This window comes from Hymenobacter edaphi, from assembly GCF_003258365.1.
Classification (GTDB): domain Bacteria; phylum Bacteroidota; class Bacteroidia; order Cytophagales; family Hymenobacteraceae; genus Solirubrum; species Solirubrum edaphi.
In genome coordinates this window covers 57,672-115,342 of the sequence record NZ_QHKM01000003.1, presented here as the reverse complement: position 1 = coordinate 115,342, position 57,671 = coordinate 57,672, and the positions used below count along the sequence as shown (strand labels likewise).

Genomic DNA, 57,671 nt, shown 5'->3' with positions numbered 1-57,671 from the left:
ACCGGCCGCCTGAGCGGCGTGGTGGTGGATGCGGCCACCAACAAGCCGGTGGAGTTTGCCACGGTGGCCCTGCTGCCCACTGCCGGCGACAAGCCGCTGACCGGCACCGCCGCCGACGCGCAGGGCCGCTTCCGCCTCACCGATCTGCCGCCGGGCACCTACCGGCTCACCCTGAGCTTTGTGGGTTACGCTCCGCGCACCCTGCCCGTGACGGTGACCGGTGAAGCCCAGGACCTGGGCACCCTGGAGCTGACGGCCGCCACCAAGCAGCTGGGCGAGGTGACGGTGACCGGCGAGCGGGAAATCGTGGAAAACAAGCCCGACCGGCTGGTGTACAACGCCGAGCGCGACGTGACCAACACCGGCGGTACCGCGGCCGACGTGCTGCGCAAAACCCCGCTGCTGAACGTGGACGCCGATGGCAACGTGCAGCTGCGCGGCTCCTCCAACCCGCGCATTTTGATCAACAACAAGCCCTCGGCCCTGCTCTCGGGCAACCTGGCCGACGCGCTCAAGCAGATTCCGGCCGACCAGATCAAAGCCGTAGAGGTGCTGACGGCGCCCTCGGCCAAGTACGACGGCGAAGGGTCGGGCGGGGTTATCAACATCGTGCTGAAGAAAAACAGCCTGCAGGGCGTCAACGGCAACCTGGGCGGCGGCGTGGGCAACCGCAACCAGGGCCTGAACGGGGCCCTCAACGCCCGGCGCGGCAAGCTGGGGGCTAACGCCAGCCTGAGCGTGAACCGCAACCGCTACCCCTACCGCAGCACCGTGACCCGCACCGACTTCCTGCCCGACGGGCAGGTGGGGCGGCTCAATCAGCGCATGGAAAGCAACGCCCAGGGCCGCAGCGGCTGGGGCGAGGCCGGTCTGACGTTTGATCCTTCGCCCGAACACGGCTTTCAGCTGACCTTCAACGGCAACGCCTACCACAGCGAGCAGCCGCAGAAGTTCTACAACCAATACAGCGGCGGCGGCCCCCAGCGCGACACGCTCTACGCCCGCGACAACCGCCAGCGCTACCTGGGCCAGAACGTCGACGTGAGCGGGGGCTACACCCGCACCTTCAAGGAGCACGAAGGCCGCGAGTGGAGCCTGCTGGCCCAACACTCGCGCAGCCAGGGCAACCAGCGCTACGCCCTCGACCAATACGACGCGGCCGACCTGTACCAGGGTCCGATTGAGTACCGCGAGCAGAGCCGCAACCTCTCGCTGAACCGCGAAACAACCCTGCAAACCGACTACGCGCACCCGTTCAAGGAGGGCGTGTCGCTGGAAACGGGGGCCAAGGCCATCCGCCGCCTGGTGACGAGCGACTACCGCATCGACACGCTGCTGGTGAGCCGGCAGGCCGAGTTTGCCCGCAGCCCCGCTCGCTCCAACGCCTTTGACTACCAGCAGGACGTGGCGGCGGCCTACGGCACCTACAATTTCGGGCTGGGCAAGAAGTACACCTTCAGCCTGGGCACGCGCCTGGAGTACACCCGCATCGACGGGGAGTTTCAGGGCGAAAATGGCCGCTTCGCCAACGACTACACCAACCTGCTGCCCAGCCTGAGCGCCACGCGCAACCTCAAGCAGCCCGGCCAGACGCTGCGCCTGAGCTACTCGCGGCGCATTCAGCGGCCCAATATCTACTACCTCAACCCCTTCATCCAGCAGACCGACCCGCGCAACATCAGCTACGGCAACCCCACGCTGGCCCCGGAAGTCACCGACAACTACGAGCTGACGTACAGCACCTTCGGCAAGGCCGGCTCGCTGAATGCCTCGGCCTACACCCGCCGCACGGGCAACGCCATCGAGGAAATCAACTTCTACAACGAGGCGCTGGCCCGGGCCGAAACCACCTTCCGCAACATTGCCCGCAACAGCAACTACGGCCTGAGCCTCTACACCTCGGTGAAGCCCGTGCCCAAATGGCAAATCGGGCTGAATCTCGACGGCTCGTACTCGCAGCTGCGCAGCGTGGCCCTGGGCCGCACCACCACCCGCCTGCAGTTCAACGGCAACCTGAACTCGTCGTGGCGCTTCGGCAAGGGCTACACGGTGCAGGGCTACGGCGGGTTCTGGACGGGCGGCGTGGGCCTGCAGACGCGCTACGGCGGCGGTGGCTACTACTCGCTGGGCCTGAAGCGCACTATCCTCAAGGAAAAGCTGGACCTGACCGTCAACGCCTCCAACTTCCTGCAGACCTACCGCGTGTTCCGCGCCAGTACCCTCACGCCGCAGTTCGAGAGCCGCAGCGCCTACTACAACGCCCAAAGCTCGGTGCGCCTTTCGCTGAGCTACCGCTTCGGTAAAGTCGACGGGAATGCCCCGCAGCGCCAGCGCCGCAGCATCAGCAACGACGACCAGAAAGGCGGCGGCAGCAAGGGCGGGGGAAACTGAGGAGTTAGGAGTTAGGAGTTAGGAGTTAGGAGTTAGGGCATACTTGGCTGAGTCCCTGGGGTATCAGGGCGGCCGGCATTTCTGCGGAAGTGCCGGCCGTTTTTTTGATGGGCCAGGGCGGTGGGTTCGTGGGCAGCGACAAACAGCCCGCAGCCGCGCCGATACCCTCGGCGCGGCCGGGGCGCCGTTCGCATAGCGGTGGGCGGTGCTGGGCGAAACTCCCGGCGGGCAGGGGGCGGGCTGCTGCACCTTTGTCATGTCGAACGGGCACAACGGCCCGCCCGCTCCTCCCGAAACCTTTCTTTCTCAAGATTATGAAAGCCACCGTCCTCGCCCGCCTCGCTTCGTTCTTCCTGGTTGTTGCCCTGCTGCTGCCTTCGTTGGAGGCTGCCGCGGCCCGCCCGGCCAATTTCGGCCGCCGCGGCAAGACGGGGATGCACCGCCCGGTATACAAGAAGTACCAGCCCGGCTGCCGCTGGATCTTTCAGAAATAATTTCCGCGCCGCCGCAGCTATCCGCTGCGCTTACTACCACACCTGATTGAAAAGCTCACCGGTCTGACACACCGCCGGTGGGCTTTTTTCATTGGTGAGATGGTGAGTGGTGAGTTTGATGATCCAATGGCGCAAACTCACCATCTCACCACCTCACTGATTCCAGATAACCCAGGCAGCCTCGGCCTGCAGGCACAGCATTTCGAAGCCGTTCTGGGTGTGGGCGCCCAGCTCCCGGCCACGGCGCAGAAACTCAGTTTCGCGCGGGTTATACACCAGGTCGAAGAGGTAGTGCTGCGGGGTGAGCAGGTGGTACGGAATATCGGGGCAGGCTTCCACCTGCGGGTAGGTGCCCAGCGGCGTGGTGTTGATGATGAGCGTGTGCTCGGCCAGCAGCGGCGGGGTGAGGTCGGCGTAGGTGAGGCCGCGGCTGAGCGGGTCGCGAGACACGAGCCAGTAGCGGATGTCCAGCTCGCGCAGGGCCACTTCCACGGCCTTGGCCGCGCCACCGGTGCCGAGCACCAGGGCCCCGGCCGCCGCCCCGCGCAGCGGGTAAAAGCGCCGCAGCGAGTCGCGGAAGCCGGCGTAGTCGGTGTTGTGGCCAATCAGCCGCCCCTCGGGCCCGAACTGCACGGTGTTGACGGCGCCCACGCGGCCGGCCGAGGGCGCCAGCTCGTCGAGGTAGGGAATGATCTGCTCCTTGTAGGGAATGGTCACGTTCAGGCCGCGCAGCTGCGGGTGGGCGGCCAGCAGCTGGGGCAGCTGCTGAATGTCGGCCAGCTCGAAGGCATCGTAAGTACAATCGTCCAGCCCGAGGTGCTCGAACTTGCGCTGGAAGTAGGTGGGCGAAAAGGAGTGCGTCAGTGTCCGCCCGATCAGGCCAAATTCCCGGTTCATGCGCCCTTGCTGGTTGGTTTCGGAGTCGAACAAACAAAAAAATCCGCCCCGGCCAAAGCGGCTCGGGGCGGACTGCAACTTTCTATTGTCCAAATCCAGTTAGCGCGTGGCCGGCGTGCGGCGCTGCTTGATGAACTCGAACACGGCCGGCAGCAACGACAGCACGATGATGGCCAGCACCACCAGCGAGAAGTTCTTCTGCACGATGGGAATCTGCCCGAAGAAGTAGCCGGCCCCGGTCAGCAGCACCACCCACAGCACGGCGCCCGCCAGGTTGTAGGAGAGAAACTTGGTGTAGCTCATGGTGCCCACGCCCGCGATGAACGGCGCGAAGGTGCGGATAATGGGAATGAAGCGGGCCAGGATGATGGTTTTGGCGCCGTGCTTCTCGTAGAACTGCTGGGTGCGCAGCAGGTGCTCCCGCTTCAGGAAGCGGTAGTCGCGCCGAAACACCCGCGGCCCGATAAAGTCGCCGATGTGGTAGTTGAGCGCGTCGCCGAGCACGGCCGCCACGATGAGCAGCAGCATGAGCAGGCCCACGTTCAGGGGGCTGCCGTTGAGGGCTGCCAGCGAGCCGGCGGCGAAGAGCAGTGAGTCGCCGGGCAGGAAGGGCAGCACCACCACGCCGGTTTCCACGAAGATGATCAGGAACAGAATGGCGTACGTCCAGATGCCGTACTGCTGCACCAGCTCGTTGAGGTGCTTATCGAGGTGAAGAACGATGTCGACGAAGTCCTTGAGGATTTCCATACCGGCGTGAGGGATTAGCCCGCAAAGCTACGGCCTAGGCGCCAAAGCACACGTAGCCAGCCGGCCCGGCCCGCGAAAAGTAGCACGGCAGGCCGCCTCGCCCTGGCCGGTCTACAGCACGCTGACGGGCACCTTGTGCTCGTCGACGGCCACGAAGGTGAACGTGCCCGACACGGCGTGCAGGCGCACGTCGGAGTACATTTCCTCGATGTGAATGTCCACCGCCACGTCGAGGCTTTTGGTGCCGATGCGCGCAATGCGGCCGATCAGCTCGACGATGGTGCCGGCCGGAATGGGCATGCGAAAGTTGATGCGGTCGGAGGAGACGGTGACCATGCGCTTGCGGCTGAAGCGGGTGGCGGCAATGAAGGCCACTTCGTCCATGAGCTGCATGGCCGTACCGCCGAAGAGCGTGTCGTAGTGGTTGGTGGTGTTGGGAAAAACGGCCTTGAACAGGCGGGTTTCGGCGGCGGCAATGCGCGGGGCGAGGTCCGGAGTCATGCAGGTAAAAATGGGGGGAAGCCGCAACGGCCGCGCCCCTCCCCTGCTGCTCTGCCCCGGGCCCGCACGGACGCGCGCCCGCCCCGGCCCGGGCACACCAGCCCCGGCCGCAGCAGGGCGGCATCAATTGGCCCGACGGCAGCTTCAGGTCGCGGAAGCGCGCGTCACGTCGTAGGTAGGCAAGTCTCCTGGCTTGTAACGGGGCGGCCGGCCTTCTCACTCCGGCAAGCGGAGCAATGGCCGGCGGGGGCCGCCCGCGGGGTGTTACTTACAGTTGCGCGTCAGCCCGTGAATCACACACGGTTCCTTTTTCAGCCGGACTCGGGAGCCCGGCACCTTTCTACGGCAATTGCGGAATGGCAAAGAACTGGCCGCAAGGTAGGCCGAAGTTGACGCTCTGCAATCATTGTTTGTCATCCTGAACGCAGCGCCGGACCGTGCTTGTAACCTGCACTGCCGCTGCCTACGAAGCGCCGGCGCTTTTCCGGAAACACGGAAGCGCAGCCACTTTGCCCGGACGATTGGGCATGGTGGCTGCGCTTCTCAGTTGGTGCAGGGTGCGAGGAAGGTCCTTCGGCCACGCCTCAGGAGGCCGGCCTGGTTTCCCTACCGGCTGCCGGCCGCCGTGCCGCCGCTGGCGGCCACGCGCCAGATGGTGTTGGCCGCGTCGTCGGTCACGAGCAGGCTCCCGTCGGGCGCCACGAAGGTGCCGACGGGGCGGCCGTAGGCTTTTTCGCCGCCGGCCAGGAAGCCGGTCAGGAAGTCTTCGGGCGGGCCGCTGGGCTTGCCGCCCCGGAAGGGCACGAATACCACCTTGTAGCCCGAGTAGGCCGAGCGGTTCCAGGAGCCGTGCTGGCCGATGAAGGCGCCGCCCTGGTACTTGGCGGGGAAGGCCTTGGCGTCGTAGAACGCGAGGCCGAGCGAGGCCGTGTGCGGGCCCAGCGGCACCTCGGGCACGATGGTTTTCTGCACCAGATCGGGCCGCTCGCCCTGGCGGCGCGGGTCTTCGTGCGGGCCGAAATAGGCGTAGGGCCAGCCGTAGAAGCCGCCTTCGCGCACGCTGGTCAGGTAGTCGGGCACCAGGTCGTCGCCCAGCTCGTCGCGCTCGTTCACGGCCGTCCACAGCTGCTTGGTGACGGGGTTCCAGGCCATGCCCACGGGGTTGCGCAGGCCGCTGGCGTACACCTTTTCCCCCGAGCCGTCGGGGTTGATCTGCAGGATGCTGGCCCGCCGGATTTCGTTGGCCTCGCCGTGCTCCTGCACGTTGGAGCCCGAGCCCACCGACACGTAAATCTTCTTGCCATCGGCTCCGGCCAGCAGGTTGCGGGTCCAGTGGTTGTTGTAGCCGCCCTTGGGCAGGGTCATGATTTTCTGACCCGCGCCGCTGAGCGTGGTCTGGCCGGCTTGGTAGGGAAAGCGGAGCACGCCGTCGGTGTTGGCCACGTAGAAATAGTCGCCGAGCAGGAGCATGCCGAAGGGCTGGCTGAGGCCGTTGGCCGCGGTCAGGAAAGTTTGGCGCACCTCGGGTCGGCCGTCCTTGTTCGCGTCGCGCAGCAGGGTAATGCGGTTGGCGCTGCTCTCGCGCAGGCTCCGCGACTTGTCCAGGTTCAGCTCGGCGGCAATTTTCTTCTTGGTAGTCGTCGGGATGGTGCTGGCTTCGGCCACCAGCACGTCGCCGTTGGGCAGCACGTACAGCCAGCGCGGGCCTTCGAAGCCGTCGGCGTACTTGGTGACGGTGAAGCCGGCCGGGGCCACGGGCGTCTTGCCGGCGGGCCAGTCAATGATGTCGACGCGCTTGGTGACGGACTTGGTGGCGTTGGGCGGGGGCAGTTCCAGCGTTTGGGCCGTGGCTGCGGTATCGGCGGTGGCGGGCGGCGGGGCGGGCGTGGAAGTTTCGGCGGTTTTGGCGTTCTGATTGCACGCAGCCAGCAGCAACAGGGCGGCGGGCAGCAGCAGCGGCAGTTTTTTCATGGACGGTAGCTAACGAATGTACCTACCTTCTTACTGCCCGGCGGCCGCAGGGTTGCTTCGGCCCCTGCCAACGCCCCTCACTTGCCCGCTGCCGGGCTCAGCAGGAAGCGCGTCGGCACCTCAAAGCGCTTTTTCCAGCTGGCCTCGCTGTGCGCCGCGCCCTCGTATTTGCGCGTCAGCCAGTCCCGCCCGGTGTAGCCCTTGGCGCGCAGCAGGCTGTCGATGCGCAGCTGGTGCGGCTCGTAGCGCGCATCGAGCGTGGCGGTGCCGAAGTCGAAGTACAGGCGCGGGCGGCGGCCCTTAGCGGGCAGGCGCTGGCCGAGGTAGCGCAGGCAGGCAGAGGTGAAATCCGAGGGGTTGTCCTGCAAGCTCAGCGGCCAGTGCGTGGAAAGGCAGGCGGCCCCGCCGAACACCTGCGGGTATTCCACGGCGGCGTAGAGCGAAATCAGCCCGCCCATGCTGCTGCCGCCGATAAACGTGCTCTGCCGGCGCTTATCGGTCTGGTAGTGCCCGTCGACGTAGGGCTTCAGCTCTTGCACCAGGAAGCGCAGGTACTCGTCGGACTGCGGCGGGCCGGGCAGCAGGCCTTCCTGGGCCAGTTGCGCCCGGCGGGCGGCGCTCAGCAGCTGATAGGGCCTGGCCGGGCAATACTCGCGGAAGCGCCGGTCGGTATTCCACACGCCCACCACGATAACGTCGGGGCGCACCGCCCCGCGCAGCTGCAGCCGGGCCAGCGTGCTGTCGACTTCCCAGGCCACGCCGCCGTAGCTGCTAGCCGGGTGAAACAGGTTCTGCCCGTCGTGCATGTAAAGCACGGCGTAGCGGCGGCCGGGCCGGGGATAATCGGCGGGCAGCCACACGTCCACGTGCCGGGGCTTGACGAACTTCGACGGAAAATCGGCCAGGTGCTCCACCCGGCCCGGGTCGCGCGGGTCGTCGGCGCGGAAGGCGGCCAGGCTCAGGACCACGGCCAGCCCCAGGGGGGCACGGCGCAGGCGGAAAGGCAGGCGAAAAAGCATGGACTAACGGCAAAGAAACGCTACTACGACAGGGCCCGGGGCGCTGATACAACGTGGCTGCGCCCCGGGCCGACTTACGGCTTCGGCGCCAGCAGCGAGTATATAGCCGAGTCCAGAAACTGCCCGCGGTAGTAGTAGTTCTCGCGGAAGTAGGCCTCGCGCACGAAGCCCTGCCGCTCCAGCAGCCGGATGGAAGCCTCGTTCTGCGGATTCACGTTGGCTTCCAGGCTGTGCAGGTGCAGCCCGTCGAAGCAGTAGCGGCACACCTCGGCCAGGGCCTCGCTCATCAGCCCCTGCCCCCAGGCTTCGGGCAGCAGGCTGTAGCCGATTTCGCCGCGGTGATGGGCCAGATCCAGACGCCAGGCGCCGCAGGTGCCCAGCAGGGCCTCGGGCGCCTCGGCCCGCGCCACGCCCCAGTTGAGGCCCGAGTTGTCAGCCAGCGCCGCGTCGATGCGCCCGAGCAGCTCCAGCGCGTCGGGCAGGCCGCTGGCGGGGTCGCGGTCGAGGTAGCGCATCACGCGGGCATCGGAGCGCAGACGCAGGATGGCGGGTGCATCGGCGGCGGTGAGGCGGCGCAGCAGCAGGCGCGGCGTGCGCAGCTCCGGAAAGGGCAGTAGCTGAACGGTGAGCATAGGCGGACGAAATTGGTGCGCAAGGTAAAACTTGCCCCGCAGCCCGGGTGCTGCCGGCGGGCGGTAGCGGCCAGCCGCCAGTATCCCGTCGGCAGCCGCGCGTTGCCGCGGGCGGAGCACTGCCAGCGGGGCCTGGCGCGCCGGCAGCCGCAGCTGGCGGCTTACTTGTGCGCGGCCAACGCGCGTTGTATCACTAAAAATCCACCGCCGGGCGCTGAATAAGGCCGGACCGGGTTCCGGTTACTGCTGTTTGACCAGCGTCAGCCGGGCATTCAGCGCGTTGCTCAGCTCCAGCCGGTAAAGGCCGGCCGGCAGCTCAGCGGCGGGCAGCTGGGCTTCGCCCGGGCCAAGCTGCCCGCGGCGCACTACGCGGCCCACCTGGTCGAGCAGGCGGTACGGCCCCTGGTAGCTGGTCTGCACCTGCCAGGCCGTTGTGGCCGGGTTCGGGTACGCTTGCAGCGCCACGCGGCCGACCGGACTGGCCACCCGCAGCGGCCGTTCCGGCGACACGCCGTAGTAATTGACGCGCCGGTTGCCGCCGCTGCGCGACTCCACCTGAATCCACCAATACTGCCACCTGCCGGCCACCGCCATGCGCGCCACCACGAAGCCCGGGGCACCGTCGCGGAAGAAGCCTCGCCCCCCGACGCCACCGTTGCCGACCAGTTCGTAGTCGATGTAGCCCGTGTTGCCCCAGCGGATGCCGTGGCGGATGAGCTGCCCGGCCTGCAGGCGTTTCGCGCTGTCAAATTCCACCGAATCCGTGGCCAGCTCCACCGCGGCATGGCGGGCGCCCACCACAAACGTGCGCATGGTGGGGGAGCCCGGCCCGGCCGGCGCGGTATAAACGTTGGTGAATCCCAGGTCCGCCGTGCCGTCGCCGTTCAAATCCAGGCCGTACGCGTCCGAAAAGGAGGCCCCACCCGACGCGGGGGACTGCCAATTCACGGGCGTAGTCGGGGCGCCGGTGGGCTGTACCGTCTGCCCGACGGCCAGGGTCGGCAGCAGCAGCCAGGCGGAAGCGAAGTAATGACAGCGCATGGCAATGGTCGTTGAACGGGCTGAAGATAAAGTATTTCCGGAACGCCTGGGCTGGAAAACCAACAAGCTCTGACCGGCACGGCCAGAGCTTGTGAGCTGTAAAGCGAGCGGGTGCCTTACCCGCGCGGCATCGAAGTACCCGGCTTGTTGCCCGGCTTTTCCACGGGCTTGAACATCGGGTCCACCGCGTCCATGTCGAGGAAGTGCGAGAACGTGTCGCCGCGCAAACCGAGGCGAATGGTTTCCAGCGAAATGACCTCGTTCGGGGCGATGTTGCCCAGGTTCACGTTGGCCCCCAGCATCTTGATAAACCACACCTGCTGGGCTTTCTGCGGGGCTTCCCAGAGGATTTTTTCGAAGGGAATCTGGGTCAGAATTTCTTCCACCAAGCCCGAGCGCACCTCGCCCGTCGAGCGGAACAAGCCCACGTTGCCGGCCTCGCGAGCCTCACCGATAACCTTGATGGCGCCGGCTTCCAGCTCGGTGCGCATCTGGGCAATCCACTTGTAGGGCGGAATGATTTTCTCCGCGTCCTTCGAGCCCACCTCCGACAGCACTTTCACCTGCCCCGCCAGCTGGCGGATAAAATCCAGCTTCCGGTCGTGGTCCAGCTCGATGGAGCCGTCCGACACCTCGGCGTACTCCATGCCGAACTGGTCGAGCAGGCGGCGGTAGTCGTCGAACTGGTTGCGGATGATGAAGGCTTCGAACAAGGTGCCGCCGAAGTACACCGGAATGCCGGCCTCCTTGTAGGCGTCGAGCTTGCGCTGCAGGTTGCTGGTCACGTAGGAGGTGGCCCAGCCCAGCTTCACGATGTCGGTGTAGTCGGCCCCGACTTCCAGGAAGTCTTCGACTTCGCGCACGCTCAGGCCCTTGTCCATGACCATGGTAAAGCCTTGTTCGCGCGGTTTCTGGGTGCGTTCGGGGATTTGCGAGAGGGTGTAGTTCATCTGGTTTGGAGGGGTCAAATGGCTAAATGGCTAAATGGCTGCTTGTGCAGGCAATGACACAAAAAAGAATGGCCGTTTGGCGCCGTAGCCCAAACAGCCATTCCTGGTATCAGCCCTTTAACAAGTCAGCCATTCAGCCATTTACTTCCGGTATTGCTCGATCAGGCGGGTGAGGGCGCGCTGCTGCTCCAGCTCCGGGAAGAACTCGAAGAGCAGGCGGTGCTTGTCGAAGTCCAAAAGTAAGGCATTTTCGAGTACGTCGTAAGCCTGGCGGTAGCGGCCGGCGGCCAGCTGGTAGGCGCAGAGGCGGTACAGCAGCTCCGCATCTTCGGGCAGCAGCTCGGTGGCCGTCTTCATCAGGTCGATGGCCGCGTCGTAGTTGCCCTGCTCGTAAAGGATGGCGCTCCAGTTGATCCAGCCCTCGGGCATGTCGGGCTGCACCTCGGTGGCCTTTTCGTAGGCTTCCAGCGCCGACACGATGTTGCCCACCTGGTACTCGGCCCCGGCCAGGGCCACCCAGTACTCGCCGCTGTCGGCGTACAGGCCCACGGCCTTGCGGTAGTAATGCAGGGCCTGAAACCAGTGCTCCTGCGCATCCAGAATCACCCCGATGCCAAACCAGGCCTCGTCCATTTCCGGGTCGAGGTCCAGGGCTTTCTGGTAGTGCCGCCGCGAAAGGTCCCACTGGCGCAGCTTCTCGTAGCACTCCCCGATGTTGCACAGCGCCTCTGCGGTAGGCTCCCCCTCCTCGTAGCTGAGCTGAAACTCCTCGATGGCGCGCTGGTACTCCTCCATGCTCACGAAGCAGCTGGCCAGGTAGGCGTGCGCCTCGTAGAACTTCGGGTCGATGACGATGGCGTAGTCGAAGGCCTGGGCCGCGTTGCCGTACTGCACGGCCTTGTAGTAGGCCTGCCCGAGGTTGTACCAGGCAATGGTCGAGTACGGGTCCTCGTCGGTGAAGCGGCGGAAAAACTCCAGGTTGCTGTCCAGGCGCCCCGATACTTCCAGGCAGTAGAGCAGCTCCTGCACCGCCGCGTCGTTGTCGGGGTTGAGCTTCAGGCTTTGCTTGTAGTTGCGGGCCGCGCTCTTAAACTTCTGCCACTGCTGGTAGGCCAGGCCGAGGTTGAAGTAGATGTCGTCGCGGTCGGGGGCCCGCTCGGCGCCCTGCAGAAAGTACGCCACGGCCGCCGGGTAGTCGCCCTGCTGCGTCGAGACGATGCCCCGGGTCACGGCCACGTCGGCGTTGTCCGGGTCGCGCTCGGCTACCTCGTCGATCTGCTTGAGCGCCTCGGGGTACTGCCCGCGCATGGCCAGCACCTGCGCCCGGTCGATCAGCAGCTCGGTGCTGAACGGGTACTGGGCCACGGCCGCCTCGCAGGCCTGCAGGGCTTTATCAAATTGCGCGGATTGGGTATAGTGGTCGATAATGCTTTCAAAATCGGCCAGATCAAAAAACGCCGGTTCGCCATCGGCCAGCATGCGCTCAAAGCGGCGCACCGTGGCCAACACCTCATCCCGTTCCTCAGACTGTTCGTTCATTCTCATTAATCAGCAACGGCCGCGGCGGCCGGGGTCGGCTTCCGCGTCCTTTCTCTGTACGGCGCTGCCCGTTTCGGCGCGCGGCTCCTAGGGAACTATAACCCCCGGAACCGGCTGCGAGTTCGGCCCGGCCGCCAGGGCCGCGCAGGCCCAGCGGATGGTTTCCGCCACCGGCCGGAAGCGCAGGCCCACAGCCTGCTCCGCCTTCCCGGCCTGGTACACCACCGGCCGCCGCCCGGCGCGGGCGGTGTCCTTGGTAATCAGCGGCCGGGAGCCGGTGGCCAGGCTGCGCAGGTGTTCCAGCCGCCAGATGGCCTCGGCCGCCCAGTCGGGCACTTCCACCGTGGGCGGCTTCTTGCCGAAGCAGGCAGCCGCCTGCCGGAAAAACTCCCCCAGCGGCAGCGCGCCGGCACTCAGGATGTACCGTTCGCCCGTCACCGCAAGGTCTAAGGTCAGCCGCAGCATGGCCGTCACCACGTCGCGTACATCTACAAAATTAACGCTTCCCGGCGTGTAAAACGAATGCTGCTGGTGAGCGTAGCGAAATAGTCGGGTACTGCTCCGCTTCCAGTCGGTGGCGCCCAGGATAACCGAGGGATTCACGATGACGGCCGACAGCCCTTCGGCCACGCCGCGCCACACCTCCGTCTCGCCCAGATACTTGCTGGTAGCGTAGTGGCCGTGAGCCGCGCCCAGGTCCCATTTGGCCGATTCGTCCAGCTCGGGCCCGGTGGCCGTTTCGGGCAGCCCGCCCAGCGCCGCCACCGACGACACGTAGCACAGCCGCACGCCCGGCCGCGCCAGGCAGGCATCGACCACGGCCGCGGTGCCTTCCACGTTTACCTGCCGCAGCAGCTCGGCATCCTGCGGGGCGTACGACACGAGGCCCGCGCAATGAAACACGTGCGTAACGCCGGCCAGCGCGTCGCGCAGCACGCCGGAGTCGCGCAGCTCGCCTTCCACCCACTCCACCCGCTCGTGGCCGGGCACGTGCCGGGGCACGGCCCGGCGGTACAGCGCCCGCACGCTCAGGCCTCGCGCCAGCAAAGCCGGAATCAGGTAGGAACCCACAAGGCCGCTGCCGCCGGTAACGAAAATCATAGGTTCAATGCGTGAATGAGTAAATGGGCGAATGAGTGAGTTAAAGGGACGTTCATACGAGAATCACTCATTCGCTCACTTGCTTATTCACTCATTGATTTACAGTTCCGCGTTGCGCAGCGGCAAGCGCAGCAGCTTGGGCAGGTACTCGCTTTCCAGCACCCGGTTCAGGGCCGACATGTGTTTGAGGTTGTGCGCGTCGGTACCCACGAAGTCGACCAGGCCCGCGTCGATGAGCTTTTCGGCCACGCGCTTGGCGCCGCTGGAGTAGTAGCCCACCAGGGAGTTGAGGTTGAGCTGCAGCAGGGCGCCGTTTTCGCGGATTTTTTCCAGCTCCCCGAAGCGGCCGTACAGGTACGTGTAGCGCTCCGGGTGGGCCAGCACCGGCTGGTAGCCGGCCGACTTCAGCCCGAACACCGCTTCCTGCAGGTTGAACGGCTCGTTGATGTACGACGTCTCGAAGAGCAAGTACCGCTTGTCGCCGCCGAAGCTGAGCAGCTCATCCCGGGTTTCCAGGCGCCGCATGAAGAACTCGTCGAGGTAGTATTCCGCCGCGCAGTCCAGCTCCACCGCTATGCCCGCGGCGGCGGCGGCCTGCCGCAGGCTGGCCAGCGCGCCGCGCACCCCCTCGGGGGTGTTGCGGTAAAAGTCGCCCATGATGTGGGGCGTCATCACCAGCTTGCGGTAGCCCAGGCCCTGCATCAGGCGCAGCAACTCCACCGACTGCTCCAGCGTTTCGGCCCCATCGTCGAGGCCGGGCAGCAGGTGGGAGTGCATGTCGGTGCCCAGCGAGGCCAGCGTAGCCGGCACTACAGCCGCACTCCGACCGAAAAGCTTTTGGAAAAAAGAAGCCATAGAGGCGGCAACTTACGAAAAGCGGCGGCGCAGGCGGGCCAGCAGCCCCGTGGGGGCCTGGGTTTCTTCGTAGTAGCCGTAGCCCGTGCCGTAGCCGTAGCCGTAGCCATACCCGTAGCCGTACCCGTAGCCGTACATGCCGCCGGCCTGGGCGTCGTTGAGGATGGTGGTCAGCTTGCTGAAGCCGCTGCCGCGCACCAGCTTGTTGATGTTCTTGAGGAAGGCCTTCTTCGAGTAGCCAGCGCGCACGATGTAAATCGGCACGTCGACCTTGCGCATGATCAGCACACCATCGGTCACCAGGCCCACCGGCGGGGTGTCGATGATGATAACGTCGTAGGTACGCTTGAGCTCTTCCAGCATCTGGTCGAACTGCGGGTGCAGAATCAGCTCCGAGGGGTTGGGCGGCGTGGGACCGGCCGAAATAAAGTCCAGCGACGGAATGCTGGTGCGCTGAATGCACTCCTGCACCGTGTGGCGGTCGATGAGAATGGTGCTGACGCCCTTGGTGTTTTCCGCGTCGAAGGCCAGGTTCACCTTCGGCTTGCGCATATCCAGGTCGATGATGATGACGCGCTGCTCCGAGAGGGCAATGATACCGCCCAGGTTTACCGCCACGAAGGTTTTGCCTTCGCCCGAAATCGTCGACGTCACCGAAATCAGCCGCTTCTGCCGGGAGTTAGCCACAAATTCCAGGTTGGTCCGGATGGAACGGATGGCCTCCGATATGGCGGATTTGGGATTCTTGTCCACAATCAGCTTCGACACGGCCAGCTTTTCCTTGTCGTAGGAAGGCACCACGCCCAGCACCGGAGCCACGGTGTTGCGCTCCAGCTCCCGGATGCTCGTCACGGTGTTGTGCAGCAGGTAGCGCCCGGCCACCAGGCCCAGGCCCAGCAGCGCGCCCACGGCCAGCCCGATGGCGTACACCATCATCTTCTGCGGCGAAATAGGCTCGCTCGGCAGGCTGGCCGGCGACAGAATCTGGAAGTCGGCCGTGGTGCCGGCTTTCTGAATGCCAAAGTCCACTTTCTTCTGCATCAGCAGCATGTAGGAACTCACGTACAGCTCCACCGGCCGGCGCAGGCGGGCCAGCTCGGTTTCCTTGCCCGGTAAGGACTGCAGCTCACCGCCGAGCTGCTGCTGCTGCCGCGTCAGCGCGTTCAGCTCGTCGTTGGTGAGCTTGAGCGTCTGCTGCAGCAGGCGGCGGATGCTGCGCTTGGTGAAGGCCAGCTGGCTCTGCCGAATCTGCACCGCGGTGGTGGTTGGCTGATACGACTGCAGCACCTGGCGCAATTCCCGCTGCTGCTCGTTGAGCACGGTCAGCTGCTGGCTGATCTGCGGGTCCTGCAGCACGGCCAGCCCCGGAATGCTTTCTTCCACGGTCAGTTCGTCGCTGCCTATCAAGCGCTCCGTTTCCACCACCCGCGACAGTTCCTGGAGCACGCCCTGCCGCCGCAGAATCTGCTCGCGCTGCTTGGCCAGCTCCTGCATCTGCGTGGTGATGGTGGCCAGGTCGCCCTTGGCGTCGTAGGTGCGGTTGCGCTTCACGGCGGCCTGCAGGGCGTTTTCCGCCTTTTGCAGCGAATCCCGGTTGCCGTTGAGCTGGCTGTCGAGGAAGGCCATCGACTGCTGGGTGCTCTGGTAGTTGCGCGCCAGCTTCACCTGCTGATACACCGAGTCAATTTTGTTGACGATGTCGCGCGCCTTGGCCGGGTTATAGTCGGTAAAGGAAATTCCGATGGTGTTGGCGTCGGGATTGATAACGCTTACGGTCAGGTTTTGCGCCAGGTAGCCGTTGATGGCCTCGGGGGTATTAATGACGAAGAAAAACTTCGTTTCCGGGGTTTGCTCGTTGAAGAAACGGGTGCGCACCAGCGTCAGCGTGAAGCCGGGCGTTGTGAGGGTTTCCCCGAAGCTGTACTCGCCGCCCTGTTCGGCCTGGCCCTGGGCATAGCTTAGCCGGAAGCGGTTCTGGTCGAGCACCTCCACGCTGAACTTCTGCCCAAACTGCAGCGGCTCGCGCACTGCGTACTCCACCCGGAACGGCGCGGTACGGTACAGCTCCGTTTCCAGCACCGTGCCTTCGGTATAGTAATTCACGTCCAGCTCCAGCGAATCGCGCAACCGAGTGTAAATCAGATCCGATTGGATCAACTCGACTTCGCCCGACAGCTTGCTCATGCCCTGCTGCCCGGCCTGGGCACCCGCGGCCAGCAAACCCAGGTCGCCGGCCTGCTGCTTTTCGTCAATCTTGATGGTGGAAGAGGAGCGGTACAGCGGCTTGGTGTAGCGCAGGTAGCTCCAGCTGGCCGCCAGCCCAATCAGCACCAGCAGAATCATCCACGGCAGGCTGCGCCGCGCCACGGAGAGCAGCAAGGGCAGGTCCAGCCCGCCGCCCACGGAGTCGTCTTCGGATTCGGCCGCCGGCGCCGTCGGCGCCGCGCCGCCACTGGTGGCGTTCCGAATGAGTTCTTCGAGTTCGGCGTTTTCGTTAACGGCCATTTAGGTCAGGTATGCGATGCAAGAGAGGAATGCTTCCGCGCGGCTCAGCTAGTTGAAGCGGAAGATGGTAATGAGAATGGCAGCTGTATTCAGTACCAAGCCTGCTAAACCCAATACGGGGGCAGCGTCGGTAAGGGCGTCGTAGAACGGACGGCGCACGGGTTCGATGTAGACGATGTCGTTGGGCTCCATCTGCAGGTTGGCGCGGCGCATCCCGGCAATGGTGGTTAGGTCCACCTGCTCCACCTGCGGATTTTTCAGGTCGCCCCGGATAATACGAATGTTGGACACCTTGCCACCCGAGCGGTACAGTGTTCCACCAGCGGCTCCGTCGACCCCACCGGCGGCGGCCAGCACTTCCAGCAGGTTCATGTTGTCGTTGACGAGCGGCACGATTTTGCCGCCGGGCGAGCCCAGCACGATGACGCGGTTATTCGTCACCCGCGTGGCCACGAATACACCCTTGTAAAATTCGCTGTAGCGCACCTGCAAGAGGCTGTCGGCCTGGAGCAGCGTCAGGCCCTGCAGCCGCACGCGGCTGACGAGCGGCAGCTTCACGTACCCGTCGGTCTGCACCAGAAACTCCGATTCGCCGGCCGACGAGGAGGTCGTGCCGCCACCACCGCCCTGCCCGCCCACATTGCTCAGCGTCCGGCTGCCGTTGGCACCGGTGGAGAGCAGCCCGGCCGGACTGCCGAAGCGCAGCTCCCCGTTTGGATCGATAATTCGCTCACCGTTATTGGTATACACCCGCACGGCCAGTAAATCGTTGTTCTGGATGGTATAGTTCCGGTTCGCCCGGTTTACGGCCCGGCGCACCTTGGTCGTATCCATTTGCCCATCCTCGCCCGTTCGAAACATAACCCGCTGGTTGTAAACCCGATTGGTGCAGGAGGAAAAGCCCAAAACGAGGAATAGGCACGGGAGCCAGAGCTGACGCAGGCAATGGGAAGCGGATGGGTGCATGCAGGCTAGAATAAGCCGAAAGAAAGGAGAAACGGACCGCAACGGAGTACGGTTCGGCAAGGTCAGAACGCTTAAAAAACCTTCAAAGTAACTCAATCCGTGGGCGCTTTCAAAATTGGGTCTGGTCGGGCAGTGCCGGGCAGCCGCCAAAATCCGTACCTTAGCCGAACCCAAACGAGCGTTTGTTTTTCTCGTTCTGCTCTTCCCCTCATTCCCACCAACCCCTTTTACTGCCATGGAACTGGTAGCTACTGAAAATCAGACGATGATTGCCCAGATGGTGCGCGACTTCGGTGCCGCCCACATCAAGCCCCGCATGCGGGAATGGGACGACACCCAGGAATTTCCGGCCGAGGTGTTTCACAAGCTGGGTGAGCTGGGCCTGATGGGCGTGCTGGTGCCGGCCGAATACGGCGGCGCCGGGTTTGGCTACGTGGAATACGTCACGGCCATTGCCGAGCTGTCGAAAATTGATCCGAGCATCGGCCTCTCGATGGCGGCCCACAACTCGCTGTGCACCGGGCACATTCTGCAACACGCCTCCGAGGAGCAGAAAGCCAAGTACCTGCCCAAGCTGGCTTCGGGCGAGTGGATCGGCGCCTGGGGCCTGACCGAGCCCAACACCGGCTCCGACGCGGGCAACATGCGCACCACCGCCGTGCTCGACGGCGACCATTACGTGCTCAACGGCGCCAAGAACTTTATCACCCACGGCAAGTCGGGCAACGTGGCCGTGGTCATTGCCCGCACCGGCGAAGTCGGCGACTCCCGCGCCATGACGGCCTTTATTATCGAGCGCGGCACGCCGGGCTTCGCGGCCGGCCGCAAGGAAGACAAGCTAGGCATGCGCGCCTCGGAAACCACCGAGCTGATTTTCACCGACTGCCGCGTGCCCAAGGAAAACGTTATCGGCCAGGTCGGCGACGGGTTCGTGCAGGCGCTGAAGGTGCTCGACGGCGGCCGCATCAGCATCGCGGCGCTGTCGCTGGGCATTGCGCAGGGGGCTTTCGAGGCGGCGCTGCAGTATTCCAAGGAGCGGCACCAATTCAATCAGCCCATCAGCAACTTCCAGGGCATCAGCTTCAAGCTGGCCGACATGGCTACCGAAATCGAAGCCGCCTCGCTGCTGACCTACCGCGCCGCCGATATGAAGGACCAGGGCCTGAACGTGAACCGCGAGTCGGCCATGGCCAAGCTCTACGCCTCGGAAGTGTGCGTGCGCGTGGCCAACGAGGGCGTGCAGATCTTCGGCGGCTACGGCTACACCAAGGACTACCCGGCCGAGAAGTTCTACCGCGACTCCAAGCTGTGCACCATCGGCGAGGGCACCTCGGAGATTCAGAAGCTGGTTATTGCCCGCACCATTCTGAAATAATGCTCCCGGCGGGCGGCTGAGGCGGCCATTGCCGCTGCCTCAGCCGCCCGCCAATGGCGCGGGCCAAAGCCCGGCTACCCGGCCGCGTACGCCATTTTGGGCAGGTTGCCAAGTGGTTGCAGCGAAAAAAACGACGCAAGCCGTGCATTCGTCAAAATCTCTGGCTATCTTTGCGGCCCTCAAAACTCAGAAACTCACGCTTTCTTTTTTATGCTCATCGTCCAAATCAAGGAGAACGAGTCGGTTGACCGCGCGCTGAAACGTTTCAAAAAGAAATTCGAGCGCACGGGCGTGCTGAAAGAGCTGCGCCGCCGCACGTTCTTCCAGAAGCCTTCGATTACGAAGCGCAAGCAGAAGATCAAGGCTGCCTACAAGCAGGCGATGTACGGCCAGCAGGACTAGTTCTGCCCCGCCGATAGGCGAGCGAGCTTAGGCTCAGCCCGCTACCAGCTTCACGACCAGCCAGCCCATTTCGTATGGGCTGGCTGGTCGTTTTTTTTATGTTTTGATTGTCGGCGGGGTTTCCTACATTGGCTATCCACCCGCCGCCACCGCGGCTTCCCTTGCATGGAAGCTTTCATCGACTACCTGCGCTTCGAGCGCCGCTACTCCCCGCACACCATTCTCTCGTATGAAACCGATCTGCGGCAGTTCGGCGACTACCTATTGGCCACCTACGAGCTAAGCAACCCGGCCGAGGCCGACCACACGCTCATCCGCTCGTGGATTGTGACGTTGATGGAGCAAAAGCGCGACCCACGCACCGTGAACCGCAAGATTGCCTGCCTGCGCTCCTACTACAAGTTTTTGCTGCACACCGGCCAGGTGACGCGCAACCCCATGCTGCGCATCACCGCGCCCAAGACCAGCAAGAAGCTGCCCGACTTCGTGCCCGAGGAGCCGCTGAACCACCTGCTCGACTCGTTTGAATTCACGCCGGACTTCGCGGGCGGGCGCGACCAGCTGATGCTGGAAATGCTCTACGGCACCGGCATCCGCCTCTCGGAGCTTATCGGCATCGGGCACCAGGACGTGAGCCTGCCCGGGCGCACCGTGCGCGTGACGGGCAAGGGCAACAAGCAGCGCATCGTGCCGCTGAATCCCTCGCTGATCGGGGTACTCGACAACTATATGCAGCGGAAAGCCAAGGAGTTCGGCGCGCCCGACAACGCCGCGGCGCCGCTGCTCGTTACGGATAAGGGTAAGCCGCTTTATCCGCAGCTGGTGTACCGCACCGTCAAGCATTACCTCGGGCAGATTACTTCGGCGCCCGGGCAGCAGCACCCCCACGTGCTGCGCCATTCCTTCGCCACGCATTTGCTGGGCAAGGGCGCCGATCTGAACGCCATCAAGGAACTGCTGGGCCACGCGAATCTGGCGGCTACGCAGGTGTACACGCACCTGAGCATCGACAAATTGAAAGCAGTGTTTGAAAAGGCCCACCCAAAGGCCTAGGTTCCATTTTTGTCTTACTCCAAAACCCCTACGACCGATGAAAGTACAGATGCAATCGGTGCACTTCACCGCCGATCAAAAGTTGCTCGACTTCATCCAGAAGCGCCTCGATAAATTGGAAACGTTTTACGACCGCGTGACGGAAGGCGAAGTAATCATGCGCCTGAACAACAACGACGGCGTTGACAATAAAACCGTAGAAATCAAACTCTTCGTCCCGGGCACCACCCTGTTCAGCCAGGAAGACGCCGCCAGCTTCGAAGCCGCCGCCGACGCGGCCGCCGACCAGCTCAAAAAGCAAATCATCCGTCATAAGGAAAAGCAGGTAGCGCACTGAGGCCCGCTGACTTCCCGATAACGCAAACGGCGCCCGTTCCAGCTGGAACGGGCGCCGTTTGGCATTTGATGGTGCCACGACTTTGAGTCGTGGCACCACTCGGCTAGTTCAGGCCGAACGCCTTTTTGATCTGGTCGACGTAGTCGAGCTTTTCCCAGGTGAAGGTTTCGACGGTGCGGGTCGAGCCGTCGGCACCTTTCACTTCCTTCTGGCCGGGCTGGCGGCCCATGTGGCCGTAGGCGGCCGATTCGGCGAAGATGGGATTCTGCAGGCCCAGGCGCTTCACGATGGCGTAAGGGCGCAGGTCGAACAGGCCCTGTACTTTCTCGGCAATCTGGCCGTCGGTGAGCTTCTGGCCGTTGCCGTTGCTCACGTGGGTGGTGCCATAGGTCGTCACGAACAAGCCCACGGGCTCGGCCACGCCGATGGCGTAGGCCACTTGCACCAGGGCCTGATCGGCCACGCCGGCGGCTACCAGGTTTTTGGCAATGTGGCGGGCGGCGTAGGCGGCCGAGCGGTCCACTTTCGAAGAGTCTTTGCCCGAGAAAGCGCCGCCGCCGTGGGCACCCTTGCCGCCGTAGGTATCCACGATGATTTTGCGGCCGGTGAGGCCGGAGTCGCCGTGGGGGCCGCCGATGACGAACTTGCCGGTGGGGTTGATGTGGTACTTGATGTCGTCGGTGAAGAGCTGCTGCACCTCGGGGCTGAGCTGGGCCTTCACGCGCGGAATCAGGATGTTCTTCACGTCCTGCTCGATCTGCTTGAGCATCACCTGCTCGTTCTCATCGAAGTCGTCGTGCTGGGTGCTGACGACGATGGTTTCGATGGCCTCGGGCGTGTTGTCGTCGGCGTAGCGGATGGTGACCTGGCTTTTGGCGTCGGGGCGCAGGTAGGTCATTTCCTTGCCTTCGCGGCGGATGACGGCCAGCTCGCGCAGCAGGCGGTGCGAGAGGTCGAGGGCCAGGGGCATGTAGTTTTCGGTTTCGCGGGTGGCGTAACCGAACATCATGCCCTGGTCGCCGGCGCCCTGCTCCTCGGGCTTGGCGCGCTCCACGCCCTGGTTGATGTCGGCCGACTGCTCGTGCAGGCGGTTCATCACCTCGCAGGTGTCGGCGTTGAAGAGGTATTCGGGCTTGTTGTAGCCGATGCGGCGGATAACCTCGCGGATGATGGGCTCGGCCTCGACGTGGGCCGTCGATTTGATTTCCCCGGCGACCATAGCGAAGTCGGTGGTTACCAGGGTTTCGCAGGCGACCTTCGCCGCGGGGTCCTGACGCAGGTACTCGTCGAGGATGGCGTCGGAAATCTGGTCGGCGACTTTGTCGGGGTGGCCTTCCGAAACCGATTCGGAAGTAAACAGATAGGGCATTGCGCTGAATTAGGGCCGGTTTACGGAAACCCAGTACCCGCCGAACGCCCCGGCAGAGCGGTGGCGGATAGGGCACAAAGCTACGATTTTACTTATCAGTTGTCTGTTTTGCCCAAGGCTTGCAGCGGGTTTTCCGCGTCCTGCCGGCCCGGAATTTGGCTGCTTACCAACCGCAGCCGCGCGCGTCGGCCGGCCGACGTCAACCCGCACGCAAGCTCTGCCGTTGTAGGAGCCTTAGGATTTTGCCATGAACCACACCTCCGCCCTCCTTTTCGCCGGTACGCTGCTGACCACGCTGGCTCCCGCGGCCCAGGCCCAGCAGGCCCCTTCGCCCTACCGCACCCGTTTTGCCGTCGACTTCCCCATTACCCTGGCCCTCGGCGCCGGGGCGGGCACCGGGCTGTACCTGATTCAGCAGAAGAGCGGGCTGAGCGAAACCGAGCTGGCCGCCCTCGACAAAAACGACATTCCCAAATTTGACCGGTGGGCGGCGGGCAAGTACAGCGACAACGCCCAGCTGGCCAGCGACCTGCTGTGCTACCCCACCCTGCTCATCGCGCCGGGCCTGCTGGCGCTGAACGACAACGTGCGCGGGCGCTACGGGCAGGTGCTCGGCCTGTACGTGCAGACGCTGGCCCTGTCGGACGCGGGGTTTACCCTGACGGCGGGCAGCGTCTACCGCTACCGCCCGTTCGTGTACGGCGACAAAGGGCCGGCCAATAAGCGCGGCAGCAAGATTGCCACCAACTCGTTTTTCGCCGGGCACACCGGGCACACGGCCGCGGCCACGTTCTTCGCGGCCAAGGTGTTCCACGACTTCAACCCCGACTCGCCGGCCCAGCCCTACGTGTGGACGGCCGCCGCGCTGGTGCCGGCAGCCGTGGCCTACAACCGCATACAGGCCGGCAAGCACTTCCTCTCCGACAACATCGTGGGCTACTCCGTCGGGGCGCTGTCGGGCATTCTGGTGCCGCAGCTGCACAAGACCAAGGGCGGCAGCATGTCGGTGGTGCCGCTGCAGGGCCTGAACGCGAACGGCTACGCGTACAGCGGCTTTCTGCTGAGCAAGCAGCTGTAGCCGGCCCGAAACGGCGGCCTTGGCGGAGCGAGATGCTACATTTGGAGCTCTTTAATTCCGCTACCGTTGTCGTTTATGCCAGGTTTGTACGCCCGCGTATTGTTATTGATGGTGCTGCTGGCCCCGCTGGGCCGCAGGTGCGGCGCCCAGGTGTTTGAACCGGGCTACCTGGTGCTCGGCCGCGGCGATACGCTGCGCGGCGAAGTGGAAAACGCCTTCTGGACGGACCCGCCCAAGGCGGTGCGCTTCCGCCCGGCGGCCACGGCCCCGGTGGTTTCGTACCGGGCGGTGCAGCTGCGGGCCGTGCAGCTGGCCTCGGGCCGCCTGCTGCGGCGCGAGCTGCTGCCCATCGACTATTCGGCCAGCAAGAACCCGAATCAGATGTTCTACGGCCTGGTCATCCGGCAGCGGCCCGACTCGCTGCTGGCGGATGTGCTGGTGGAGGGCCCGGCCACGCTGCTGAGCGTGGTGTGGGGGCAGGTGCAGCACTTCTTCGTGCGGCGGGAGCAGCAGCCTTACCTGGAAATGACCGAGCGCCGCTACCTCGACAACAACGGCGGGGTCGTGAGCCTGCGCGACGGCAACAACTACCAGGGCCAACTGGGGCTGTATTTCGGCGACTGTGCCGCCGCCGTAGCGGCCACCAACCAGGCAAAATTTACCGCCACCGACCTCATCGGGGTGGTGCAGACCTACAACCAGCAGTGCTCGGCCGTTCGGCAGCCGGGCCGGCGCATCGAGGTGGAAGCCCCCAAAGCCAGCCGCGTGAAGCTGCAGGTGGGGCCGCTGCTGGGCGTGCGCTACACGTCCATGCGTCTGCGGGCAGCGGGTGCGCCGGGGCTGGAGGCCCAGACCCTCGCCGGCCAGCAGCTCGACGGGCGCCTGCACCTGCAGCCGGGCCTGTATTTCGACTTGCTGGACGGCGGCCGCCGCCTGGCCGCGCACACGGCGCTGTACGCCTACCGGGTCGGGCGCCAGGTGGAAGTGGCCGCGCCCGACGGCTCGGCGCAGTGGCGCGGAACGCTGGATTGGCGGGCCACCGCCGCCGTGTGGCAGGTGGGCCTGCGCGGCCTGTTGCCGGTGGGCCCGCACTACACGCTGCTGGCGGGGGCGGGGGCGGAAATTGCGCAGTACTGGGCGCAAGCCGCCCGGCTGCGCTACGGCACCGGCACCGCCACCACGCGTTTGGCCACCGGGGGCGTGGCGGTGCTTACCGAGCAGCCCTTCCAGCTGGGCTTTGCCCGCACCAAAATGCCGTACCTGGAAGTCGGCATCCGGCGCCAGCGGCTGACGGCCCTGCTCACCGGTCGCATCTACGGCAAGCAGCATTACTACGACCCGCTGGTGGTGGCCGCGCTGCAGAACCCAGCCGGCCAGGTTTACAGCCTCGGGCACAGCTATACGGCCCGCACCCTCAGCGCCGCGCTGGTCCTCAGCTACCAGCTCAACCGCGACACCGACCAGCGGAAGTAGCCCGGCGGCCGCGCCTAGTCAGCGGCCGCCGGCGCCCGTGGCCGCCCCGCCGACCGGCCCGGCGGCCTGCCCGCGCAGGTTGGTTTCGAACAGTTTCAGGATGCGCCGGTACTCGTCGGTCCAGGAGGCGGGCTCCACGAAGCCGTGGTCTTCGACGGGGTACACGGCCAGCTCCCAGTTTTCCTTTTTCAGCTCGATCAGCCGCTGCGAGAGGCGCACGATGTCCTGGAAGTGCACGTTGGTATCGACCATGCCGTGGCACATGAGCAGGGCCCCCTTCAGGCCCTCGGCGTAGTTGATGGGCGACGAGCGGGCGTAGGCCACGGAGTCGTTGTAGGGCTCGTTGAGGATGTTGTCGGTGTAGCCGTGGTTGTAGTGCGCCCAGTCGGTGACGCTGCGCAGGGCGGCGCCGGCCCGGAAGGCGTCGGGCTGGGTGAACATGGCCATCAGGGTGATAAAGCCGCCGTAGGAGCCGCCGTAGATGCCGATGCGCTGCGGGTCGACGCCGTACTTATCCACCAGCAGCTTCGCCCCGTCGACCTGGTCCGTGAGGTCCTTGCCGCCCATGTAGCGGTAGATGCCGGTGCGCCAGGCGCGGCCGTAGCCGGCCGAGCCGCGGTAATCTACGTCGAGCACGGTGTAGCCGCGGTCGGCCAGCAGGTTGTGGAACATGTACTCGCGGAAGTACTGGCTCCACCACTTGTGCGCGTTCTGCAGGTAGCCCGCGCCGTGCACGAAGATGACGGCCGGGCGGCTCGGGTCGGGCTGCTGCGGGCGGTAGAGGCGGGCGTAGACGGTGGCCCCGTCCTGGGCCTGGAACGTCACTACCTCCGGGTCGCGCCAGGGGTAGCTTTCAAACTCCTTGGTGGTCGAGTGCGTGAGCTGCCGGTAGTTGGCACCGGGCTTGTTGTCCATGACGAACAGCTCCCAGGGCTTGTTGGCGTAGCTGTAGCGCAGCAGCAGGGTCTTTTCATCGGGCGACACCACTACTTCGTGGGCCCCGGGGCGCGTGGTAATCTGCGTGAGCGGGCCGCCCTCTACCGGCAGGCGGTAGAAGTGCTGCTCGCCGGGGTGAGTTTTGTTGGCACTGATAAACCAGGTTTTCTTGTCCTTCGAGAGCTGCGCCTGCTGCACCTCGAAATTGCCGCTGGTGAGGGCCTTTTTCTGCCCGCTCAGCACGTCCACCGTGTAGAGGTGGGAGTAGCCGGTTTCCTCGCTCTGAAACCAGATGCGCCTGCCATCGGGCAGCCAGCCCACGTTGCCAGCCTCGTAGCCGATGCCGGGCCCGTTGATCCAGGCCTCGTCGCGCTGCCGGTCGAGCAGGCCGATTTTCTGGGTGGTCGGGTCCAGCGACACAATCCACCGGTCCTTGTTGTCAGATGAGCGGATGACGAGGAAGGCCCGCTCGCCCGTGCGGTTCCAGTAGGGGCCGTAGGGCACCACGCGGCGCAGCTCATTAGCCGGCTTGTCCTTGGCGGTTTTGCCGTCGGCCGGCTTGGCGTCGGGGGCGGGCGTGGGTGCTTTGGCCTTCAGGGCATATTCCTGCCGGTAGGCGGGCTGCTCGTCGAGGCCCTTCAGCTCCTTGTAGCCGAGCACGAAGGTGGTGTCGCGGCCGATGTCGTAGATGCCCAGCTGGTAGGCCGTCTGCGGGGCGCCCACTTTGTTGCGCGTGTTCAGCTCCTCGGTGAAGCCCGAAGCGGTAACGAAGCTCGGTACCATGGCCTGCTTGTCGGCGGCCGGGGCCTGCACCAGCGAGTAGGTCACGTAGCGGCCATCGGGCGAGAGCTGCAGGTTTTCCACCGTCTGCGTGCCGAGGTAGATGGCCTTGGGCCGCAGCCGGGCCAGGGCTTTCTGCTGCCGTTCCCGGGCCAGGCGGTCCTGCTCGCGCCCGCGCAGCACCTGAAACAGGGCCAGCTGCTGGGCGCGCAGGTACTTCTCCGACTTATCCACCGACGGCCCGGGCAGCGGCTGACCGCGCCGGAAATCGGTGCGCTGCACGGTTTCGCCGGTGGCCGGGTCCCAGGTAAAGAGGTTGCCGCCGCGGGCGTAGCTCAGTACGCGGTCCTGCAGGGCAAAGGCCGGCTCGGTTTCGCGCTCGGCCGTGTTGGTCACCCGCCGGACCCGGCCCGATTTCAGGTCGAGCAGGTAAATGTCGCCGTCCTGGGCGTACACCTTGCGGGCGCGGGCCTCGTCGTACTCGCCGCGCGGGGCGGGCAGCTGGCGCTGGGCCGCGAGGCTTACCTTGCGCGGGGTGCCGCCGGCGGGCGTGGTCACGTACAACGAGTCGCGGCGGGCTTTGTCGGGGTTCCACTGGAAGTATATCTGCTTGCCGTCCTCGCTCCAATACGGGCTGGAGGGCAGCCCGCCGAGCCACTGCGCCGGCTCGCGCATGATTTTATCGACGGTGAGCGGGGCCAGCGCGGCGGGCGCGGCCGGGTTCTGGGCTACGGCGGCTGCCGGCAACAGGCACGGCAGCAGGCGGAAAACGGAGGAAAAACGCATGAACGGGAATGAGCAAGGGAGCCGACGCACAAGGTAGCGCGCCCGGCCCGCAACGACACACCCACCACCCGCCGCGTTGCGCAGCCGCTTTCCCATCTTCAGCGCCCGCCATACGGCCGTTGGCACCCGTCAGCGCAGGTTTCCCCCTGGTCGGCTCCGCCTGAGCAGCCGCCAGCTACCATTTAGACCACGGCAGCCCATGGTTAGACCTAGTCAGCGCCAGTGTAGAGCACGTCAGCGGCGATGTAGACCTGGTCAGCACGCACTAAGCCTACATCAGCACATAGTTAGAGCACGGCAGTACGTCCCAAGCCCACGCCAGCAACGATTTAGAGCAGATCAACAGCGGCTAAGCACGGGCAAGCTGCGGAATGGTGAATGAGGTTCAAACGCTCAATTCATAATTCCCAGTCATTAGAACCGGTTCTGCTGCCAGGCCGCCAGCTCCGCGCCCAGGTTGCGGCGGGCCGGCGCTTCCAGTCGCTGGAACTCGGCCGTCTGGTACACGCGGGGCAGGGCCAGAAATTTCTGCAGCACCTCCTGCCGGCCGCGGCGGTACAGGATATCGGGCACCAGGGCGTATTCCTGGCGCACCTGCCGGGCGTAGCGCCAGTAGTCGGCCTCGGGCGCGCCCAGCACCTGCAGGTCCGCGTCGAGCAGCAGGTGCAGGTCGGTATCGGCGGCGGGCTGGGGCTGGGTGTGGTCCTTGGTGCGCTCGATCAGGAAAGCCACCCGCTCGCGGCGCGCGGCCGACAGCGAAGTCTGGGCCAGAAACTGCCGGGCCAGCTCGGCGCTGCGGGCTTCGTTGTCGGAGCGCAAGGGGCTGTACACCGCGTCGTGAAACCACACGGCCAGCTGCACCACCACGGCATCCTGCAGGGTGGCCAGGCGGCCGTCGAGGGCTTCGAGCATCTGGCGAATGTGCGGCAGCGCGTGGTAGTGGCGGCCCGACTGCGAGTAGGCGTCGTGCAGCTGCTGGTAGCCGCGGCGGCGCAGGTCGGCATCGGGGGTGAGCGGCGTCAGCAGCTGTTGCCAGCGCGCTTCCAGGGTCAGGGTCATGCAATCAAACGGATAAGGCGGCGGACGGCGGGGCCCGGGCAGGCCCCGCGTCACCGGGTATACTTGGTAGAACGGGCTAACGGCTTAAAAATTCAACGGCGGGTGCTTTTCATCGAAATCGGTGGCATCCTGAAAGGCCTTGGCCAGGGCCAGCAGCCGGGCTTCCTCGTAGAGCTGCCCGGTGAAGGTGATGGTGCTCGGCAGCCCGTTGGGCCGCATGCCGTTGGGCAGCACCACGGCCGGGTGCCCGGTGAGGTTGGTCATTACCAGGTTGGGGCCGCCGAACGAGGGCGCCACGTAGGCGTCGAGGTCCTTGATGCGGGCATCCAGCTCCTCGATGAGCAGGCGCCGGGCCCGCTGCGCCTGCAGGTACTCCACCGCCGGCACGAAGCGCGAGGCCCGGAACAAGCTGGGCCAGGCGTTGCGGTCCTGCTTCACCAGCAGCGCGTCGCGGCCCGAGCGGGTCAGGTCGTCGAAGGCGGCGGCGCCTTCGGCGGTGAGCAGGAAGGTCATGTCCGAGGCGGGCAGCTTGGGCAGCTCCAGCGCCACCAGCTGCACGCCCAGCTTGCGCAGCACCTCCAGGCTGGCCTGGTCGTTGGCCTTGCTGGGGTAGTTGCGGTCGAAATCGGCCTTCACGTAGCCCACGCGCAGCTTTTTCAGGTCGGTATTGAACTCGTAGTAGAACTCGTCGGTGCGGGCCAGCAGCGTGGCCGGGTCGCGCGGGTCGCGGCCCACCAGCGCATCAAGTACCAGCGCGCAGTCCTCGGCCGAGCGGGCAATGGGCCCGGCCTTGTCCATCGACCAGCTCAGGGCCATGGCCCCGGCCCGGCTCACCCGCCCGAAGGTGGGCCGCAGCCCGGTGGTGCCGCAGGCCGTGCTCGGGCTGACGATGGAGCCCAGCGTTTCGGTGCCGATGGCGAAGGGCACCAGCCCCGCCGCCACCGCCGAAGCCGAGCCCGCCGACGAGCCGCTGCTGCCCTTGGTCAGGTCCCAAGGGCTGCGCGTCATGCCGCCGTACCACACGTCGCCCATGGCCAGCTCGCCGAGGGTGAACTTGGCCACCAGCACCGCGCCCGCCTCGCGCAAGCGCGTCACCACGGCCGCGTCCTCGTCGAGGGTCTGCTCCTTGTAGGGCACCGAGCCCCAGGTGGTGCGGTAGCCCTTGGTGCTAAACAAATCCTTCACCCCGAATGGGACGCCGTGCAGCGGCCCCTTGTAGCGCCCGGCCTTGAGGTCGGCGTCGGCCTGCCGGGCCTGGCGCAACGCCAGCTCCTCGGTGAGCGTGGTGACGCACAGCAGCTTGGGGTCGTACTTTTTCAGGCGGGCCAGGAAGAAGGTCGTCAGTTCCTCGGAGCTGATTTGCCGGGTGCGAAGCAACTCCCCGAGCTGCCGCACCGAGTAGTAAGCGAGGTCGTCGCGGCTGGCCGGCAGCACCATCTTGCCGATGTGGGGCAGCTTGTCGTCGATGCGGCGCTTGACGAAGGTATTGCGCAGGCGCAGCGGCACGGGGTCGAAGACGAGCACCGGGGCCAGGCCGTTGGGCAGCGGCAGCTTGCGCAGGGCTTCGTAACTGTCGCGGTTTTCGGCCACGTCGCGGCGGGCCGAGTCGAGCTGGGCATCGGTAAAGCGCAGGCCCAGCACTTCCTGGGCGGCGCGCAGGCCGGGAATGGTAATGGGGGCGGGCCCGTCGGCGGCGCGCATGGTGAGGGCGCCCAGCGCAAAGCACGCCGCGCCGCTAAGCAGATACGAATACAATGGTTGCATGATGTTTGTTGGGTGCGGGCCGCAGTGGCGCGCCGCCCGCCCAGAAATATCCGCATTCTGCCGGCCTCACCCAACTCCCCCCGGCGCCGTACAGCAATCAGATCCACCGTTCCAACCTTAATTAGCTGCCTATGAAACGTTTTGCCGCTTCGTTGCTCCTGCTTTTGGCCGCCGGCCAGGCGCAGGCCCAGAACCCTACCTACCAGGTTGGTACGACCACCCTGACGCTAAGCACGCTCACCACCGGGCTGAATACGCCCTGGGAACTGCTCTGGGGCCCCGACAACTTCCTGTGGATGACCGAGCGCGGCGGCCGCATCAGCCGCATCAACCCCACCACCGGGCAGCTCACGCCGCTGCTCACCATTGCCGACGTCACCCAGGCCGGCGAGAGCGGACTGCTGGGCATGGCCATCTTGCCCTCACTCACCCTGCCTGCCATTCCCCAGTACAGCGTGTTCGTGGTGTACACCTACACCAACAACGGCACGCTCAAGGAAAAGCTGGTGCGCTACTACTACGATGAGCTGCTGGGCATGATCAACCCGGTGGTTGTGCTGGACAACCTCCCGGCCACCAACATCCACAGCGGCTCCCGCCTGCTGATCCTGGCCGACCGCACCCTGCTGATGACCACCGGCGACGCCAGCAACACCAGCCTGGCCCAGAACCCGCAGGCGCTGAACGGCAAGGTTCTGCGCCTGAACCCCGACGGCACGGTGCCGACCAACAACCCCACCGCCGGCAGCCTGGTGTATACGCTGGGGCATCGTAACCCGCAAGGCATCGCGCGAGTGGCCGCCACGGGCCGCATCTACAGCTCGGAGCACGGCGCCAACAACGACGACGAGCTGAACCTGATCGAGCCCGGCCGCAATTACGGCTGGCCTACCGTGGAGGGCTTCTGCAACCTGCCGGCCGAACAAGCCTTCTGCCAGGCCAACAACGTGCGGGAGCCCCTGACGGCCTGGACGCCCACCCGCGCCGTGGCCGGGCTGACCTACTACAACCACCCGGCCATTCCGCAGTGGGCCAATACGCTGTTGCTCGTCAGCCTGAAAGCCGGCGCCCTGACCACCCTGCCGCTCAACGCCAGCGGGGACCAGCTCGGCACACCGGCCGACCTGTGGGCGGGCACTTACGGCCGGCTGCGCGCCATCTGCGTGTCGCCGCAGGGCCGCGTGTACCTGAGCACCTCCAACCGCGACGGCCGCGGCGCCCCCGCCGCCACCGACGACCGAATCTTCGTGCTCGAAAACCGCGCCTACTCCCCCACCGCCACCCAGGCCGCCCGCGCCGCCACCTGGCAGCTGTACCCCAATCCGGCCGCTGCGGACCTGCCGGCCGAGCTGAACCTGCCGCCCCTGTCCACCACGGCCACCCTGGAGCTGACCGACGGCCAGGGCCGCCGCCTCTGGCACGAAACCCTGGCCGCCCGGCAGCAATCGGTGCGGCTGCCGGCCTCCGCCCCCGGCCTGTACCTGCTGCGCCTGCGCACCCCCGACGGCCAGGAGCAGTACGCCCGCCTGCTTCGGCGCTAAGCCCGCCCCAACGCAAAAGCGCGGCGCCCCGAAAGGAGCGCCGCGCTTTTGCGTTGGGGCGGGCGGAGAACCTACTCCACCACTACGGGACGCGTTACGGCGGCCCCGTCAACCTGCAGGCGCAGTGTGTACAGCCCGCGGCTCAGCCCATCCACCGACAGTTGCTGCTCGGCGGCGCCGTTGCGGATGCTCACGGCCTGCGTGCGCACCACCTGCCCCAGCGAGTTGATCAGCACGGCTTGGCCGGCCGAGGCCTTGCCGGCCCCGTCCAGGCGCAGCGTCAGCGCGCCGTTGTGCACCGGGTTGGGGAACACGGCCAGCTGGCTGCCTGCCAGAGCGTTACGGCTGCCCGTAATCACCGAACCGATGGTGAAGGCGCCCTGCGTGTCGTTGGAGCCGTAGCCCGAAACGGCAACGTAGTACGTGGCGCCCGCCGTCAGGCCGGTAAACGTCTGGTTGCCCACACTCTGGTTGGCCGCGGCCGCGGCCCGGCAGGCCACCTGCGTGAAGGACGTCGAGCAGGTGGAGGCCGTGAAGAGGCGGAGCATGCCGCCGGGGTTACCGCTCATGGCCACCTCCAGGCTGGTCTGGCCGGCGGGCAGCGTCACGCGGAACCACACGTCCTTCGGTGCCTGCGAAGGCGAGCAGGCCGGCAGCGTAATGCCCGTCTGCACGCTGGTCGTGGCGCCGGCGTTGGTGCTGACCGTCTGCGTCAGTTGGCCGCTGCCGTTCACGGCCAGGGCTACCGCCCCGCAGGGCTCGTCGTTGGTCGGAATGGCAATCAGGGTGCGGAAGCACACCTCCACCGAGGGGACGCTAGCGCCCTGCTGCCCGCCGCAGTTCTTCGTGACGGTGAAGCAGTAGTCCGTGTTGGAATTCAGCCCCGTCAGCGTGGTGCTGGTGCTGGTGATGTTATTGATCGAGGTGAAGGTGGGCGTGGCCAGCTGGCGGTACTGCACGGAGAAGGTTTCGCCCGCCGCGAGCGTGCCGCCCCAGCTCAGCACGCCGCCACCGGCCGTGGGCGTCACAACCGGCGCCGTGGGCGTAGCGCAGTTGCTGGTGGTGCGGGCGCAGATGTAGACATCCCCCGTGGGGGTGGCGTTGTTGTACTGCCACAGGCGCACGTACACCGTGCTGCCGGGCACCAGGCTGGTGCTGGTGAGCAAGGAGAAGGCGTTGTTGCCGCCGTCATCGTCGCAGCCTACCAGGGACAAGCCGGAGCAGGTGCCGGAGTACAGGGCTACGCCCGTATCGGTGATGGGCGAGTTGCCCACCGAGTCGGTCTGGATGGTCAGCGTGCCGCTGGCCGGCACCACTACGCTAAACCACACGTCGCCGCCCTGGTAGCTGGCGCAGCCGGGGGCCGGGGCGCCCGTCGAGCCGGTGGCCCCCGTCAGCGTGGCGCGGGTGCGCGTCGTGCAGCTGGTGCTGATGCTGGCCGTCAGCGGTACCGCGGTCGTGCATTCGTCGTTGATGGTCGTGAACGTGCCGGCGTTGGAGCGGCCGCTGTTGCCCAGCGTGCCGCCGCAGTTCTGCGTCACGTAGAACTGGTACGTAGTCAGCCCCGACAACCCGGTAATAGCCAGCGAATTGCCGGTAATACCGGTGCGTGTGACCACGCCGGGCGCCCCCGAGCCGGGCACGAAGCCGCGCGGACCGTATTCCACGGTAAACGTGCCGTTGCCACTCAGGGCCGTCCAGTTCAGCGTAGCTGTGGTCAGGCTCAGGTTGGTGGCGCTCAGGCCGCGGGGCGTGGAGCAGCCCGTCGACACCGGCGGCAGGAAGGCGTACACCTGGCCCGACACCGGACGGGTGGCAATGTTGCTGGTTTCCGTGCTGGAGCTGACGGCCGGCGTCGCCGACGTATTGTTCAGCGACAGAAACGAGCCGATGGTGGCCCCGGCCAAGCCGATGGACGCCGAAGCCGAGTTTATCGTGCCGTTTTCGGGCCGGTAGATAAACTCCACTCTGTTGGTGCCCTCGTAGAGCTTGACCTGAAAGCTGATGGTGGAGCCCGTGGCCGAGTAATTCCATTGCCAGTCCAGCCACTGCATCGTGAACACCCGGTTGGGCGCCGTGCCCGTCGTCAGGTACGAAGCCACGCCGGTTTCCCCGTCGATGTCATCCCAGAGCGGCGCCACGAGCGGCCGGATGTCCACCGGCGCGACGTTCAGCTCGTTGAAGCGGTAGTTGTTGGTCGTCGTCGCGTTGAAGGACAGCCAGCCGTTCGACGAGGCCACGGCCTGGGTGTAGCTCACCCCATCGAATTGAAAGGTAAAGCCCAGCGGAATAGCCGTAGAGACTTCGTCGTCGTCCTGAATGTCGGCCACGGTGGTGCCGCCGGTGATGGGAGTGAAAGTGCCCTGGCTCGGCGTCATCGTGTAGGCATCGACTTGGGCGTGGGCCGCAGTGGCGCCCAGCAGAGCCGCTGCCGTCACGGCTAAAGCGCGGCGCCAGCTGGTGTGCAGAAACTCCGTGAGTAAACGTTTTCCCATTGAGATTAGGTGGTTAGGGTTGAATGAGCGCGGGAGGTGGGCTGGTCAATAAACACAAAAAAAAGACAGCAACGGAGGCCGTTGCTGTCTTTTCAATAAATATCCGGTTTTCTTAATCAACCATCACTTTCTGCACCATTACATCGTTGCCGATGCGCAGGCGGACCTGGTACAGGCCTTTGGCCAGCCCAGTGGTGGTGAGGGTTTGCTGCAGATTACCGTTGCGCACTTCGGCGGTGCGCGTCTGTACCACCTGGCCCAGCGCGTTCAGCACTTCGCAGTGCAGCGCCCCCGACTTGGCACCGCTGATCTGAATGTTCAGCTCAGCACCGCCCGCTACCGGGTTCGGGAAGATGTTGACGTTGCCGCCGGCAAACTGGCCTTTCTGCGCCAGCACAATCGACGAGAACTGCCCACGCGTGTCGTTCGAGCCGTAGCCCGATACCGCCATGTAGTAGGTAGCGCCGGCCGTCAGGCCCGTAAAGTTCACCCGGCCTACGGCTTGGTTGTTACCGGTCGAAGCCTGGCAGGCCACGGCCACGAAGCCCGTCGAGCAGGTAGCCGCCGTGTAGAGGCGCACCATGCCGGCCGTCGTTTCCAGGAAGCTGCCTTGGATGGAGGTAACCCCAGCGGGCAGCGTCACGCGGAACCACACGTCTTTCGGTGCATTGGCCGGCGAGCAGGCCGCCGGCAGGTTGATACCCGGCAGCACGGTAGTCGTAGCGCCCAGCGTGGTGCCCACGAGGGTGAGGCCACCCGTCGAGTTCACGTTGGCCGTGATGGCGTTGCACGGCTCGTCGTTGGTAGCCGAAGCCGCGTCCGTGGTGAAGCAGGTCGGGCCGACCCAGGCACTGAAGCCGTTCACCGAGCCGCAGTTCTGCCGCACGTAGAAGCAGTAGTTCGAGCTGGCGGTCAGCGTGCTGAGCGTAGCCGTCTGGCCGGCAATACCCGTGATGGTGGTACCGCTGCCGAGCGCGAAGCCCTGCAGGCCGTACTGAATCTCGTAGGTCGAGCCGCTCGTCTGCACCCCGCCCCAGTTCAGCGAAGCCGTGGTGCTGGTCACGCTCTGTACCGTCGGCACTACCGGGTCTTGGCAGTTCGGCAGCAGGGCCGCGCAGATGGTGAAGGGCCCCTGCGTGTCGGTGCTACCGTAGCCCGAAACGCGCACGTAGTAGGTCGTCGAGGGCGTCAGGTTCGTCAGGTCCAGGTTCGGTGCTACCGACGTGCTGCTGTTGGCCGAACAGCCAATCTGCGTGAACGGACCGGCCGCGCTGGTGGCCGAGAAGGCGCGCAGCTGGCTGGCCGGTACGCCCGTCACGGTGATGCGCACCGCCGTGCTGGTCGGGCCGCTGGCGGCCGTCGTGAACCGGTACCATACATCTTTGGGAGCCGTACCCGTACCGCAGGCGTTGGCGCCGGTGCCCGGGTTGACGTAGCCGTTAGCCGTGGTCGTGGTGGCACCTACGTTGGTACCGCTCACCGGCGTGCAGGCCGTGCCCACCGTCAGCGTGATGGCACCGGTCGGGTCGTCGTTGGTGATTTGCGTGTTGAAAACCACCGGGCCGCCGGCGGCGGAAGTGGTCGTGCCGCAGTTCTGGATAACGTAGAACTGGTAGGGCGTGCCGGGCGTCAGGCCGGTCAGGGTCGTGGTCGTGCCGGTAATGCCGGTTACCTGCGTACCGCTGCCGAGCGTGAAGCCGATGGGGCCGTACTCAACCGTGTACGTGCCCGAGCCGCTGTTCACCCAGTTCAGCACCGCCGTGGTCGAGGTGGTGGTGCCCACCGTCAGGCCAGCCGGCGACAAGCAGCCGGTAGCCGACTCCACGCGCACGTTGTCCAGACCGATGTCGTTGAGGCCGAAGTCGCCGCGGCCGCGGAAGCGGATAACTGCCGTAGCCGACGTCGTCGTAATCGGCAGCGCCTGGTTGGTCCAGGCCGTAGCCACGTTCAGGCGCAGCAGGGCCGGGCCGAAGGTCGCCCCACCGTCGGTGGAGAGGTGTACCGTCAGCGAGTCCGCCCCGGTGGGGTTAATGAAGTCGAACGTCAGGCGCTTGTTGCCGGCCTGGCTCATGTTCACGTAGTAGTCCAGCGTGCCCACGGTACCCGCCGTAGCGTAGTAGCTGTGGAAGCGGGCCGAGTTGGTGCCTTGGCTGAACAGCGGAGCGTAAGCCCCACCGGTCGGGCTGGTCCAGCCAGCGGCGGCCCCGTCGTCGTCGCGGCGCCACGAGGCGTCGGGGTCGGTCGACGAAGGCGTCATGCGCCAGTTGTTGCTCGGCACGTCGCGGGTGGCGCAGGCGTCAATCCACGTGTTGTCGAAGTTCTCCAGCGCGGGCAGCGTGGCGTAGGTCGGCGCGTTCAGCGTCACCGTTACCGGCGTCGAGTTGGCCGACTGACCCGAGCAGGTTACCACCGCCCGGAAGTAGGTCGTTGCCGTTACCGGCGCCGTTACGTAGGTCTGGTTGGTCGCGCCGGCAATGTTGGTGTAGGTCGTGCCGTTGGTCGAGCTCTGCCACTGGAAGGTCAGGCCCGAGGCAAACGAAGTGCCCTGCAGCCCCAGCGTGATGGCCGTGGGCGAGCAGATGCTCGTCACGTTAGCCGTGGTCGTACCGGCCGTGGGGGTGCCCGAGCACACGGGCAGCACGCGCAGGTTCAGGTTATCCACGCCGATGTCGGTCGAGCCGAAGTCGCCGCGGGCCCGGAAGCGGAACACCGCCGTGGCCGAGGTGGCCGTGGTGCTGATGCTCTGCGCAGCCCACGCCGAAGTCGTGTTCCGGCGCAGCAGGGCCGGGCCGAAGGTCGCCCCGCCGTCGGTGGAGAGGTGCACCGTCAGCGAGTCGGCACCCGACAGGTTGATGTAGTCGAAGCTGAGCACTTTCGTGCCTGCAGCGCTCATGTTGACGTACAGGTCCATCAGACCAATGGTACCCGCCGAAGCGTAGCCGCTGTGGAAGCGGGCCGAGTTGGTGCCGTTGGTGAAGGTCGGCGAGTAAATGCCGTAGGTCGGGCTGGTCCAGCTGGCCGAGGCACCGTCGTCGTCGCGGCGCCACGAGGCGTCGGGGTCCGTTGCCGCCGCCGTCGTACGCCAGCTGTTGCTCGGCGCGTCGCGGGTGGCGCACACGTCAACCCAGGCGTTGTCGAAGCCTTCGGCCACGGGCAGCGCGGCGTAGGTCGGCGCCGTCACCGTCACCGTCACCGGCGTCGAGTTGGCCGACTGGCCCGAGCAGGTCAGCACGGCGCGGAAGTAGGTCGTCGTTGCTACGGCCCCGGCGGTGGTGTAAGTCGAGCTGGTGGCACCGGCAATGTTGGTGTAGGTCGTGCCGTTGGTCGAGCTCTGCCACTGGTAGGTCAGGCCCGAGCCGAACGAAGCGCCCTGCAGCCCCAGCGTGATGACGCGCGGCGAGCAGATGCTCGTGGCGCTGGCCGTGGTCGTGCCCGCCGTGGGCGGAGCCGTGCAGGCCGCCGCCGGAGCGATGGTCACCACGTAGTCCTCGGTTTCACCCGAGCCGAAGTTGGCGCAGGCGTCGCCGGCCCCGTTGGTGTTGCCGGTCAGGCGGGTGCGCACGCGCATTACCGTCTGGCCCGATACGGCGGTGCCGGGAACGGTGATGTTAACCGACGAAGCGGTATTGGCCGTCGAGGCCGTCGTCACCTGGGTCCACTCCGAGGCTTCGTGGGTGCCGTTCTGGTTCCAGTCGAACCACACCGAGATGATACCCGCCTCGGCCGTGGTTACGCTGACCGAGTAGGTACCGCCCGGGTTCAGCGTGCCCGTCGTGGTGCCGGCAGCCGGCCACAGCGTGTAGCCGCTGCCGTTGGCGGTGTTGCAGGTCGTGTTCGGGTTGTTCAGCGTGGTGTTGCTGATGGCTACGCCCGAGATATTGGCGTTGCCCGCGCCGCAGTACGCGCCCAGGTTGGAGTTGCAGTAGGTCTGCAGGCTGCCGGTGGTGAACTGGTTGACCACGCAGCCCGTGGCGGGGCCGATGGAGTTGCGCGGGACAATCTGGTAGTAGTACAGCGTGTTGGCGGCCAGCGTCGCGGTGGGCGTGTAGCTGGTGCCCGATTGGTTGGAGCTAACCAGCGGCGGCGTGGCGGTGGTACCGAAGTACACATCGTAGCCCGTCGGTACGCCCCCGTTGCCGCTCCACGTGATGGTGGTCGAGCGCAGCACACCCGTGGCGTTGTTGGCCGGCAGGAAGTTGGTAGCGCAGTTCGGCACGCCGCTCAGCACGTCCAGCGCCACGTTGTCGATGCCCACGTCGGTGGTACCGAAGTCCGAGCGGACGCGGAAGCGGATAACCGCCGTGGCCGAGGTGGCCGTGGTGCTCACATTCAGCGGCGACCAGGTGGCCGACGTGGTCCGGCGCAGCAGGGCCGGGCCGAAGGTCGCCCCGCCGTCGGTGGAAAGGTGCACCGTCAGCGTATCCGAGCCGGTGGTGTTGATGTGGTCGAAGCTGAGCACTTTCGTGCCCGCCGCGCTCAGGTTGACGTACAGGTCCAGCGTGCCAACCGTGCCCGAAGCCGAGTTGTAGGTGTGGAAGCGGGCCGAAGTGGTGCCCGCGCTGGCCGCCGGCGTGTAAGCGCCCGAGGTCGAGGACCAGTTGGCCGCCGTGCCGTCGTCGCTACGACGCCAGGAGTTGTCGCCGCTGATGGGCGTGTTGCGCCAGGTATTGGTCGGCACGTCGCGGGTGGCGCAGGCGCTGGTCCACGCGTTTTCAAAGCTCTCGGCTACCGGCAGCGTGGCGTAGGTCGGCGTATTTACCGTCACCTGCACGCCCGGCGTCGTGGCCGATTGGCCCGAGCAGGTCAGCACGGCGCGGAAATACGTCGAAGCCGCCAGGGTGCTGACGGAGTACGAGGTGCTGGTCGCGCCGGTGATGTTGGTGTAGGTCGTGCCGTTGGTCGAGCTCTGCCACTGGTAGGTCATGCCCGTGCCATAGGAAGCGCCCTGCAGCGAGAAGTTAACCGGCGTACCGGCGCACACACTGGCGCTGGAAGCCTGTACCGTGCCCGCCGTGGGCGGCGCGGTGCAGGGCCCGCCGGGCGTGTAGGTCACGCGCAGGGTCGGGCGGCGGTTGCCGTAGGTGGTCGTCAGGGCCGTGGTGCCGGTCAGCGCCGCGCTGTTGGCCGCGCCCAGGCCGAAACCGGTGGCGGCGTTGGTCACGAAGTTGACGGCCGCCGAAGCCGTGCCCTGCTTCACCCAATCCGTCAGCACCAGCAAGTTGCCCCCGTTGTAGGTGAACGGCTGGCTGAGCGTGACGGCGAAATAGTCACCGGCAACGCCCGTGACCTGCTGCGTGGTGGAGGTATAGACTTGCGTGGGCGTAGCGCTGATGGCGCTCCAGGTCTGGGTGGTGCCCAGCGTCGTGCTCGTCGAATTCTCCAGCCATACAGTATAGGTGTTGTTACCCGTTACCGTACCGGCGTCCGACTTCAGCCAGGCCAGCTCGGTCACTACGGCTCCCGTCGGGATGCCCAGTTCGGCAGCCGTGTAGAGGTGCGCGTACCGGGAGTAGTTGAACGTCGAGCCCGCATCGTTGCCGGAGCGGTAGATGGGTCCGTAGAGGTAGCTACTGGTCGCGGGCGAAACGACCGGAACGGTCGCAGAGCCGATGGTGACCGTCTGGGCCCAGGCGCTGGCGGAAGCTAGCCATAGCAACATGGGCAGCCACCACGAACGCAGACCGCGCCGGGGTGCAGGCGCAGACCACATGCGTAGAGTTGTTCGCATGAAAAAGGGGTTAAAGGGTGGTTGATGGTGCACCGTTCATGCCGCGCATGATTAAGGGGCCCTTAAAGCTAATTCGATCAACTGGATATAAAAAAGAAAAAACTAACGGAACTTTTTTTCTGGTTTAAAGGCAAATTGACAAAAACTGGTAAAATATTTGCTCCGTGCAACATTGGTTTGACGCAGGGTTTGCACCGTTAGGCACTTTTGTTCCTATCTTACGCAGCAAATCGGTCACCCACCCAGGTCCATCGTTTCCCTTCAACCACCTTATCACATGAAGCACCTCCTACGCGCTTCTCTCCTGCTGCTCACTGCCTGGTGCCTTGCACTATCCGGGGTGCAGCAGGCGTACGCCTCGCATGCCCAAGGCGGGCAGCTGACTTACGAGTACATCGGTACGCCGGCCCAGCCGAACCGCTACCGGGTAACCTGTCGCTTCTTCCGCGACTGCAGCGGTATCGATGCGCCCACCCAGCTGACGCTGAACTGCCGCATCGGTACGCCCACCACGTCGTGCAGCGGCAACGACTCGCGTAACTTCCAGGCTACGCTCGTGCGCGGCCTGCTCACCACCGGCACGCCTTACTGCACCAGCGCCGGCAACCCCTGCGGCACGACTGGCCGCACCAACTACGAAACGGCCAAGTACGAGGCCATCGTAACGCTGGTACCTGCTCCGTCGTGGACGCTGAGCGTATCGGAAAACGCCCGCCCGACGCTGGCCAACGTAACGCCGAGCTCGATCGGTGATATGTACTTCGAGGCTGTGCTGAACAACCAGCTGACCCTGGCTTCGGGCTCGCAGCTGAACATCAACAACACCTCGCCCCAGTACCTCGATCAGGATATTCCGATACCGTTCGTGTGCAAGGAGCAGCGCACCACGCTGACCTTCTCCACGTTCGAGCCCGACGGTGACTCGCTGGTATACAGCCTGGACCGGGCCCTCGAAGGCTGCAACCAGCCGATGAACTACAAGGCCCTGCCCGGCTCGGGCATCACGGTTATTTCGACGAACCCGCCCTGCGTACTGTCCTTGAACACCGGCAGCGGCGGCAGCTACTCGCCCACGTTCCCGATTCCCTCGTTCAGCCTGTCCGGCTCCTGCCCCGTGCAGACGGGCACGCCCTCGTTCCTCTTCAACGCCACTACCGGTAGCGTTACCTTCACGCCTTACTTCTTCGATGCCAACGTACCGGCCAACAACAAGTACGTGGTGGTGGGTAAAGTAACCGAGTTCCGCAAGATCAACGGCCGCTACTATCAGGTGGGCTCGGTCCGCCGCGACATGCTGGTCGTGGTTATCGACTGCGGCGGCAACACCGTGCCGAACCCCCCGGTTGCTACCGGCGTGACGCCCGGCAACCCCAACCCGATCAACCTGACGGACTCGACCGTAGTTGACGTATTCACCTGCAACTACTCGCAGATCAAGGTGCGCTTCTCTGACCCGAACCCCGGCCAGCAGCTGACGGTAACGGTTCCGGCCGGCTCGCTGACCCCGCTGGACGACATCATCGTTCCGAACGGCTACGTTCTGTCGGGCAACGGCACCACCACCCCGGTGATGACGTTCTACTTCCAACCCTCGCCGCAGCTGGTGGGCACCACCATCCGCATTCCGGTACGAATCGAAGACAACGCCTGCCCCATCAAAGGGGTGCAGAACCGTATTATCGTCATCCGGGTGAAGCAGGGCCAGTTTGCCACGGCCGTGGCCGCCGCTACGGCTCCCGGCCAGAGCAGCACCGACCCGGTTATCTGCTACGGCACCTCGCTTAACATCCGCGGCTCGGTGACGCGCCCCGACTCGGTTCGCAACGGCCTGCAGCAGTACTCCTTCCGCTGGGCAGCAGCCCCGGGCCTGCCGGCAGCTCAGCAAAACAGCCAGAGCATCACCGTCAACCCGACGCAGACCACCCGCTACCGCCTGACCATCGCCCCGACCATCGGCTACTCGCAGGGTTGCGGCGACACGACCTCGATCCGGGTGCGCGTAGCTCCGCAGGTAGTGGCGGCCTTCAAAACGGACTCGGCCGCCGTGGCCGGCAGCCGCTTCAACCGCCCGCCGCGCGTGTTCACCTTCACCAACCAGTCGCTGGTTAACAACGTGATTACGACGGTTGGCCTGGACTCGATCCGCTGGACCTACCAGCGCGTGAAAAACAGCAAGGGCGAAGCCGTTACCGAAGCCCCCGTACGCTTCTGGGGCCGTTCGACCCAGCCGCCCGCACTGACGCTTTCCAAGCCCGGTGTCTACGTTATCACCCTGAGCGTGGCAAACCGCACTCCCGGCGTTACCTGCCCCGAGTCGACTAAGCGCCAGACCGTGACGGTGCCCGAGCAGAACATGCCGAACGTATTCACCCCGAACAAAGACGGCCTGAACGATACCTTCATCGTGCAGACGGAAATGGTCGGCAGCAAAGTGGAAATCTTCAACCGCTGGGGCCGCAAGGTGAAAGAGTACGCCACCTACAACAACGAGTGGGACGGCGACACGCAGCCGTCGGGTGTGTACTACTACCAGATTACGGCCCGCGACGGGTCGGTGACCAAAGGCTGGGTGGAGCTGGTTCGCTAGTTTTCTTCCGCTTCCACAAAAAAGGCGCTGCTTCCGCAGCGCCTTTTTTGTTGTCCTTACGCTACCGAACAGCAGCCATGCGGCCTGGTAATTCGGCTACACGGCTGCCGAAGTTGCCCTTTTGAGCGCCGAAGAGCTGGCCAATGCCTACCGACAGCAACTCTTTTAAGCGAAAACCAGTATTAAGTGGGTTTAAAAAAAAGTTTAGACCAGCCTAAATTTTCGTTTCTTTGCGTCAAGAATCTGATTTAATGCTACCTACTGATACTTCATCGGCGGCGGAAGCCCCGCTGGTTACCGAAGAAAAGCCGGAAGCCGGCTGGCGCAAGCGCCGGCAGGCGCCTTCGCTGAGCGACGTGTACGCCTCGGTGCGGGTGCCCGGGCTGCAGGCTTCGTTCTGGCGGAAGCTGCTGGCGTTCTGGGGACCGGGCCTGATGGTGGCCGTGGGCTACATGGACCCGGGCAACTGGGCCACCGACATTGCCGGCGGGGCCCGCTACGGCTACACCCTGCTGTCCGTCATTCTGCTCTCGAACCTGTTTGCCATGCTGTTGCAGCACTTGGCGGCCAAGCTGGGCATCGTGACGGGGCGTGACCTGGCGCAGGCCTGCCGCGACCATTACTCCAAGCCCGTGGCCATGGTGCTGTGGGTGCTCTGCGAAGTGGCCATTGCCGCCTGCGACCTGGCTGAGGTTATCGGCTCGGCCATTGCCCTGAACCTGCTGTTTGGCATTCCGCTGAGCGTGGGCGTGCTGCTGACGATTCTGGACGTGCTGGTGGTGCTGTACTTTCAGAACCGCGGGTTTCGGGTTATCGAAGCGCTGGTGGCGGGACTGATCTTCATCATTTTCGGCTGCTTTGCCTACGAAATCGTGGTGTCGCGGCCCGACTGGGTGGCCCTGGCGGGCGGCCTGATACCACGGCGCGAAGTGGTGACAAACCCGCAGATGCTGTACGTGGCCATCGGTATTCTGGGCGCGACGGTGATGCCGCACAACCTGTACCTGCACTCGAGCATCGTGCAGACGCGCGCGTTTGAGCGCAACGAGGAAGGCAAGCGCATGGCCGTCAAGTTTGCGACCATCGACTCGACGCTGGCTTTGTTTCTGGCGTTTTTCGTCAATGCGGCCATCCTGGTGCTGGCGGCGGCGGCCTTTCACCGCAACGGCCACCACGGCGTGGCCGACATCAACGCCGCCTACGAGCTGCTGACGCCGGTGCTGGGCGCCGGGGCGGCCAGCGTAATGTTTGCCATTGCGCTGCTGGCCTCGGGTCAGAATTCTACGCTAACCGGCACGCTGGCCGGGCAAATCGTGATGGAGGGATTCCTGAACCTGAAGCTCAAGCCCTGGCTGCGACGCCTGATTACCCGCCTGATTGCGGTGGTGCCCGCCTTTATCGTCACGCTGATTGCGGGCGAAAAGGGCACGGGCGAGCTGCTGGTGCTCAGCCAGGTGATTTTGTCGCTGCAGCTCAGCTTTGCGGTGGTGCCACTGGTGCTCTTCACCTCGGACCGCCAGAAGATGGGCACGTTCGTGAACCGGCCGTGGGTGAAATACACGGCCTGGGCGGTATCGGTGGTTATCATCCTGCTGAATGCCCACCTGCTGATTCAGACTTTCACCGGCTAAAACCACGCGGAATCGGGCGCGGCCTGATTCCGCTTTTTTACGCTTGATTTCGGGTTTAGACTCGTCTAAATAAATTCAAAAGCCCCCACTAAAACCATGAAACACCTGCTACTTTTCTGGCTGCTGCTGGTGCTGGCCCGGCCCGGGGCGGGCCAAACCGGCTCGGTACACGGCGTGGTGCGGGCGGCGGGGCAGGCGGTGCCGTTTGCCAGCGTGGGGCTGAAGGGCACCACTCACGGCACCACGGCCGACGAGCACGGCGGCTTCGCGCTGCACAAAGTGCCCCTGGGCCGCTACCAGCTGGCCGTGACGGCGCTGGGCTACCAGCCGGCGGAACGGGCGGTGGAAGTGCGGGCGCAGGCCGCGCTGCCGTACACCGTGCTGCTGGTGCCGGCCAGCACCGAAACGGCGGAAGTAGTCATCAGCGGCACGCTGGGCGAGGTGGTCAAGAGCGAGTCGCCGGTGCCGGTGGAGCTGTACACGCCGAAGTTTTTCCAGAAGAACCCGGCGCCCAGTCTGTTCGAAAACCTGACGATGGTCAACGGCGTGCGGCCCCAGCTGAACTGCAGCGTGTGCAACACCGGTGACATTCACATCAACGGGCTGGAGGGGCCCTACACGATGGTGCTCATCGACGGGATGCCCATCGTGTCGTCGTTGAGCACGGTGTACGGGCTGAGCGGCATTCCCAACAGCATGGTGGAGCGGGTGGAAGTGGTGAAAGGGCCAGCCTCCACGCTGTACGGCTCGGAGGCCGTGGGCGGGCTCATCAACGTCATCACCAAAGCCCCGCACAAGGCCCCGCCGCTGGCACTGGACGTGTTCGGCACCAGCTTCGGCGAGCTGAACGTGGACGCGGGCACGGCCGGCCGCGTGGGCAAAGCCACCTCGCTGCTGACGGCCAACGTGTTTGGCTACGACCGGCGCCGCGACGTGAACCACGACGGCTTCACGGACGTGCCGACCCAGAAACGGGCCTCGGTGTTCAACAAATGGAGCCTAACCCGGCCCGAGGACCGCGTGGCCAACCTGGCGGCGCGCTACTACTACGAAGACCGGTTTGGCGGGCAGCTGGGCTGGCGGCCAGCTTTCCGCGGCACCGACAGCGTGTACGGCGAGAGTATCTACACCAGCCGCTACGAGCTGCTGGGCCAGTACCAGCTGCCGGTGGGGGGCGAAAAGCTGCTGCTCAGCGGCTCCTACAACCGCCACCACCAGAACTCGGTGTACGGCACCACCCGCTACCTGGCCACCCAGCACGTGGGCTTCGGGCAGCTCACGTGGCTGCGCAGCCTGAGCGTGCAGCACCAGCTGCTGCTCGGCACGGCCTACCGCTACACTTGGTACGACGACAACACGCCCGCCACGGCCGCGCCCCCCGCCGACCAGCCGCAGAACCGCCCCGACGTGGTGCGCCTGCCGGGCCTGTTTGCCCAGGACGAGTGGCACCTGAATATCCACTCCACCCTGCTCACCGGCCTGCGCCTCGACCACGACCCGCGCCACGGCCTGGTGCCTTCGGGCCGCATCAACTATAAATGGGGCACCGACGACAACCGCCAGGTGCTGCGCGTGGGCGCCGGCAACGGCTTTCGGGTGGTGAACCTGTTCACCGAAGACCACGCGGCCCTGACCGGGGCCCGGCAGGTGGTGGTGGCCGAGCGGCTGCGCCCGGAGCGCAGCTGGAACGCCACCGTGAACTTCACCCAGCAGCTCGGCTCCGATGCCCGGCCGCTGGTGCTGGACGGCAGCCTGTTCTGGACCTACTTCACCAACAAAATCCTGCCCGACTACGACGCCGACCCCAACCAGATCATCTACCGCAACCTGCGCGGCTACGCCGTGTCGCGGGGGCTGACGCTGAACGCCGACTGGACGCTGACGCCGGCACTGAAGCTGCTGGCCGGCGTAACTGTGCTCGACGTGTACCGGCGCGAGCCGGGCATCGAGACGCGCCTGCGGCAGGTGCAGACGCCGGGCTTCTCGGGCACTTTCGCCGCCACCTACACGGCCGCCCGCTGGGGCCTCACGGTGGACTACACCGGGCAGGTGACGGGCCCGATGAACCTGCCGGTGCAGCCGCTGGACTACCGCCCCAGCCGCTCGCCCTGGTACTCGCTGCAGAATGTGCAGCTGACCAAGCAGCTCGGCAAGCGCCTGCAGGTGTACGGCGGGGTGAAAAACCTGCTGGACTTTCTGCCCCGCCACGTGCTGCTGCGCCCTTTCGACCCTTTCGACAAGCACGTGACCCAGGACAACCCCAACGGCTACACCTTCGACACGGAGTACAACTACGCACCGCTGCAGGGCCGGCGGAGTTTTCTCGGGATGCGCTACGCGTTGTAAATACGGGTTCGGGCGCCGGCAAAGCCCGAAAGCAGATCCGCCGGCGGGCAGTTGCGTATGCGGGGGCAACTCCTTCTCCCTACTCTCCCCATGGCACGCGTACTCCTGTTGCTGCTGGCGCTGCTCGGCGCGGTGGCCGCCCGGGCCCAGTCGCCCGACCGGCCCAAAACCTGTCCTTACGATTCGGCGCACTTCGACCTGTTTCACCCGGTGCCGCGCAACCAGCTGCGCGAGCTGCGCCCCGACCGCCCGGGCGTGACGGAAAGCCCGTTTACCGTTGATGCGGGGCATTTTCAGCTGGAAGTCGACGGCTTCCGCCTTATCAACCGCCGCGAAGACAACCAGCGCGAACGGGAGTGGCACGCGGCCTATCTCATGCCCAAGCTGGGCCTGAGCCGCCGCACCGACCTGCAGCTGGAAATACCCGTGTTTGCCACTCAAAAGCAGCGCCAGTCCGACGACCCAAACTGGGAGCGGCAGCGCGGCTTCGGCGATGTGGCCGTGCGCCTCAAGCACAACTTTCTCGGCGACGACGAAGAGTGCCCCGTGGCGCTGGCCGCCGTGGGCTGGGTGCGCCTGCCCACCGGCGGCCTGGCCGGGGCCGGCGGGGCGGAGTACGGCCTGATCGTGCCCGTCGATGTGAACCTGGGCCACCACTGGGACGCGGAAGGCCAGGTGGAAACCAAGCTGTGCTACGACCGGGAAACGCGCGGCCACTACCTCGGCGTGGTGCCTTCGGTGGCGCTGGAGCACGATTTCAACGACCTGTTTTCCTTTATGGTGGAAGGCGTGGCCCGCTGGGATGCCCAGCACAGCGGCTGGCGCAACTCGGTGAATGTGGCCCCGATGTTCAACCTGAACGACAACCTGCAGGTCGATTTCGGCGCCCATTTTGCCCTGAACCGCGAAACGGATCGGGAATTCTTTGTCGGCTTCACCTTCCGGCGCTAGGCCTCGAACCGCGCAACCCGGCCGGGCCGCGCGTTTTATCTTCTTACACCAGGCCCGCCAGCGGGGTCACGTCGCGGCTGAGAATGAGCTGATTATCGGCGCCTAGCCAGTCGTGCAGGATGCTGGCGTAGATGCTGCGAAAGTCAACCTGGTAGCGCAGGTCGCCCGCGTCGAGGTTGGCCAGGTCGGGGGCGGCGTTGGCCACGCCGGGCTGGCGTAGCTTGCCGCCGAGCAGCAGCACGTTGTTGGCCGTGCCGTGGTCGGTGCCGTTGCTGGCGTTCTGGCCCACGCGCCGCCCAAACTCCGAGAAAACCAGGATGAGCGTCGAATCGAGGTTGCCGCCCTGCTGCAGGTCGTCGACGAAGGCCGCGAGGCCGTCGGAGAGGTCCTTGAGCAGCTTGCCCTGCTGCTCCTGCTGCCGCACGTGCGTATCGAAGCCCGACAGGGCGGTGTAGTACACGCGGGTATCGAGGCCGGAATTGATGAGCTCGGCGGTGGTTTTGAGGCTTTTGGCGAAATCCGTCTGCGGGTACGTCGTCTTCGACTGGTACACTTTGCTCTTCTCGAACAGGTAGTCGGCCGAGGACGCGGTTTCGGCCAGGGTCTTGTAGAGGTAGTCCAGCTCGCCGAGGCCGGTGGCGGCTGATTCACGGCTGGCGGCGCGCAGCAGGCGGTTGCGGGTCACGTCGCGCAGCTTCTGCGGATTCTTCAGCGCCAGGCCCTTGCGCCGGGCGCCCTTCATGGCCAGGCTCAATGTGTCGTCGACTTCGATGCCGGTGTGGCCGGTGCTGCAGCCGGTGCAGGCCGCGTCGAGGTAACGCCCCAGCCAGCCGGTGCTCAGGTACTCGTCGGCGGCCGAGCCGGTGTGCCAGATGTCCATGGAGCGAAAGTGCGAGCGGTCGGGGTTGGGGTAGCCCACGCTGTTGAGCACGGTGAGGCGGCCCTGGTCGTAGAGGCCCTTGAGCGCGGTCATGCCGGGGTTCAGGGCGAGGTCTTTTTCCAGCGTCAGCAGGCCGGCTTGCTCGCGCAGGGCCAGCGTGGGCCGGGCGTTGTAATACAGGTCGTTGCGGAAAGGCACCACGGTGTTCAGCCCGTCGTTGCCGCCACCGAGCTGCACCACCACCAGGCGCCGCCCGCCGGCATCCTGCAGCGCGGGCAGGGCCTGCGCGTCGAGCTTGTGCAGAAAGCGCGGCACAAACAGCAGCGTGCTGGCCAGCGCAGAGGTTTTCAGAAAGTCGCGGCGGGAGGTCATGGTGGAAGGGGTGTTGGGGTGGCAGGGCATCGGCAGCCGTTGGATACTTACTGCATCATGCCGGGCGCAACAGAGTTGTTATTCCAGGGGGTAATTTATTGACTGACAGCTTTATCAGACGTCAGCACGCAAGATACCGCAGCTTCGCTCGGCATGACGCCCTTTTCGCGTCAGTCAACCCGGTGCAGCTTTACATCAGCTGGTATTCGGGCAACGACAGCAACGCGCCGACCTGCAGACGCAGGCGTTGCTGGGGGCCACCATCTTCGAGCGCGGTTTGCTGAATCAGCGCCAGGTTTTCGGGGCGCAGCGGGGCCTGCAGCAGAAAGCCGGCCAGGGCAGCAGCTTGCTTATCGGCGGGCGTTTTCGCCACCAGAGCAGCCACGGTGGCCAGGCTCACGGGGGCGTCGCCGGCTTCCTTGCCGCGGCTGCGCAGGAGCCGTTCGCTGCGCGGCAGCTGCGGGGCCAGGTCGTTTTCGTCCTCCTTCAGCGCGATGTTGACCTCGGCCTGCTTCAGCAGCACCTGGGGCAGCTGCAGGCGCAGCAAGAGCGAGGAGGAATCAATCCAGTTGCGGCCGCCGGGCCAGCCGGCCACGTTGGGGGGCTGAAACAGCGTCTGGCCCAGGGCTTTTTGCCAGAACACCAGCTTCTGCCCGTCGGCGGGCGCGAGGCCGGCCTGCCGCTGCAGCCCCACCAGCAGCTCCACCGGCGACTTGATGCGCGTACCCACGTTGGCCGCGTCGTAAAACCAATCAGCCGAAAACAGGCGCTCCACGAGGTCCTGAATGTCGTACCCTGATTTGTAAAACGCCTCGGCCAGCGGCCCGATGTGCTGGGGGTTGGGCTGGTCGTTGACGAAGAAGCGGTAGAGCTTGGTGGTCAGAAACAGGGCCGTTTCGCGGCGCTCGGTGAGCAGGCGCAGCACGTCTTCGCCGCCGAAGGTGCCGGTCTGGCCCAGGAAGGTTTTGGGGCCGTCGTCGTGCTGCCGGGGGCGAAACTGGAACTGCCCCTGCCCGTCGAAGCCCCAGCCGGTGAAGGCGCGGGCGGCCTCCTTCACGTCCTGCTCCGAATAGTGGCCGCGGCCGATGGTAAACAGCTCCATCACCTCGCGGGCGAAGTTTTCGTTGGGGCGCTGCTTGCGGTTCTGCTGGTTGTTGAGGAATTGCAGCATGGCCGGCTCCTTGGCCACGGCCAGCAGCAGGTCGGGAAACTTGCCCAGGGCCAGGCGCCGGATGGTGTTGTGGAGCTGCAGGGCGAGGTCGGGGCGGCGCACGCGGCAGGCGAAGTGGCCGTGCCAGAAAAAGGTGAGCTTCTCGCGCAGCTGGGCCGGCGAGGTGGCCATGCGCTGCAGCCAGCCGGTGTTCATGGCGTAGAACGCGTCGCGGATCTGGCGGTTCTGCTCCTTGCGCTGCTCGGCCGTCAGCTCGCCCTTCTTCAGCGCGGGCGCCAGCGGATCCTGCTTCATATCCATCGTGGGCACGGGCGCCAGGGCCAGCGCCTCGCGGTAGCGCATCTGCGGGCTGTCGAGCGGCTGGTAGCTGGCCGCGTCGTGGAGCAGCTGCCGGAGCACCTTGCGCGGCGCCAGGCCGGCGGCCACGTCGTGGGGGCGGGGCCCGAAGCCCGCGCGCCAGAGCAGGTGCTGCACCTGTTGTTGCGTCGTCATGCTGGGTTGGACGTATTCGGGCCCGCAGGGTTTAACGGCGGTCTGGCCGGTCTGCCTTCCGGGAAACAACCCGCTCCCGCCAGCTGTTCTCGCAGCTACTCCCCGACTTCGATGCCTACGAACATACACAAATTGCCCCTGTCCCTGCTGGATCTGGCGCCCATCCTGGAGGGCCACACGCCCGCCGATACCTTCCGCAGCAGCCTCGACCTGGCCCGGCACGCTGAGCAGTGGGGCTACACGCGCTACTGGCTGGCCGAGCACCACAACATGGCCAGCATTGCCAGCTCGGCCACGGCGGTGCTCATCGGCCACATTGCCGGCGGCACCTCCACCATCCGGGTGGGCTCGGGCGGCATCATGCTGCCCAACCATGCCCCGCTTATCGTGGCCGAGCAGTTCGGCACGCTGGCCACCCTCTACCCCGGCCGCATCGACCTGGGCCTGGGCCGCGCCCCCGGCACCGACCCGCTCACCGCCCAGGCCCTGCGCCGCGACCTGCAGGGCTCCGTCAACGACTTCCCGCAGAACGTGCAGGAGCTGCTAACCTACCTCTCGGCCGAAAACCGCGCTTCCAAGGTGCGCGCCATTCCCGGCGAGGGGCTCGACGTGCCCGTCTGGCTGCTGGGTTCCAGCACCTACAGCGCGCAACTGGCGGCTTACCTGGGGCTGCCCTTCGCCTTTGCCAGCCACTTCGCACCCAGCCAATTGCAGGCCGCCCTGCACCTCTACCGCGAGAATTTCCGCCCCTCGCAGTACCTCACTGAGCCCTACGCCGCCGCCTGCGTCAACGTCATTGCCGCCGACACGAACGAGGCCGCCGAGCAGCTGGCCACGTCGTTCTACCAGCTGGCTACCAACATCGTGCGGGGCACCTCGCGGCCGATGCAGCCGCCCGTAGCGAGCATGCAGGGCCTGTGGAGCGAGATGGAAGAGGAATCCGTGCGCATGATGATGGCTTACTCCTTTATCGGCAGCGCCGCCAAAGTGGGCAAGCAGGTGGAGCAGTTCGTGCAGGCCACTCAGGTCAACGAGCTGCTGGTCGTGTCGCACATCTACGACCACGCCGCCCGCCTCCGCTCTTACGAGCTGCTGATGAGCACGCTGCGGCAGCAAGCGGCAGCGTAAGTAATTATTACAACGTCGGCCTGAGCAGAGCGAAGGACCTTCCTCGAACCCTGCAACAACTGAGAAGCGCAGCCACCAACGCCCAATCGTAAGGGCTCGGTGGCTGCGCTTTCAGTTGGTGCAGTTAATAAAAAAACGTCTGCTCGTTGTTGTTAGCAGCGGTTCAAGGTTTGAAGAAGGTCCTTCGCTCTGCTCAGGATAACGTTCTATTTCCCCGTTTCTACAGCCTCGCTCCTACTACCACCGTCTTCTTGTATTCCTTTTTCGCGCCGCCGCCGGGCTTGTATAGCTCGATGTGCAGCACGTAGTAGCCGACGGCGGCCTTGTGGCGGCTCTCGGTCAGGCCGTCCCACTGGATGAAGCCGCTGGTCGGCAGCGTTTCGTTGCGCACGAGGCGGCGGGTGAGGCGGCCCAGCGCGTCGTACACCGTCACGCTGGCAGCGTAGCCGGCCGCGTCGAGACGGTAGCCGAGGGTGGTAAAGTCCTGCTGCCCGTCGTCGTCGGGGGTGAAGACCTCGGGCTCCATCGTGAACTGCTGGCTGCTCGCCGACTCGGCCAGAAACTGCGAGTTGCGCCGGCCGGGCGTGGCGTAGCCCACGCTGCCCGCGGCCGAGTGGAAGTTTGAGCCCCGGCTCGGGCCGTCGGGCCGCAGACGCTCCAAAGATACCCCGTCGCGGGTGTCGAGCAGGGCCAGGTGCAGGTCCTGCGAGTAGTCGAACCGGTCGATGCGCGTGTTCTGGGCGTTCAGCAGGGTCACGATGCCCGCGTCGTCGGGGTACGAGGGCAGAGTGAGGGCGGGCAGGAAGGCGGCCGGCTCGCTGCTGCTGGCGTACTGGGCCTGCACCACGTCGGGGCGCGAGGTGAGCACCGCCAGCTGCCCGGGTGCCAGCACGTACGGCTCGCTGATGATGGTGCGGTTTTCGGCAATGCTGTCGGGGCGGACGCGGCCCAGCTGCCAGCCCTGCAGGTCGATGTACTTACCGGAACGGTTGAGCAGCTCCACGAAGTCCACGCCCTCGGTGCGCGGGTTGAAGAGGATTTCGTTGATAACCACGTCGCCGGGCACGGCCGCCGCGGGCAGTACCAGGGTGGCCGAGCTGAGCGGGCCCGAGGCGTTGCCCACGCAGTCGGTGGCGCGCGCGACGGTGAGCGTGTAGGGCTGATTGGCGGTGAGCGGCGCGGCCAGGGTCAGCTCCACGGCCCGGAAGTCGTAGGCCACGGGCGTCACGCGCTGCACGGCGGGGCCGCCGGCCAGGGTATAAAGGGCCGGGTTGGCGGTGAGGGCGCTGTCGAGCTTCTCGCCAAAGGTGAGGCGCAGCAGCGTGGGCGACGCGGCCACGGCCCGCAGCAGGGCGGGCGCGGTGCGGTCGGGGTTGGCGGCGCGCACCGCGTTGGCGCGGCCGGGCGTGCCCCCGCTCGGGTCGGTGCTGGCCAGCCAGTTGTCGGCCCCGCCGCAGGGGTTGCTGGTGTCAATCATTTCCAGCGTCCAGCCACCGTCCTTTTTGCTGTTGTCGCGGTACCAGGTATCGGCGTAGTTCACCTCGAAAATCTGGCGGCCGTCGCGGGCGCGCAGCAGCAGCTGGTCGCCGGTGTTGCTCAGCGAGGGGAAGTTGCTCAGGCCGAACACCTTGCCGTAGCTGGCAAACTGCGTGACGCGGGTACTGGCGCACACCACCGCGTACTCGCCCGGCAGCAGGATGGCCCCGCTGCCGAACACGGCCAGGGCCGTGTTGCCGGGCTTGGTCAGCCGCACCCCGCCCAAATCCAGCGGGCTGGTGGTCGACGGGTTGTGAATCTCGATAAACTCCGAAGCCGGCAGCCCCAGCTGCGGAGTTTCGTCGGCCAGGATTTCGGTGATGAGCAGCTGGTTCGGCCCGGGCTGAATGGGCGTGCCGTTGTACACGAACGAGGCCGTGAGCGGACCGGTGGCCACGTTGCCGTAGAGGTCGACCACGTTGCGCGCTTCCACGGTGCTGGTGCCCAGCGGAAACGTATTGGCGAAGGTCAGGTGCACCAGGCCGGGGTCGGTGGCGTCGCGGATGGCGCCGGTGGGCACCGCCCCGCTGCCCAGGCGGAAGGCCGAAGCGGGCGTATTGGCCGCCACGGGCTCGTTGAAGAGCACATCGAGCAGGGTGCCGGCCTGGGGCGTGGCGCTGCTCAGGCCGGGCTCCGTCTGGTCCGATACGCGAAAGTCGTCGAAGGAAAAGGCGCGGTTGTTGGCCGACGAATACGTCAGCAGCACGCCCAGGTACTGGCTGCGCAGGTAGGTATTGTCGGTGGCGGTGCCTTCGCTGGTGTAGCTGTTGCCGCCGGTCAGGTCGCGCTCCAGGTTCCACAGGCCGGCCGCGCTGCGCGTCACGCGCACCCGCACCACGTTGTTGGTGGTCGAGGCCAGCGTGGCGTCGGCGCCGTTGATGACGTAGGCAGCTGCGCCGGTGGCGTCCTTACGGAACAGGGCCACCTCGTCGGGGGTGCCGCCGAGGCGCACGAAATAGCCGCGGTTGCCGGCGGCTTTCAAGTCGGCCTGCTCCGAAATCAGCCACACGTCGGCGAGGTTGCCGCTGGAAGTGGCCAGGCGCAGGTTGGCCCAGAACTCCCAGGTAGTGCCCGTGACGGCCTGTCCCGGCGTCGCCAGCTGAATCTGAGTACCCGTCACGGCCGGGCCGTTGCTTTGCAGCTGCTGGGTGGTCACCTGAAAGGACGTAACGTCGCCGGTCCAGGCGGGGTTGGCGGTGAAGTCGCCGTCGGTAAAACTTTCGTTGAGCTGGGCGGCGGCGGGCGCGGCGGCCAGCAGCACCAGGCTCAGGGCGCGGAGTAATCGTAGCAGCATAGGCAGCGGGCAGGAGCAGAAAAGGCTGGTGCTGAGGCCGGCGGCCGGGGCCGGGTCACGTCGCACCGGTACGCAAGCTAAGCCATTGGCTGTAATTCCGCGCGTTTTTCCCGATTTTTGCGGGCCGCCTCGGCTGAGGTGGTTTTTCGCTGATCCTGAAGATGAAAGTAGCCGTCGTTGGTGCCACCGGCCTCGTGGGGGGCCAGATGCTGAAAGTGCTCGAAGAGCGCAACTTCCCCGTCACCGAGCTGCTGCCCGTAGCCTCCGAGAAATCGGTGGGGCAGCTGATTGAATTCAAGGGCAAGCAATACCCCGTGGTGAGCATGGACGACGCCATTGCGGCCCGCCCGGCCGTGGCCATTTTCTCGGCCGGCGGCTCGGTGAGCAAGGAGCAGGCCCCGCGCTTCGCCGCCGTGGGCACCGTGGTTATCGACAACTCCTCGGCCTGGCGCATGGACCCCACCAAGAAGCTGGTGGTGCCCGAAGTCAACGCCCGGGTGCTCACCGCGGAGGATAAAATCATTGCCAACCCCAACTGCTCCACCATTCAGATGGTGGTGGCCCTGAGCCGCCTGCACGAAGCCTACAAGGTGGAGCGCGTGGTGGTGAGCACCTACCAGAGCGTGACGGGCACCGGCAAAAAGGCCGTCGACCAGCTGATGCAGGAGCGCGCCGGCGACGTGCCGACCAACCCCGCCTACCCCCACCGCATCGACCTGAACGTGCTGCCGCACATCGACGTGTTCGAGGACAACGGCTACACCAAGGAGGAAATGAAGATGGTGAAGGAGACCAAGAAAATCATGGGCGACGAGAGCATCCGCGTGACGGCCACCACGGTGCGCATCCCGGTGCTGGGCGGCCACTCCGAAGCCCTGAACGTGGAGTTTGCCCGCGACTTCGACCTGGCGGAAGTGCGCCGCCTGCTGGCCGAAACCCCCGGCGTGGAGGTGGTCGACGACCCGGCCAACAACCGCTACCCCATGCCCCAGGACGCCCACGGCAAGGACGCCGTGCTGGTGGGCCGCCTGCGCCGCGACGAGTCGCAGCCGAACACGCTGAATATGTGGGTGGTGGCCGACAACCTGCGCAAGGGCGCCGCCACCAACGCGGTGCAGATTGCCGAGTACCTGCTGGCCGAGGGGCTGCTGAAGTAAGCCCCCTGCCCGAATAGCACAACGGGGCCGGGATGCAGCTGCATCCCGGCCCCGTTGCGTTGTGGCGCGGCGCGGCTACTTGCCCAGGGCGATATTCAGCGCGTCGATAGTGGCCTGGCCGGCGCTGGGCCGGGGTGCCGGCCCCTTCTGTAGCCGCCCCTGCCGGTCGATGATAAAATACGCCGGGATAGACTCCACGGAATAGGCTTTGGCCGCGGGCGTCTCGAAACCCTGCGCCCAGCCGTGGTGGGCATTGGCCCCGGTCAGGCCGGGCTTAGCCAGGGCGGCTTTCCAGGCTTCCTCCTTTGTGTCGACGGACACATAGAGAAACACTACGTCTTTACCGGCAAACTTCTCACGCAGCCGGGCACTGGCGGGCATTTCCAGCAGGCAGGGGCCGCACCACGAGGCCCAGAAATCCAGGTACACCACCTTGCCCCGGAAGTCGGAGAGGCGTACTTCCTTGCCGGTGGCGTCGCGCAGGGTGAAGTCGGGCGCGGGCTGGCCGCCGCTGAACTTCAGCTTGCGCTGGTACATCCGCTGCACCGGCCCCAGCAGCAGGGTGTCGGACGTCATGCGCTGCAGGGCTTGTATAAACGGCTGCGCTTGGCCGGGCCCTGCGCGGTTCAGCTGCACCATGCAGTACCGCGCCATCATCACATCGCGGGTGTGCGTGCGCCCGAAGTGCGCCGTGAGCTGGGTTGGCAGGGTCTGCGCGGTGACGGGCGGCGTAGCATTCCACAGCACGGCCATTTCATAGCACTCCACAATTGCGTTCCAACCACCACTGTTGCGGCGCATGGCCGAATCCAGCGAGGGTACCTTGCGCAGGTTATCGAATACAAAATCAGGAGCCGCCAGGGAGGGATTACCCTCACGTTTCCGCCGAAGATACGGGTACCACAGGCTGCCTGCCGCACTCTCAAAGATGATATAATCCCGAGCGTAGCGGCTGAAATCCGTTGGCAGGGGATACTTGGCGGCGTAGTCCCGCAGGAAGGTGCGCGCTATTTGGTTCAACGAGTCGCTCAGGCGTATTTCCTGCTGAGGCGTGCGCCAGGGTTTGCCGGGGCCTTCCGGGCGTGGGGCCGGGGGCGTTGTCGGTAGTGGGATATCCTCGAAGCGCAGAAAGTACGCCACCAGGTAATTGTTGGCATTGGCGCCCGAGCCCGTAAAGTGCAGTGTCTCATCAAACTCCCCGGCGTCTACGCTTAGCTGCAGCTGGTCACCTGGGGTCAGGAATAGCTCTGCCGTTTCGCCGCCGTGGGCAAACTCCACTATCTGGCTGAACGGCAGATCGGGAATCGTGAGCTGAAAATTACCGGCCGCATCCAGCTCCGCCCAGCTGCTGCGTAGCGGTGCATTGGTCACCGGGTGTCGGCCGATGAACAGGGCCACGCGCGCACCAGCAGGATGGTCGATGTGGCCGCTAACGACGGTAAGCGGTGCCGCCCCCGCGAAGCCGGCGTGAAGCAGCAGCAAAATAAACCCGAGCAAGAAACGGCATGACCGCGGCCGCAAAGCAGGAAAAAGCATCGTGTATTGATTGATAGATAGACCGCGCAATGATAAGGCGCCCCGGCCCGGCCGGCAAACGCCGGCCGCGTCTGCCGCGTAGCGCAGACGGCCCCGGGCCTGCTGAAGTAGGCATCCGGGCTTCGGGAGCTACTTTAGCCTTGCTTATTCTCCGTTCACGCATAAAATAGCCCATGAAATTGCTCCTCAGCCTGCTGCTCATCGATTGGTTTATCGTCCTGATCTGGGCCTTGCGCATCCTCGTGCCGCTGGTGACGCTGGTGGTGCTGGTGCTCGGCATCCGGGCCCTGGTCCTGATCAACTTTCCCCGAAAACCGAAACCCTGACGGCCCGCGGCCTGCGTGGGCTTCGTTCATTCGGGGTTATCTTGCCGGGCTTTAGCGGACGTTAGCTGCCGAAGCCCGGCTTTTTTTATCTTCTCTACCGATTATGCGCTTCCGCATTTTACTGGCCGCGCTGGCGCTAAGCGCCGCGGCGCAGGCCCAAACCGCCCCGCCCCCGCGCGACTCCGTGTATACCTACGCCGAGCAGATGCCGCAGCCCCAGGGCGGCATGCCGGCCCTGAAGCAGTACCTCAGCCAGCACCTGCAGTACCCGCCCGAAGCCCTGCTGCGGCGCAGCGAAGGGCGCGTATTCGTGAGCTTCGTGGTGAATGCCAGGGGCGGCATCGAGCAGGCCAAAGTCCTGAAAGACCCCGACGCGCTGCTGGGTGCCGAGGCCCTGCGCGTGGTCGGCCAGATGCCGGCCTGGGTGCCGGGCCGGCAGAACGGGCGCCCGGTGAGCGTGGCCTACACCCTGCCCA

General features: G+C 65.5%; 40 protein-coding genes and 1 riboswitch (2 of these 41 cut by a window edge). Of the genes, 17 read left to right on the top strand and 23 right to left on the bottom strand.

Features of this window, described 5'->3' with window-relative positions:
- Nucleotides 1-2,391, top strand: partial view of a TonB-dependent receptor gene (locus DLM85_RS10840; protein WP_111478142.1) — the 3' portion only. 102 nt of this gene lie to the left of the window's left edge; only the last 2,391 of its 2,493 coding nucleotides appear in the window; the start codon falls outside the window, past its left edge; the stop codon is at nucleotides 2,389-2,391.
- A 314-nt stretch (nucleotides 2,392-2,705) separates the two neighbouring features.
- Complete coding sequence (locus tag DLM85_RS10835) at nucleotides 2,706-2,885, top strand: hypothetical protein (protein WP_111478141.1); 180 nt, start codon at nucleotides 2,706-2,708, stop codon at nucleotides 2,883-2,885.
- 153 nt (nucleotides 2,886-3,038) lie between these two features.
- Here the strand turns inward: DLM85_RS10835 and DLM85_RS10830 are convergent, their stop codons facing one another.
- From DLM85_RS10830 to DLM85_RS10770, 13 genes are all read right to left on the bottom strand, one after another.
- Nucleotides 3,039-3,815: a shikimate dehydrogenase family protein gene (locus DLM85_RS10830; protein WP_341537764.1), complete on the bottom strand. Its 777-nt coding sequence runs from the start codon at nucleotides 3,813-3,815 to the stop codon at nucleotides 3,039-3,041.
- A gap of 66 nt (nucleotides 3,816-3,881) precedes the next feature.
- The gene (locus tag DLM85_RS10825; protein WP_111478140.1) at nucleotides 3,882-4,532 is read right to left on the bottom strand and encodes a DedA family protein; all 651 of its coding nucleotides are present in this window, start codon (nucleotides 4,530-4,532) and stop codon (nucleotides 3,882-3,884) included.
- A 111-nt stretch (nucleotides 4,533-4,643) separates the two neighbouring features.
- The gene (locus DLM85_RS10820) at nucleotides 4,644-5,033 is read right to left on the bottom strand and encodes an acyl-CoA thioesterase (RefSeq protein ID WP_111478139.1); all 390 of its coding nucleotides are present in this window, start codon (nucleotides 5,031-5,033) and stop codon (nucleotides 4,644-4,646) included.
- Between the two features lie 161 nt (nucleotides 5,034-5,194).
- Nucleotides 5,195-5,388: riboswitch (cobalamin riboswitch) on the bottom strand.
- Nucleotides 5,389-5,639: 251 nt separating this feature from the next.
- On the bottom strand, nucleotides 5,640-7,004 hold the full coding sequence (locus DLM85_RS10815; RefSeq protein ID WP_111478138.1) for a PQQ-dependent sugar dehydrogenase: 1,365 nt from the start codon (nucleotides 7,002-7,004) through the stop codon (nucleotides 5,640-5,642).
- A gap of 77 nt (nucleotides 7,005-7,081) precedes the next feature.
- Nucleotides 7,082-8,023: an alpha/beta hydrolase gene (locus DLM85_RS10810; protein ID WP_111478137.1), complete on the bottom strand. Its 942-nt coding sequence runs from the start codon at nucleotides 8,021-8,023 to the stop codon at nucleotides 7,082-7,084.
- A 74-nt stretch (nucleotides 8,024-8,097) separates the two neighbouring features.
- On the bottom strand, nucleotides 8,098-8,655 hold the full coding sequence (locus DLM85_RS10805) for a GNAT family N-acetyltransferase (protein WP_111478136.1): 558 nt from the start codon (nucleotides 8,653-8,655) through the stop codon (nucleotides 8,098-8,100).
- Between the two features lie 240 nt (nucleotides 8,656-8,895).
- Complete coding sequence (locus DLM85_RS10800; protein ID WP_111478135.1) at nucleotides 8,896-9,696, bottom strand: hypothetical protein; 801 nt, start codon at nucleotides 9,694-9,696, stop codon at nucleotides 8,896-8,898.
- 116 nt (nucleotides 9,697-9,812) lie between these two features.
- Complete coding sequence (locus DLM85_RS10795) at nucleotides 9,813-10,646, bottom strand: phosphosulfolactate synthase (RefSeq protein ID WP_111478134.1); 834 nt, start codon at nucleotides 10,644-10,646, stop codon at nucleotides 9,813-9,815.
- 141 nt (nucleotides 10,647-10,787) lie between these two features.
- Nucleotides 10,788-12,185: a tetratricopeptide repeat protein gene (locus DLM85_RS10790; RefSeq protein ID WP_111478133.1), complete on the bottom strand. Its 1,398-nt coding sequence runs from the start codon at nucleotides 12,183-12,185 to the stop codon at nucleotides 10,788-10,790.
- Nucleotides 12,186-12,272: 87 nt separating this feature from the next.
- Complete coding sequence (locus DLM85_RS10785; RefSeq protein ID WP_111478132.1) at nucleotides 12,273-13,286, bottom strand: NAD-dependent epimerase/dehydratase family protein; 1,014 nt, start codon at nucleotides 13,284-13,286, stop codon at nucleotides 12,273-12,275.
- Nucleotides 13,287-13,385: 99 nt separating this feature from the next.
- On the bottom strand, nucleotides 13,386-14,141 hold the full coding sequence (locus DLM85_RS10780; protein WP_111478131.1) for a tyrosine-protein phosphatase: 756 nt from the start codon (nucleotides 14,139-14,141) through the stop codon (nucleotides 13,386-13,388).
- Between the two features lie 12 nt (nucleotides 14,142-14,153).
- On the bottom strand, nucleotides 14,154-16,646 hold the full coding sequence (locus DLM85_RS10775) for a polysaccharide biosynthesis tyrosine autokinase (RefSeq protein WP_111478130.1): 2,493 nt from the start codon (nucleotides 16,644-16,646) through the stop codon (nucleotides 14,154-14,156).
- A gap of 48 nt (nucleotides 16,647-16,694) precedes the next feature.
- Nucleotides 16,695-17,507 (bottom strand): polysaccharide biosynthesis/export family protein, encoded by an 813-nt coding sequence (locus tag DLM85_RS10770; RefSeq protein WP_243635926.1) that lies wholly within the window; start codon nucleotides 17,505-17,507, stop codon nucleotides 16,695-16,697.
- Between the two features lie 340 nt (nucleotides 17,508-17,847).
- Here DLM85_RS10770 and DLM85_RS10765 point away from each other — a divergent pair, with 340 nt between their 5' ends.
- The 4 genes from DLM85_RS10765 to hpf all read left to right on the top strand — a co-directional run bounded on the left by DLM85_RS10765 (nucleotide 17,848) and on the right by hpf (nucleotide 20,779).
- Nucleotides 17,848-18,987, top strand: a complete 1,140-nt coding sequence (locus tag DLM85_RS10765; protein WP_111478128.1) for an acyl-CoA dehydrogenase — start codon at nucleotides 17,848-17,850, stop codon at nucleotides 18,985-18,987.
- 210 nt (nucleotides 18,988-19,197) lie between these two features.
- Nucleotides 19,198-19,389 (top strand): 30S ribosomal protein S21, encoded by a 192-nt coding sequence (rpsU, locus tag DLM85_RS10760; RefSeq protein WP_078010179.1) that lies wholly within the window; start codon nucleotides 19,198-19,200, stop codon nucleotides 19,387-19,389.
- A 165-nt stretch (nucleotides 19,390-19,554) separates the two neighbouring features.
- A complete protein-coding gene (locus DLM85_RS10755; RefSeq protein WP_111478127.1) occupies nucleotides 19,555-20,442 on the top strand; it encodes a tyrosine-type recombinase/integrase in 888 nt (295 codons plus the stop codon).
- Between the two features lie 37 nt (nucleotides 20,443-20,479).
- Entirely contained in the window at nucleotides 20,480-20,779 is a 300-nt protein-coding gene (hpf, locus tag DLM85_RS10750) for a ribosome hibernation-promoting factor, HPF/YfiA family (protein ID WP_111478126.1), read from the top strand.
- A gap of 103 nt (nucleotides 20,780-20,882) precedes the next feature.
- Here hpf and metK read toward each other — a convergent pair whose 3' ends face one another.
- Complete coding sequence (gene metK, locus DLM85_RS10745) at nucleotides 20,883-22,148, bottom strand: methionine adenosyltransferase (RefSeq protein WP_111478125.1); 1,266 nt, start codon at nucleotides 22,146-22,148, stop codon at nucleotides 20,883-20,885.
- Between the two features lie 247 nt (nucleotides 22,149-22,395).
- Between metK and DLM85_RS10740 the strand changes: the two genes are divergently transcribed.
- Nucleotides 22,396-23,226 carry a phosphatase PAP2 family protein gene (locus DLM85_RS10740; protein ID WP_111478124.1) on the top strand — a complete coding sequence of 277 codons (831 nt, stop codon included), beginning with the start codon at nucleotides 22,396-22,398 and terminating at the stop codon, nucleotides 23,224-23,226.
- A 75-nt stretch (nucleotides 23,227-23,301) separates the two neighbouring features.
- Entirely contained in the window at nucleotides 23,302-24,699 is a 1,398-nt protein-coding gene (locus DLM85_RS10735; RefSeq protein ID WP_133257011.1) for a hypothetical protein, read from the top strand.
- Nucleotides 24,700-24,717: 18 nt separating this feature from the next.
- Here the strand turns inward: DLM85_RS10735 and DLM85_RS10730 are convergent, their stop codons facing one another.
- The 3 genes from DLM85_RS10730 to DLM85_RS10720 all read right to left on the bottom strand — a co-directional run bounded on the left by DLM85_RS10730 (nucleotide 24,718) and on the right by DLM85_RS10720 (nucleotide 30,024).
- Nucleotides 24,718-27,201 carry a S9 family peptidase gene (locus DLM85_RS10730; protein ID WP_111478122.1) on the bottom strand — a complete coding sequence of 828 codons (2,484 nt, stop codon included), beginning with the start codon at nucleotides 27,199-27,201 and terminating at the stop codon, nucleotides 24,718-24,720.
- A gap of 414 nt (nucleotides 27,202-27,615) precedes the next feature.
- Nucleotides 27,616-28,260: an HD domain-containing protein gene (locus DLM85_RS10725; RefSeq protein WP_111478121.1), complete on the bottom strand. Its 645-nt coding sequence runs from the start codon at nucleotides 28,258-28,260 to the stop codon at nucleotides 27,616-27,618.
- An 84-nt stretch (nucleotides 28,261-28,344) separates the two neighbouring features.
- The gene (locus tag DLM85_RS10720; RefSeq protein WP_111478120.1) at nucleotides 28,345-30,024 is read right to left on the bottom strand and encodes an amidase; all 1,680 of its coding nucleotides are present in this window, start codon (nucleotides 30,022-30,024) and stop codon (nucleotides 28,345-28,347) included.
- A 131-nt stretch (nucleotides 30,025-30,155) separates the two neighbouring features.
- Here DLM85_RS10720 and DLM85_RS10715 point away from each other — a divergent pair, with 131 nt between their 5' ends.
- Nucleotides 30,156-31,565, top strand: a complete 1,410-nt coding sequence (locus DLM85_RS10715; protein ID WP_111478119.1) for a PQQ-dependent sugar dehydrogenase — start codon at nucleotides 30,156-30,158, stop codon at nucleotides 31,563-31,565.
- 71 nt (nucleotides 31,566-31,636) lie between these two features.
- Here DLM85_RS10715 and DLM85_RS10710 read toward each other — a convergent pair whose 3' ends face one another.
- On the bottom strand, nucleotides 31,637-34,060 hold the full coding sequence (locus DLM85_RS10710) for a T9SS type A sorting domain-containing protein (RefSeq protein ID WP_111478118.1): 2,424 nt from the start codon (nucleotides 34,058-34,060) through the stop codon (nucleotides 31,637-31,639).
- Nucleotides 34,061-34,172: 112 nt separating this feature from the next.
- The gene (locus DLM85_RS10705; RefSeq protein WP_165822108.1) at nucleotides 34,173-39,719 is read right to left on the bottom strand and encodes a T9SS type A sorting domain-containing protein; all 5,547 of its coding nucleotides are present in this window, start codon (nucleotides 39,717-39,719) and stop codon (nucleotides 34,173-34,175) included.
- A gap of 346 nt (nucleotides 39,720-40,065) precedes the next feature.
- Between DLM85_RS10705 and DLM85_RS10700 the strand changes: the two genes are divergently transcribed.
- The 4 genes from DLM85_RS10700 to DLM85_RS10685 all read left to right on the top strand — a co-directional run bounded on the left by DLM85_RS10700 (nucleotide 40,066) and on the right by DLM85_RS10685 (nucleotide 47,303).
- Complete coding sequence (locus tag DLM85_RS10700; RefSeq protein WP_111478116.1) at nucleotides 40,066-42,375, top strand: T9SS type B sorting domain-containing protein; 2,310 nt, start codon at nucleotides 40,066-40,068, stop codon at nucleotides 42,373-42,375.
- 251 nt (nucleotides 42,376-42,626) lie between these two features.
- Complete coding sequence (locus tag DLM85_RS10695) at nucleotides 42,627-44,006, top strand: Nramp family divalent metal transporter (protein WP_111478115.1); 1,380 nt, start codon at nucleotides 42,627-42,629, stop codon at nucleotides 44,004-44,006.
- Nucleotides 44,007-44,102: 96 nt separating this feature from the next.
- Complete coding sequence (locus DLM85_RS10690) at nucleotides 44,103-46,352, top strand: TonB-dependent receptor (RefSeq protein WP_111478114.1); 2,250 nt, start codon at nucleotides 44,103-44,105, stop codon at nucleotides 46,350-46,352.
- Nucleotides 46,353-46,442: 90 nt separating this feature from the next.
- Nucleotides 46,443-47,303: a transporter gene (locus DLM85_RS10685; RefSeq protein ID WP_165822107.1), complete on the top strand. Its 861-nt coding sequence runs from the start codon at nucleotides 46,443-46,445 to the stop codon at nucleotides 47,301-47,303.
- Nucleotides 47,304-47,346: 43 nt separating this feature from the next.
- Here the strand turns inward: DLM85_RS10685 and DLM85_RS10680 are convergent, their stop codons facing one another.
- Both DLM85_RS10680 and DLM85_RS10675 read right to left on the bottom strand, forming a co-directional pair.
- Nucleotides 47,347-48,555, bottom strand: coding sequence for a DUF1501 domain-containing protein (locus DLM85_RS10680; RefSeq protein WP_111478112.1), 1,209 nt, complete (start codon nucleotides 48,553-48,555; stop codon nucleotides 47,347-47,349).
- A 190-nt stretch (nucleotides 48,556-48,745) separates the two neighbouring features.
- Nucleotides 48,746-50,218 (bottom strand): DUF1800 domain-containing protein, encoded by a 1,473-nt coding sequence (locus DLM85_RS10675; RefSeq protein ID WP_111478111.1) that lies wholly within the window; start codon nucleotides 50,216-50,218, stop codon nucleotides 48,746-48,748.
- Nucleotides 50,219-50,329: 111 nt separating this feature from the next.
- Here DLM85_RS10675 and DLM85_RS10670 point away from each other — a divergent pair, with 111 nt between their 5' ends.
- Complete coding sequence (locus tag DLM85_RS10670) at nucleotides 50,330-51,346, top strand: LLM class flavin-dependent oxidoreductase (RefSeq protein ID WP_111478110.1); 1,017 nt, start codon at nucleotides 50,330-50,332, stop codon at nucleotides 51,344-51,346.
- A 220-nt stretch (nucleotides 51,347-51,566) separates the two neighbouring features.
- Here DLM85_RS10670 and DLM85_RS10665 read toward each other — a convergent pair whose 3' ends face one another.
- Nucleotides 51,567-54,176 carry a lamin tail domain-containing protein gene (locus DLM85_RS10665; RefSeq protein WP_111478109.1) on the bottom strand — a complete coding sequence of 870 codons (2,610 nt, stop codon included), beginning with the start codon at nucleotides 54,174-54,176 and terminating at the stop codon, nucleotides 51,567-51,569.
- 161 nt (nucleotides 54,177-54,337) lie between these two features.
- Here DLM85_RS10665 and DLM85_RS10660 point away from each other — a divergent pair, with 161 nt between their 5' ends.
- Nucleotides 54,338-55,333 (top strand): aspartate-semialdehyde dehydrogenase, encoded by a 996-nt coding sequence (locus DLM85_RS10660; RefSeq protein WP_111478108.1) that lies wholly within the window; start codon nucleotides 54,338-54,340, stop codon nucleotides 55,331-55,333.
- Between the two features lie 75 nt (nucleotides 55,334-55,408).
- Here DLM85_RS10660 and DLM85_RS10655 read toward each other — a convergent pair whose 3' ends face one another.
- Nucleotides 55,409-56,815, bottom strand: coding sequence for a TlpA family protein disulfide reductase (locus DLM85_RS10655; protein ID WP_165822106.1), 1,407 nt, complete (start codon nucleotides 56,813-56,815; stop codon nucleotides 55,409-55,411).
- Nucleotides 56,816-57,042: 227 nt separating this feature from the next.
- Between DLM85_RS10655 and DLM85_RS25460 the strand changes: the two genes are divergently transcribed.
- Entirely contained in the window at nucleotides 57,043-57,195 is a 153-nt protein-coding gene (locus tag DLM85_RS25460) for a hypothetical protein (RefSeq protein ID WP_165822105.1), read from the top strand.
- A gap of 103 nt (nucleotides 57,196-57,298) precedes the next feature.
- Nucleotides 57,299-57,671: the 5' portion of a TonB family protein gene (locus DLM85_RS10650; protein ID WP_111478106.1), read on the top strand. Its footprint extends 782 nt past the window's final position; only the first 373 of its 1,155 coding nucleotides appear in the window; its start codon is at nucleotides 57,299-57,301; the stop codon falls past the right edge of the window.

Excerpts from the sequence above, each read along its gene's own strand:
- DLM85_RS10835 (WP_111478141.1), top strand. The coding sequence starts at position 2,706 with ATGAAAGCCACCGTCCTCGCCCGCCTCGCTTCGTTCTTCCTGGTTGTT.
- DLM85_RS10825 (WP_111478140.1), bottom strand. The coding sequence starts at position 4,532 with ATGGAAATCCTCAAGGACTTCGTCGACATCGTTCTTCACCTCGATAAG.
- DLM85_RS10820 (WP_111478139.1), bottom strand. The coding sequence starts at position 5,033 with ATGACTCCGGACCTCGCCCCGCGCATTGCCGCCGCCGAAACCCGCCTG.
- DLM85_RS10815 (WP_111478138.1), bottom strand. The coding sequence starts at position 7,004 with ATGAAAAAACTGCCGCTGCTGCTGCCCGCCGCCCTGTTGCTGCTGGCT.
- DLM85_RS10810 (WP_111478137.1), bottom strand. The coding sequence starts at position 8,023 with ATGCTTTTTCGCCTGCCTTTCCGCCTGCGCCGTGCCCCCCTGGGGCTG.
- DLM85_RS10805 (WP_111478136.1), bottom strand. The coding sequence starts at position 8,655 with ATGCTCACCGTTCAGCTACTGCCCTTTCCGGAGCTGCGCACGCCGCGC.
- DLM85_RS10800 (WP_111478135.1), bottom strand. The coding sequence starts at position 9,696 with ATGCGCTGTCATTACTTCGCTTCCGCCTGGCTGCTGCTGCCGACCCTG.
- DLM85_RS10795 (WP_111478134.1), bottom strand. The coding sequence starts at position 10,646 with ATGAACTACACCCTCTCGCAAATCCCCGAACGCACCCAGAAACCGCGC.
- DLM85_RS10790 (WP_111478133.1), bottom strand. The coding sequence starts at position 12,185 with ATGAACGAACAGTCTGAGGAACGGGATGAGGTGTTGGCCACGGTGCGC.
- DLM85_RS10785 (WP_111478132.1), bottom strand. The coding sequence starts at position 13,286 with ATGATTTTCGTTACCGGCGGCAGCGGCCTTGTGGGTTCCTACCTGATT.
- DLM85_RS10780 (WP_111478131.1), bottom strand. The coding sequence starts at position 14,141 with ATGGCTTCTTTTTTCCAAAAGCTTTTCGGTCGGAGTGCGGCTGTAGTG.
- DLM85_RS10775 (WP_111478130.1), bottom strand. The coding sequence starts at position 16,646 with ATGGCCGTTAACGAAAACGCCGAACTCGAAGAACTCATTCGGAACGCC.
- DLM85_RS10770 (WP_243635926.1), bottom strand. The coding sequence starts at position 17,507 with ATGTTTCGAACGGGCGAGGATGGGCAAATGGATACGACCAAGGTGCGC.
- DLM85_RS10765 (WP_111478128.1), top strand. The coding sequence starts at position 17,848 with ATGGAACTGGTAGCTACTGAAAATCAGACGATGATTGCCCAGATGGTG.
- rpsU (WP_078010179.1), top strand. The coding sequence starts at position 19,198 with ATGCTCATCGTCCAAATCAAGGAGAACGAGTCGGTTGACCGCGCGCTG.
- DLM85_RS10755 (WP_111478127.1), top strand. The coding sequence starts at position 19,555 with ATGGAAGCTTTCATCGACTACCTGCGCTTCGAGCGCCGCTACTCCCCG.
- hpf (WP_111478126.1), top strand. The coding sequence starts at position 20,480 with ATGAAAGTACAGATGCAATCGGTGCACTTCACCGCCGATCAAAAGTTG.
- metK (WP_111478125.1), bottom strand. The coding sequence starts at position 22,148 with ATGCCCTATCTGTTTACTTCCGAATCGGTTTCGGAAGGCCACCCCGAC.
- DLM85_RS10740 (WP_111478124.1), top strand. The coding sequence starts at position 22,396 with ATGAACCACACCTCCGCCCTCCTTTTCGCCGGTACGCTGCTGACCACG.
- DLM85_RS10735 (WP_133257011.1), top strand. The coding sequence starts at position 23,302 with ATGCCAGGTTTGTACGCCCGCGTATTGTTATTGATGGTGCTGCTGGCC.
- DLM85_RS10730 (WP_111478122.1), bottom strand. The coding sequence starts at position 27,201 with ATGCGTTTTTCCTCCGTTTTCCGCCTGCTGCCGTGCCTGTTGCCGGCA.
- DLM85_RS10725 (WP_111478121.1), bottom strand. The coding sequence starts at position 28,260 with ATGACCCTGACCCTGGAAGCGCGCTGGCAACAGCTGCTGACGCCGCTC.
- DLM85_RS10720 (WP_111478120.1), bottom strand. The coding sequence starts at position 30,024 with ATGCAACCATTGTATTCGTATCTGCTTAGCGGCGCGGCGTGCTTTGCG.
- DLM85_RS10715 (WP_111478119.1), top strand. The coding sequence starts at position 30,156 with ATGAAACGTTTTGCCGCTTCGTTGCTCCTGCTTTTGGCCGCCGGCCAG.
- DLM85_RS10710 (WP_111478118.1), bottom strand. The coding sequence starts at position 34,060 with ATGGGAAAACGTTTACTCACGGAGTTTCTGCACACCAGCTGGCGCCGC.
- DLM85_RS10705 (WP_165822108.1), bottom strand. The coding sequence starts at position 39,719 with ATGTTGCTATGGCTAGCTTCCGCCAGCGCCTGGGCCCAGACGGTCACC.
- DLM85_RS10700 (WP_111478116.1), top strand. The coding sequence starts at position 40,066 with ATGAAGCACCTCCTACGCGCTTCTCTCCTGCTGCTCACTGCCTGGTGC.
- DLM85_RS10695 (WP_111478115.1), top strand. The coding sequence starts at position 42,627 with ATGCTACCTACTGATACTTCATCGGCGGCGGAAGCCCCGCTGGTTACC.
- DLM85_RS10690 (WP_111478114.1), top strand. The coding sequence starts at position 44,103 with ATGAAACACCTGCTACTTTTCTGGCTGCTGCTGGTGCTGGCCCGGCCC.
- DLM85_RS10685 (WP_165822107.1), top strand. The coding sequence starts at position 46,443 with ATGGCACGCGTACTCCTGTTGCTGCTGGCGCTGCTCGGCGCGGTGGCC.
- DLM85_RS10680 (WP_111478112.1), bottom strand. The coding sequence starts at position 48,555 with ATGACCTCCCGCCGCGACTTTCTGAAAACCTCTGCGCTGGCCAGCACG.
- DLM85_RS10675 (WP_111478111.1), bottom strand. The coding sequence starts at position 50,218 with ATGACGACGCAACAACAGGTGCAGCACCTGCTCTGGCGCGCGGGCTTC.
- DLM85_RS10670 (WP_111478110.1), top strand. The coding sequence starts at position 50,330 with ATGCCTACGAACATACACAAATTGCCCCTGTCCCTGCTGGATCTGGCG.
- DLM85_RS10665 (WP_111478109.1), bottom strand. The coding sequence starts at position 54,176 with ATGCTGCTACGATTACTCCGCGCCCTGAGCCTGGTGCTGCTGGCCGCC.
- DLM85_RS10660 (WP_111478108.1), top strand. The coding sequence starts at position 54,338 with ATGAAAGTAGCCGTCGTTGGTGCCACCGGCCTCGTGGGGGGCCAGATG.
- DLM85_RS25460 (WP_165822105.1), top strand. The coding sequence starts at position 57,043 with ATGAAATTGCTCCTCAGCCTGCTGCTCATCGATTGGTTTATCGTCCTG.